Annotated in this window: 45 protein-coding genes and 8 tRNA genes (1 of these 53 cut by a window edge); 44 read left to right on the top strand and 9 right to left on the bottom strand. The window is 54.2% G+C overall.

Annotated features, from left to right (window positions below; translation table 11 throughout):
• The first annotated feature begins 223 nt into the window (after positions 1-223).
• From speFL to potE, 3 genes are all read left to right on the top strand, one after another.
• A complete protein-coding gene (gene speFL / locus ACOTX7_RS03285) occupies positions 224-328 on the top strand; it encodes a leader peptide SpeFL (protein WP_003858645.1) in 105 nt (34 codons plus the stop codon).
• A 255-nt stretch (positions 329-583) separates the two neighbouring features.
• On the top strand, positions 584-2,782 hold the full coding sequence (gene speF / locus ACOTX7_RS03280) for an ornithine decarboxylase SpeF (protein WP_221257084.1): 2,199 nt from the start codon (positions 584-586) through the stop codon (positions 2,780-2,782).
• Positions 2,779-4,092 (top strand): putrescine-ornithine antiporter, encoded by a 1,314-nt coding sequence (potE, locus tag ACOTX7_RS03275; protein ID WP_221257083.1) that lies wholly within the window; start codon positions 2,779-2,781, stop codon positions 4,090-4,092. Before speF ends, potE begins: the two co-directional genes overlap by 4 nt.
• A gap of 144 nt (positions 4,093-4,236) precedes the next feature.
• Here the strand turns inward: potE and pgm are convergent, their stop codons facing one another.
• Positions 4,237-5,877, bottom strand: coding sequence for a phosphoglucomutase (alpha-D-glucose-1,6-bisphosphate-dependent) (pgm, locus tag ACOTX7_RS03270; RefSeq protein ID WP_003858649.1), 1,641 nt, complete (start codon positions 5,875-5,877; stop codon positions 4,237-4,239).
• 24 nt (positions 5,878-5,901) lie between these two features.
• A complete protein-coding gene (gene seqA / locus ACOTX7_RS03265; RefSeq protein WP_205921241.1) occupies positions 5,902-6,447 on the bottom strand; it encodes a replication initiation negative regulator SeqA in 546 nt (181 codons plus the stop codon).
• 183 nt (positions 6,448-6,630) lie between these two features.
• Here seqA and ybfF point away from each other — a divergent pair, with 183 nt between their 5' ends.
• The 4 genes from ybfF (at position 6,631) to fur (ending at position 9,243) form a co-directional block, all read left to right on the top strand.
• Positions 6,631-7,404, top strand: a complete 774-nt coding sequence (ybfF, locus tag ACOTX7_RS03260) for an esterase (protein WP_221257082.1) — start codon at positions 6,631-6,633, stop codon at positions 7,402-7,404.
• A 128-nt stretch (positions 7,405-7,532) separates the two neighbouring features.
• A complete protein-coding gene (gene ybfE / locus ACOTX7_RS03255) occupies positions 7,533-7,820 on the top strand; it encodes a LexA regulated protein (RefSeq protein WP_003858652.1) in 288 nt (95 codons plus the stop codon).
• Between the two features lie 155 nt (positions 7,821-7,975).
• Positions 7,976-8,506, top strand: a complete 531-nt coding sequence (gene fldA / locus ACOTX7_RS03250) for a flavodoxin FldA (RefSeq protein WP_003858653.1) — start codon at positions 7,976-7,978, stop codon at positions 8,504-8,506.
• Positions 8,507-8,796: 290 nt separating this feature from the next.
• Positions 8,797-9,243, top strand: coding sequence for a ferric iron uptake transcriptional regulator (gene fur, locus ACOTX7_RS03245; protein WP_003858655.1), 447 nt, complete (start codon positions 8,797-8,799; stop codon positions 9,241-9,243).
• A gap of 103 nt (positions 9,244-9,346) precedes the next feature.
• Here fur and chiQ read toward each other — a convergent pair whose 3' ends face one another.
• From chiQ to nagE, 4 genes are all read right to left on the bottom strand, one after another.
• A complete protein-coding gene (gene chiQ, locus ACOTX7_RS03240; protein ID WP_032673754.1) occupies positions 9,347-9,673 on the bottom strand; it encodes a ChiQ/YbfN family lipoprotein in 327 nt (108 codons plus the stop codon).
• A 47-nt stretch (positions 9,674-9,720) separates the two neighbouring features.
• Positions 9,721-11,136, bottom strand: a complete 1,416-nt coding sequence (chiP, locus tag ACOTX7_RS03235) for a chitoporin ChiP (RefSeq protein WP_221813066.1) — start codon at positions 11,134-11,136, stop codon at positions 9,721-9,723.
• A gap of 448 nt (positions 11,137-11,584) precedes the next feature.
• Complete coding sequence (gene glnS, locus ACOTX7_RS03230; RefSeq protein ID WP_221257081.1) at positions 11,585-13,252, bottom strand: glutamine--tRNA ligase; 1,668 nt, start codon at positions 13,250-13,252, stop codon at positions 11,585-11,587.
• A 169-nt stretch (positions 13,253-13,421) separates the two neighbouring features.
• A complete protein-coding gene (nagE, locus tag ACOTX7_RS03225) occupies positions 13,422-15,371 on the bottom strand; it encodes a PTS N-acetyl glucosamine transporter subunit IIABC (RefSeq protein ID WP_221257080.1) in 1,950 nt (649 codons plus the stop codon).
• 325 nt (positions 15,372-15,696) lie between these two features.
• On the opposite strand from nagE, the gene nagB reads away from it, so the two are divergent.
• From nagB to ACOTX7_RS03160, 13 genes are all read left to right on the top strand, one after another.
• Positions 15,697-16,497 (top strand): glucosamine-6-phosphate deaminase, encoded by an 801-nt coding sequence (gene nagB, locus ACOTX7_RS03220; RefSeq protein ID WP_003858663.1) that lies wholly within the window; start codon positions 15,697-15,699, stop codon positions 16,495-16,497.
• A 55-nt stretch (positions 16,498-16,552) separates the two neighbouring features.
• Entirely contained in the window at positions 16,553-17,701 is a 1,149-nt protein-coding gene (gene nagA, locus ACOTX7_RS03215) for an N-acetylglucosamine-6-phosphate deacetylase (protein ID WP_221257079.1), read from the top strand.
• 8 nt (positions 17,702-17,709) lie between these two features.
• Positions 17,710-18,930: a DNA-binding transcriptional regulator NagC gene (nagC, locus tag ACOTX7_RS03210; protein ID WP_006809613.1), complete on the top strand. Its 1,221-nt coding sequence runs from the start codon at positions 17,710-17,712 to the stop codon at positions 18,928-18,930.
• Positions 18,931-18,975: 45 nt separating this feature from the next.
• A complete protein-coding gene (nagD, locus tag ACOTX7_RS03205; RefSeq protein ID WP_003858667.1) occupies positions 18,976-19,728 on the top strand; it encodes a ribonucleotide monophosphatase NagD in 753 nt (250 codons plus the stop codon).
• Positions 19,729-19,978: 250 nt separating this feature from the next.
• Positions 19,979-21,643 (top strand): asparagine synthase B, encoded by a 1,665-nt coding sequence (asnB, locus tag ACOTX7_RS03200; RefSeq protein WP_006809614.1) that lies wholly within the window; start codon positions 19,979-19,981, stop codon positions 21,641-21,643.
• A gap of 225 nt (positions 21,644-21,868) precedes the next feature.
• Positions 21,869-21,945: transfer RNA gene (locus tag ACOTX7_RS03195), tRNA-Met, on the top strand.
• An 8-nt stretch (positions 21,946-21,953) separates the two neighbouring features.
• A tRNA-Leu gene (locus ACOTX7_RS03190) sits at positions 21,954-22,038 on the top strand.
• A gap of 23 nt (positions 22,039-22,061) precedes the next feature.
• Positions 22,062-22,136 (top strand) — tRNA-Gln (locus ACOTX7_RS03185).
• A gap of 32 nt (positions 22,137-22,168) precedes the next feature.
• A tRNA-Gln gene (locus ACOTX7_RS03180) sits at positions 22,169-22,243 on the top strand.
• A gap of 32 nt (positions 22,244-22,275) precedes the next feature.
• Positions 22,276-22,350 (top strand) — tRNA-Gln (locus tag ACOTX7_RS03175).
• 17 nt (positions 22,351-22,367) lie between these two features.
• Positions 22,368-22,444: transfer RNA gene (locus tag ACOTX7_RS03170), tRNA-Met, on the top strand.
• A 41-nt stretch (positions 22,445-22,485) separates the two neighbouring features.
• Positions 22,486-22,560, top strand: a tRNA-Gln gene (locus tag ACOTX7_RS03165).
• Between the two features lie 34 nt (positions 22,561-22,594).
• Positions 22,595-22,669, top strand: a tRNA-Gln gene (locus ACOTX7_RS03160).
• Between the two features lie 96 nt (positions 22,670-22,765).
• Here the strand turns inward: ACOTX7_RS03160 and ubiF are convergent.
• The gene (ubiF, locus tag ACOTX7_RS03155; protein WP_221257078.1) at positions 22,766-23,941 is read right to left on the bottom strand and encodes a 3-demethoxyubiquinol 3-hydroxylase; all 1,176 of its coding nucleotides are present in this window, start codon (positions 23,939-23,941) and stop codon (positions 22,766-22,768) included.
• A 135-nt stretch (positions 23,942-24,076) separates the two neighbouring features.
• Here ubiF and miaB point away from each other — a divergent pair, with 135 nt between their 5' ends.
• From miaB to rihA, 10 genes are all read left to right on the top strand, one after another.
• Positions 24,077-25,501, top strand: a complete 1,425-nt coding sequence (gene miaB, locus ACOTX7_RS03150) for a tRNA (N6-isopentenyl adenosine(37)-C2)-methylthiotransferase MiaB (protein ID WP_006809616.1) — start codon at positions 24,077-24,079, stop codon at positions 25,499-25,501.
• Between the two features lie 163 nt (positions 25,502-25,664).
• Positions 25,665-26,711, top strand: a complete 1,047-nt coding sequence (locus ACOTX7_RS03145) for a PhoH family protein (RefSeq protein ID WP_003858674.1) — start codon at positions 25,665-25,667, stop codon at positions 26,709-26,711.
• Positions 26,708-27,175: an rRNA maturation RNase YbeY gene (gene ybeY, locus ACOTX7_RS03140; protein WP_006809617.1), complete on the top strand. Its 468-nt coding sequence runs from the start codon at positions 26,708-26,710 to the stop codon at positions 27,173-27,175. Before ACOTX7_RS03145 ends, ybeY begins: the two co-directional genes overlap by 4 nt.
• An 84-nt stretch (positions 27,176-27,259) precedes the next feature.
• Positions 27,260-28,138 (top strand): CNNM family magnesium/cobalt transport protein CorC, encoded by an 879-nt coding sequence (corC, locus tag ACOTX7_RS03135; protein ID WP_006809618.1) that lies wholly within the window; start codon positions 27,260-27,262, stop codon positions 28,136-28,138.
• A gap of 5 nt (positions 28,139-28,143) precedes the next feature.
• A complete protein-coding gene (lnt, locus tag ACOTX7_RS03130) occupies positions 28,144-29,682 on the top strand; it encodes an apolipoprotein N-acyltransferase (protein WP_221257077.1) in 1,539 nt (512 codons plus the stop codon).
• Between the two features lie 401 nt (positions 29,683-30,083).
• The gene (locus ACOTX7_RS03125; protein WP_003858681.1) at positions 30,084-30,989 is read left to right on the top strand and encodes an amino acid ABC transporter substrate-binding protein; all 906 of its coding nucleotides are present in this window, start codon (positions 30,084-30,086) and stop codon (positions 30,987-30,989) included.
• 155 nt (positions 30,990-31,144) lie between these two features.
• The gene (gene gltJ, locus ACOTX7_RS03120) at positions 31,145-31,885 is read left to right on the top strand and encodes a glutamate/aspartate ABC transporter permease GltJ (RefSeq protein WP_015571133.1); all 741 of its coding nucleotides are present in this window, start codon (positions 31,145-31,147) and stop codon (positions 31,883-31,885) included.
• Complete coding sequence (gene gltK, locus ACOTX7_RS03115; RefSeq protein ID WP_006809621.1) at positions 31,885-32,559, top strand: glutamate/aspartate ABC transporter permease GltK; 675 nt, start codon at positions 31,885-31,887, stop codon at positions 32,557-32,559. The genes gltJ and gltK overlap by 1 nt, the downstream gene beginning before the upstream one ends.
• A complete protein-coding gene (locus tag ACOTX7_RS03110) occupies positions 32,559-33,284 on the top strand; it encodes an amino acid ABC transporter ATP-binding protein (RefSeq protein WP_006809622.1) in 726 nt (241 codons plus the stop codon). The genes gltK and ACOTX7_RS03110 overlap by 1 nt, the downstream gene beginning before the upstream one ends.
• A 119-nt stretch (positions 33,285-33,403) precedes the next feature.
• On the top strand, positions 33,404-34,345 hold the full coding sequence (gene rihA / locus ACOTX7_RS03105) for a pyrimidine-specific ribonucleoside hydrolase RihA (protein WP_221257076.1): 942 nt from the start codon (positions 33,404-33,406) through the stop codon (positions 34,343-34,345).
• Positions 34,346-34,424: 79 nt separating this feature from the next.
• Here the strand turns inward: rihA and ACOTX7_RS03100 are convergent, their stop codons facing one another.
• Entirely contained in the window at positions 34,425-34,907 is a 483-nt protein-coding gene (locus tag ACOTX7_RS03100; RefSeq protein ID WP_032673756.1) for a zinc ribbon-containing protein, read from the bottom strand.
• A gap of 214 nt (positions 34,908-35,121) precedes the next feature.
• On the opposite strand from ACOTX7_RS03100, the gene leuS reads away from it, so the two are divergent.
• The 14 genes from leuS to lipA all read left to right on the top strand — a co-directional run bounded on the left by leuS (position 35,122) and on the right by lipA (position 50,078).
• Positions 35,122-37,704, top strand: a complete 2,583-nt coding sequence (gene leuS / locus ACOTX7_RS03095) for a leucine--tRNA ligase (protein WP_421626045.1) — start codon at positions 35,122-35,124, stop codon at positions 37,702-37,704.
• 14 nt (positions 37,705-37,718) lie between these two features.
• Positions 37,719-38,288 (top strand): LPS assembly lipoprotein LptE, encoded by a 570-nt coding sequence (lptE, locus tag ACOTX7_RS03090; protein WP_006809628.1) that lies wholly within the window; start codon positions 37,719-37,721, stop codon positions 38,286-38,288.
• Entirely contained in the window at positions 38,288-39,319 is a 1,032-nt protein-coding gene (gene holA, locus ACOTX7_RS03085) for a DNA polymerase III subunit delta (protein ID WP_006809629.1), read from the top strand. Before lptE ends, holA begins: the two co-directional genes overlap by 1 nt.
• Positions 39,312-39,977, top strand: a complete 666-nt coding sequence (gene nadD / locus ACOTX7_RS03080; protein WP_221257075.1) for a nicotinate-nucleotide adenylyltransferase — start codon at positions 39,312-39,314, stop codon at positions 39,975-39,977. Before holA ends, nadD begins: the two co-directional genes overlap by 8 nt.
• Before the next feature lie 268 nt (positions 39,978-40,245).
• A complete protein-coding gene (gene rsfS, locus ACOTX7_RS03075; protein WP_221257074.1) occupies positions 40,246-40,563 on the top strand; it encodes a ribosome silencing factor in 318 nt (105 codons plus the stop codon).
• Between the two features lie 3 nt (positions 40,564-40,566).
• Positions 40,567-41,034, top strand: a complete 468-nt coding sequence (gene rlmH, locus ACOTX7_RS03070; RefSeq protein WP_003858701.1) for a 23S rRNA (pseudouridine(1915)-N(3))-methyltransferase RlmH — start codon at positions 40,567-40,569, stop codon at positions 41,032-41,034.
• 28 nt (positions 41,035-41,062) lie between these two features.
• Positions 41,063-42,964: a peptidoglycan DD-transpeptidase MrdA gene (gene mrdA / locus ACOTX7_RS03065; RefSeq protein ID WP_421626044.1), complete on the top strand. Its 1,902-nt coding sequence runs from the start codon at positions 41,063-41,065 to the stop codon at positions 42,962-42,964.
• 2 nt (positions 42,965-42,966) lie between these two features.
• Complete coding sequence (gene mrdB / locus ACOTX7_RS03060) at positions 42,967-44,079, top strand: peptidoglycan glycosyltransferase MrdB (protein ID WP_006809632.1); 1,113 nt, start codon at positions 42,967-42,969, stop codon at positions 44,077-44,079.
• 16 nt (positions 44,080-44,095) lie between these two features.
• Entirely contained in the window at positions 44,096-45,202 is a 1,107-nt protein-coding gene (gene rlpA / locus ACOTX7_RS03055; protein WP_221257073.1) for an endolytic peptidoglycan transglycosylase RlpA, read from the top strand.
• 139 nt (positions 45,203-45,341) lie between these two features.
• Positions 45,342-46,553: a D-alanyl-D-alanine carboxypeptidase DacA gene (gene dacA, locus ACOTX7_RS03050; protein ID WP_003858714.1), complete on the top strand. Its 1,212-nt coding sequence runs from the start codon at positions 45,342-45,344 to the stop codon at positions 46,551-46,553.
• A gap of 107 nt (positions 46,554-46,660) precedes the next feature.
• Positions 46,661-46,924 (top strand): DUF493 family protein YbeD, encoded by a 264-nt coding sequence (ybeD, locus tag ACOTX7_RS03045; protein ID WP_003858718.1) that lies wholly within the window; start codon positions 46,661-46,663, stop codon positions 46,922-46,924.
• A 94-nt stretch (positions 46,925-47,018) separates the two neighbouring features.
• Positions 47,019-47,660: a lipoyl(octanoyl) transferase LipB gene (lipB, locus tag ACOTX7_RS03040; protein WP_205921253.1), complete on the top strand. Its 642-nt coding sequence runs from the start codon at positions 47,019-47,021 to the stop codon at positions 47,658-47,660.
• Positions 47,661-47,951: 291 nt separating this feature from the next.
• Positions 47,952-48,905, top strand: coding sequence for a YbeF family transcriptional regulator (locus tag ACOTX7_RS03035; RefSeq protein WP_221257072.1), 954 nt, complete (start codon positions 47,952-47,954; stop codon positions 48,903-48,905).
• Positions 48,906-49,112: 207 nt separating this feature from the next.
• Positions 49,113-50,078 (top strand): lipoyl synthase, encoded by a 966-nt coding sequence (gene lipA, locus ACOTX7_RS03030; protein WP_006809637.1) that lies wholly within the window; start codon positions 49,113-49,115, stop codon positions 50,076-50,078.
• Positions 50,079-50,157: 79 nt separating this feature from the next.
• Here the strand turns inward: lipA and tatE are convergent, their stop codons facing one another.
• Positions 50,158-50,355, bottom strand: the 3' portion of a protein-coding gene (gene tatE, locus ACOTX7_RS03025) for a twin-arginine translocase subunit TatE (protein WP_003858723.1). It continues 6 nt past the right edge of the window; the window shows 198 of its 204 coding nt (coding positions 7-204); its start codon lies off the right edge, out of view — the gene reads right to left on this strand; it ends in the stop codon at positions 50,158-50,160.

The raw sequence follows: 50,355 nt of genomic DNA, 5'->3' as shown, positions 1-50,355 counted from the left end.
GAAGATGCGTGATCTGATCCTTCAACTCAGCAAAAGTTCGATTTATTCAACAAAGTCACATCGATTTAACACGAAACCAACAAAACAGCATTTTGATCTGCGTTATTCACTCAAAACGACTAATTATTTCTGAAATGATCGGTTATTGGTGATCAGTTTCACAGTTAATCCCTTTTCTCTGGATAAAATGACCATGCTTTCAATTACTGAAAGGAAACTGAACATGGAAAACAATAATCGTTTAATGCCCCATATAAGGCGGACAACACATATCATGATGTTTGCCCACCGAAACTGTTTTGACTTTCATCTCTTTAACGCCCGGTAGTCCTTCGACTTCTGGCGCATCTGCTTACAGGTCATCCTGAAATACGCTATTTTACAGGCTGTTGCCTGTGAACACCTGCGCTCATTCCTTGTGATTCAGATTCTCCGCAACCGGGCGGACTGAATTCTACTCAGCAAAAAAGCAATTAACTGATTTCGTATCAGCGGACACGCTTTGCTTTTTTTCCCGGAAATAATCGATTTCTTTATCGCAAGAAGTCGAGGGCCTCATATTGCCTGAAATAAAGAGAAAAAGATGAAAACGTTAAAAATTGCCGTCAGCCGTGCCTGCCCTGAATGCTTTACCACTTCACGCGACATTGTGGATATCAGCGCATCGGATTATATTGATGTGGCAGCCGTAGTCCTGGCCGTCAGCGATATTTTCAATGGCGCCATAGAAGAAATAGAAGCCACGGGATTCGGTATACCGGTGTTTATTGCCACGCATAAAGAAGAAAGGGTTCCGGCTGAATTTCTGTCGCGTATTCACGGTGTTTTTGTGTGCTCTGACACCAGCAATGCGTACTACGGACGCCAGCTTGAAGCGGCTGCGCAGAAGTACGAAACTCAGCTCCGTCCGCCGTTCTTCCGCGCGCTGGTCGATTACGTCCAGCAGGGGAACAGCGCGTTTGACTGCCCCGGGCATCAGGGCGGCCAGTTCTTCCGCCGCCATCCGGCCGGGAATCAGTTTGTCGATTTCTTTGGCGAAACGCTTTTCCGCGCCGATCTGTGCAATGCCGACGTGGCAATGGGCGATCTGCTGATCCACGAAGGCGCGCCATGCATCGCCCAACAGCATGCGGCAAAAGTCTTTAATGCCGATAAAACCTACTTCGTACTGAACGGCACCTCCTCCTCTAACAAGGTGGTGCTCAATGCCCTGCTCACGCCAGGCGATCTGGTGCTGTTCGATCGCAATAACCATAAATCTAATCACCACGGCGCGCTGTTACAGGCAGGAGCGACGCCGGTGTATCTGGAAACGGCGCGCAACCCGTACGGGTTTATCGGCGGGATTGACGCACACTGTTTTGAAGAGCGCTACCTGCGGGAGCTGGTGTCAGAGGTCGCGCCTGGCCGCGCGCGGGATGAACGTCCGTTCCGCCTGGCGGTGATCCAGCTGGGCACCTACGACGGCACCATCTATAACGCCCGTCAGGTGGTGGATAAGATTGGTCACCTGTGCGATTACATTCTGTTTGACTCCGCCTGGGTGGGTTACGAGCAGTTTATCCCGATGATGGCCGACTGCTCGCCGCTGCTGCTGGAGCTGAACGAAAACGATCCGGGCATTCTGGTTACCCAGTCGGTGCATAAGCAGCAGGCGGGTTTCTCGCAAACCTCGCAAATCCATAAGAAGGACAGCCACATCAAAGGCCAGTCGCGCTATGTTCCGCATAAGCGTCTCAACAACGCCTTTATGATGCACGCCTCCACCAGCCCGTTTTATCCGCTGTTTGCCGCCCTGGATATTAACGCCCGCATGCACGAGGGGCAAAGTGGGCGCAACATGTGGATGGACTGCGTGGTGACGGGTATCGAAGCGCGTAAAATGATCCTTCAGAACTGTCAGTTTATTCGCCCGTTTGTGCCGGAGACGGTGGATGGTCGTCCGTGGGAAAGCTGGGATACGGCGGACATTGCCACCGATCTGCGCTTCTTCCATTTCGTGCCGGGCGAACGCTGGCACGCCTTTGAGGGATATGCCGAACACCAGTACTTTATCGACCCGTGCAAACTGCTGCTGACCACGCCGGGCATCAACGCCCGCACCGGTGAGTACGATGATTTCGGCGTGCCCGCCACCATCCTCGCCAACTTCCTGCGTGAAAACGGCATCGTGCCGGAAAAATGCGACCTCAACTCCATTCTTTTCCTGCTCACCCCGGCGGAGGACATGGGTAAATTGCAGCAGCTCGTCGCCCAACTGGTGCGCTTTGAAAAACTGCTCCAGAGCGATGTGCCGCTGAAAGAGGTTCTGCCCTCTCTCTGTAAGCAACATCCGGAACGTTATGCGGATTATACCCTGCGCCAGATCTGCCAGGAGATGCACGATCTCTACGCCCGCCACAACGTGAAACAGTTGCAAAAAGAGATGTTCCGCAAGTCTCACTTCCCGCGCGTCATGATGGATCCGCAGGAGGCGAACTATGCCTATCTGCGCGGTGAGGTTGAACTGGTGTCCCTGCGCGATGCAGAAGGCCGTATCGCCGCGGAAGGTGCGCTGCCTTACCCACCGGGGGTGCTGTGCGTGGTGCCGGGGGAAGTCTGGGGCGGTTCCGTGCTGCGCTATTTTGCCGCGCTGGAAGAGGGGATCAATCTGCTGCCGGGCTTTGCCCCAGAGTTACAGGGGGTTTACGTCGAGGAGTGTGACGGTCGCAAAGAGGTGCGCTGCTATGTCATCAAACAACCTGCCGCTCAGCCATCGCTGCTGAAAGGAGAAAAATTATGAGTAAGGCCAACAAGATGGGCGTGGTGCAACTCACTATTCTCACCATGGTAAATATGATGGGTTCCGGGATCATCATGCTGCCCACCAAGCTCACTGAAGTAGGGACGATTTCGATTATCTCCTGGCTTGTTACCGCCGTGGGTTCGATGGCGCTGGCGTGGGCGTTTGCCAAGTGCGGCATGTTCAGCCGCAAGTCCGGCGGGATGGGGGGCTATGCCGAATATGCGTTCGGTAAGTCCGGTAACTTTATGGCCAACTACACCTACGGCGTGTCGCTGCTGATCGCCAACGTGGCGATTGCCATTTCCGCCGTCGGTTACGGCACGGAGCTGTTTGGCGCGACGCTGACGCCGGTGCAGATTGGGCTGGCGACCATCGGCGTGCTGTGGATCTGCACCGTCGCTAACTTTGGCGGCGCGCGCATTACCGGACAACTCAGCAGCATCACCGTCTGGGGCGTGATCATCCCGGTGGTCGGTCTGTGCATCATCGGCTGGTTCTGGTTCAGCCCGACGCTGTACGCCAACTCCTGGAATCCTCACCACGTGCCGTTCTTCACCGCCGTGGGATCGTCCATCGCCATGACGCTGTGGGCTTTCCTCGGTCTGGAGTCGGCCTGTGCGAATGCGGAAGTGGTGGAAAACCCGGAGAAAAACGTGCCGATCGCGGTACTCGGCGGAACGCTGGGGGCGGCGGTGATCTACATCATCTCGACCAACGTGATTGCGGGGATTGTACCCAATATGGATCTGGCTAACTCCACGGCCCCGTTCGGGCTGGCGTTTGCGCAGATGTTTACGCCGGAAGTCGGGAAAGTGATCATGGGACTGATGGTGATGTCCTGCTGCGGCTCGCTGCTCGGCTGGCAGTTCACCATTGCGCAGGTGTTTAAATCTTCGGCTGACGAAGGCTACTTCCCGAAAATTTTCTCCCGCGTCACCAAAGCGGATGCGCCGGTGCAGGGTATGCTGGCGATTGTGATTTTCCAGAGCGGTTTGTCGCTCATGACCATCAGCCCGTCGCTGAACAGCCAGTTCAACGTGCTGGTCAACCTGGCGGTGGTGACGAACATCATTCCGTACATTCTGTCGATGGCGGCGCTGGTGATCATTCAGAAGGTGGCGAAGGTGGATCCGCGCAAAGCGCGGGCGGCGAATATTGTGGCGTTGATTGGGGCGATTTACAGCTTCTACGCGCTCTACTCCTCCGGTCAGGAGGCGATGCTGTACGGAGCAATGGTGACGTTTATGGGCTGGACGCTGTACGGTCTGGTGTCGCCGAGATTTGAATTGAAGAACAAACATAGCTAAAAAAAAGCCCGGTGGCGCTAACGCTTACCGGGCCTACGAAGTCAATGCAAAACGGCAACCCTGAGGTTGCCGTTTTTAATGTTTTCTCCCTCTCCTCGTGAGAGAGGGCCGGGGTGAGGGCATCAGCCCGCACCAGAACACGACTTATGCGTTTTTGAGCACTTCGCTGACAATCTCTACCGCTTCTTTCTCAATCTGCTGACGGTGCTCAGCGCCGAGGAAACTTTCACAATAGATTTTGTACGCATCTTCCGTACCGGATGGACGCGCGGCGAACCAGCCGTTTTCGGTCATCACCTTCAGGCCGCCGATGGATGCGCCGTTACCCGGTGCTGCCGTCAGACGCGCGGTGATAGGGTCACCTGCCAGGGTGCTGGCGCTGACCATTTCCGGAGAGAGTTTTGACAGAGCAGCTTTTTGCGCAGACGTGGCGCCAGCCTGAATACGGTTATAGCTTGGCGCGCCGAAACGTTCCGCCAGTTCGTTATAATGTTCCTGCGGGTTCTTACCCGTAACTGCGGTAATTTCCGCCGCCAGCAGGCACATGATGATGCCGTCTTTGTCGGTTGACCATGGGGTACCGTCGAAGCGCAGGAACGATGCCCCCGCGCTCTCTTCACCGCCGAAGCCGAAGCTGCCGTCGTGCAGACCGTCAACAAACCATTTGAAGCCCACCGGCACTTCCACCAGCTTGCGACCCAGCGCATCGACCACGCGGTCAATCATGGCGGAAGAAACCAGCGTTTTACCTACAGCCACCTCTTTGCCCCACTGCGGACGGTGCTGGAACAGGTAGTTGATCGCCACTGCCAGGTAGTGGTTCGGGTTCATCAGCCCTGCCGGGGTGACGATGCCGTGGCGGTCGTAGTCCGGGTCGTTGGCAAACGCCAGGTCGAACTTGTCGCGCAGCGCCAGCAGGCCAGCCATTGCGCATTCGGAGGAGCAGTCCATACGGATTGCGCCGTCTTTATCCAGGTGCATAAAGCGGAACGTCTGATCAACGTGATCGTTCACGATGGTCAGATCGAGCTTGTAGTGCTCAGCAATGCGTTTCCAGTATTCGATACCGGAGCCACCCAGTGGATCCACGCCCAGTTTCAGGCCAGCTTTCTGGATCGCGGCCATATCAACGATATCCGCCAGCCCTTCCACAAACGGCTGCACCAGGTCCTGCTCTTTCACATGACCGGAGGCCATGGCTTCATCCAGCGAGATGCGCTTCACGCCGTTCAGACCGTTAGCCAGCAACGCGTTGGCACGATCTTCCACCACTTTCGTGACGTTGGTATCTGCCGGACCACCGTTAGGTGGGTTGTACTTGATGCCGCCATCTTCCGGTGGATTGTGGGACGGGGTGATGACAATACCGTCAGCCTGCGCGCCACCTTTTTTGTTGTGTACCAGAATAGCGTTAGACACCGCAGGCGTTGGCGTGAAACCGTTGTTCTCCTGAACAATCACGTCTACGCCGTTCGCCGCCAGCACTTCCAGTACGGAGATAAAAGCAGGTTCAGACAGGGCGTGGGTATCTTTCCCTACATAGCACGGACCGGTGACGCCATTTTTGGCGCGCTCTTCCGCGATGGCCTGAGCAATGGCCAGAATGTGCGGTTCGTTAAAGCTATGGCGCGCCGCGCTGCCGCGGTGGCCAGATGTACCAAACTTCACTGCGTGTTCTGCGTTGCCCACGACCGGTTTCAGCACGTAGTACTGCGCGGTCAGTTGAGCGACGTTAATCAAATCGCGTTGTTGTGCAGGTTGTCCTGCACGGCTGTGATTTGCCATTGCCTGGTCCTTCTGATGCAAGGGTTAAATTGTACCGCAAACCTTTTCGATCAATTCCGCCGGGAACTGCATGGATTGCATGATATGTTCGATCATGCTGCACTTGCGGCCCGTATTGGTGTTGGTGATCACCCAGTATGGCGTACCGGGAACATGTTTGGGTTTGGTTTGGTTGCCATTTTGCAACAGGGTCTGCTCGTCGCCTGCAAAGTAAACGCGCGTGCGACCGTGCAGCGACTCTGTCGCTTCAGCAAATGCTTTGTGATCCAGAGAGTAAAGTGTAGACAGCACCAGCATAAAGCGGTTAACCGCCTTTTTCTGCTCTGCATATTCATCGGACAGCAGCAGCTCGCGCATCGCGCGCACTTTGTCTTTTGCCGGCATGACGGCAGGTTTTACTTGTGCAACAACGCTCGGCTGAGACACGACATCTTTAGTGACAGGAGTGGGCTGTGAGGCGGCGGAAATTTTAAGCATGCGCCGTAAAATGTCAGACGCGCTCTCCCCAATATGCCGCGTCTGGCTGGCAATATACTGATAGAGTTCGTCATCAACTTCGATTGTTTTCATCTTAATCCAGTGCGATATCTTATCTGAATACAAGTCGTTGAGATTATAAGGTCAAATCCCAACAGCGGATAGCGTCAAACCAGGTTGGCGGCAAAAGTCGGATTAAACTGGATCCTTGCCCCCGGGCGGCAGAATGGTCAACATGATACCCTAACCTGACAAACCTAAAAAAAGAACTTTGCCATGAAATTGAATACCCGAGCGCAAACTGCACAATCGCCGAACAATAATTCTCCCATCGTACTGGTTCACGGCCTGTTTGGTAGCCTGGATAACCTGGGCGTGCTGGCGCGCGATTTAGTGACCGATCACGAGATCCTCCAGGTTGATATGCGCAATCACGGACTTTCCGGGCGCTCGGAGGAGATGACCTACGCCGCCATGGCGCAGGATCTGCGTGACACCCTCGATGCGAACGATATCCAGAAAGCGACGTTCATCGGGCATTCAATGGGCGGCAAAGCGGTGATGGCGCTCACTGCGCTGGCCCCTGAGCGGATCTCCGGGCTGGTGGTCATTGACGTGGCCCCCGTCAATTACGACGTTCGTCGTCACGATGAGATTTTCGCTGCAATCAACGCCGTGACGGCGTCAGGCGTCTCCACACGCCAGCAAGCGGCTACCGTTATGCGCGAACATCTCGATGAAGAAGGCGTGGTGCAGTTCCTGCTGAAATCGTTTGTTGACGGACAATGGCGCTTTAACGTCCCGGTGCTCTGGGATCAGTATTCGCATATTGTGGGTTGGGAAACCGTGCCCGCCTGGCCACACCCTACCCTCTTTATTCGCGGCGGCAACTCCCCTTACGTTACTGACGCGTACCGAGACACGCTGCTGGCACAGTTCCCGCAGGCCCGTGCTCACGCCATTGCCGGTGCCGGGCACTGGGTACACGCGGAAAAACCGGATGCCGTCCTGCGCGCCATTCGCCGCTATCTTACTGATACTGCGAATTGATTAAAAAGCCAGCGACCGGAAGCCGACGGGCTTCCAGTCGTTGGCGTGTGGATTTGGGTAATGTATGATGGCGCGCTTATCGCCCGGGCATTAGCAGGGCGGCGTGTTTCCCCCGAAGTCTCAGAATCATGGCCAAAGAACAAACGGACCGTACGACACTAGATCTGTTCGCGAATGAGCGTCGACCGGGACGACCGAAAACGAATCCGCTTTCGCGCGATGAACAGCTGCGTATCAATAAACGCAACCAGCTTAAACGCGATAAAAATCGTGGACTTAAGCGTGTCGAACTGAAGCTGAATGCCGATGCCGTCGATGCGCTTAACGAGTTAGCTGACGCGCGCAACATCAGCCGCAGCGAACTGATCGAAGAGATGCTGATCGCCCAGCTTGAGACGTTACGCGGCAAGGCGTGAGTCAGAAAATCCCCAATATTACCTTTTTCATGTAGCACAGAGTGCAGTCCTGCGTGATAGCTGTTTCCGCAGGGTTGCCTGTTCTGCTATTATTGCCCTTATCCGTGGACAATTTGCGCCACCATACCATTAAGTTTCAAGAGGTTATTTTACTCATGGCAATCATCGGCATTTTCTTTGGCAGTGATACCGGCAATACTGAAAATATCGCAAAAAACATTCAAAAACAGCTCGGTAAAGACGTTGCTGATGTGCATGACATCGCCAAGAGCAGCAAAGAAGATCTCGAGGGCTATGACATCCTGCTGCTGGGCATCCCGACCTGGTACTACGGTGAAGCACAGTGTGACTGGGACGATTTCTTCCCAACGCTGGAAGAAGTAGACTTCAACGGCAAGCTGGTTGCCCTGTTCGGTTGTGGCGATCAGGAAGACTATGCAGAGTATTTCTGTGATGCGCTGGGCACCATTCGCGACATCATTGAGCCACGCGGTGCGGCGATCGTCGGTCACTGGCCAACAGCCGGTTACCACTTCGAAGCGTCCAAAGGGCTGGCCGATGACGATCACTTCGTTGGCCTGGCCATTGATGAAGACCGTCAGCCAGAGCTGACCGCTGAGCGTGTTGAAAAATGGGTTAAGCAGGTTCGTGAAGAGCTGAACCTGGACGATATCCTTAACGCCTGATTTCCCTGCGGCGCAACTCCGGTTGCGCCCGTTTCCAGGTAAAACCGATTAAATTAATTGCTACAAACTTTTAACTTTTTTGTCCAGACCTGTACAATATCCCCCTGGTAAAAAGTGGGTGCCATCGAACAAGTTTGTTGGTGATACCACGTTTTTATAAGCATACTTTGCTTGAGACTTGCAGTTTTCATTTAGCCATGGCAGTTCTATAATGAGACGCATTATCCCAAGTGCATTTTCTGTCACTTCTTCTTTTGAAGTGAATCGTTTAGCAACAGGACAGATTCCGCATGACTGACAACAATACCGCATTAAAGAAAGCTGGCCTGAAAGTAACGCTTCCTCGGTTAAAAATCCTTGAAGTGCTTCAGGGGCCAGACAATCACCATGTCAGTGCGGAAGACCTTTATAAGCGTCTTATCGATATGGGTGAAGAGATTGGGCTGGCAACCGTCTATCGTGTGCTGAACCAGTTTGATGACGCGGGCATTGTTACTCGTCATAATTTCGAAGGCGGTAAATCCGTGTTCGAACTGACTCAGCAGCACCACCACGATCACCTGATCTGCCTCGACTGTGGCAAGGTCATTGAATTCAGCGATGATTCCATTGAATCACGCCAGCGTGAAATCGCCGCCCGTCATGGCATCCGCCTGACCAACCACAGCCTGTACCTGTACGGTCACTGCGCTGAAGGTGATTGCCGTGAAAATGAACATGCGCACGACGCAAAATAAGCGAGTGTACATACTCTGAGCCAGCCGTAAGGTTGGCTTTTTTTTTGCCTTTTTTGGGCAATAAAAAGCCCGGTAGCGCAGCGCCACCGGGCGTGAAAATAACTTATTTGTTGTTATTGCGTATCTCGTCCCAGATCTTATCGCAACGCTTCGCCACTTCCTGATCGTTACCGGTTTTACGCGCCTGAATACAGGCCTGGTAATCCATCACGCGAACGCTTTCCTGCGTCGCAAACTGCTCATGCGCTTTCTCTTTTTTCAGCACATTCAGCACGCTCTGGCAGGCTTCAATCTTCTCTGGCGATCCTTGTGCTGTATTGATGCAGGCGCTATACGCCTCCTTCAGACGGGAGTCTTCTTTCTGCGCCTGATCCTGCGCACACGCCACCAGCCCCGATGCCAGCAGCGCAACGATTACCCATTTTTTCATCATGTGCAGTCTCCATGCTGGCGGGACTTCACCCGCCAGCGTGTTCATCAGAAGATTGTGAATGGCGCAATGACCATGAATTTCACGTCACGCTCATCCTGGAAGATGTTGTTATATCCCCCGCCGTAGCTTGGCAGATCGGAGTGGTTGTCATACTGAGTGAAATGCAGCTTGAACATGGTTCCCTTGGCACGGCCATCCTGGAGGACATAGGCAGCATCCAGGCTATAGGCAGACTCTTTCAGGCGCTGGCTCTGATCGTAGATCGGCGCGCTGCTTGGTTTAGCATCCCAACCGTAAGCGTAGGACGCCCCAACGGACCATCCTGCAAGGTTCCAGTTTTTGAGGTCGTACATCGCGCCGAAGAACACCGCCTTTTCACCATTGGCGTTGAAATCAGAACGGTTATCCCACCAGATATCTAAACGTCCGTTTGATGAAGCGTAGGTTGGCGTCATGCGTTGCAGGAAGAAGCCCTGATTACCGTCAGCCTTAACCCATGTACCCTCAAGGCGCAGATCCACCTGGCCGATCTTATAGCCAAACGTTAAGGCTTGCAGCCAGGCAGTACCGTCATATAAGTCGTTGGCCAGCGCGACCTCATCATTAGTCCTTAAGTTATTTTGCGCATCGGCTTTGTCACGTGCGCCATAGAACTGATAGCTGGTAGAGAGTGGGCTGCCAGCGATATCGAATTTATACGATGCTTTAGCAAAGTACTGATCCATGTAGCCTTCAGCCTGACCAAACGCTGCTTCCAGGACAAAGTCATTTTTAAAGTCGTATTTCAAACCCAAAGAGTGGAGATAATCCACTTTGGTTTTACGATCGCCCTGGTAGAACTTGTCCATCTCAATGTGCCACGGTGCTTTGTACTCGTTGGTCCACATATAGGAGAAGCTCAACGCGCCCGCATCGCCGTAGTCAAAGTTAGCCCCGGCTTCCGCGCCCTGGTAGGTACCCGGCATAAAGCTCCAGTGCGGCGCTAACAGCGTTTGACCGGTTGGCTGAATATAGCCCCCACGTGCCCACACCGGGCCGTATTTGAATTTTGCAGCCGCTTTATACAGGCTGATACCGCTTTTATCACCGGACCAGTCTTCGTCATAGGCTTTATTGCTGGAGGAGAACGCAATTTCGTTCGGGTGGCCGCTGTCGCCGTTTTCAGCCATTTCGATTGCCGTGAATGCCGCAATATCCAGACCAAACATATCGGCGGCATAGCCTGACTGGAAATCCAGGTTGGCGTTCCAGGTGGAGTGAGAAAGGTTAGTTTTGTATTTATCTTCCGCAACGTCTTTACGGTCACGCTCACGCTGCCAGTAATAAACACCGCCCGTGAGGGTAGAATCTTCAATGAAACCTGCTGCTTTTGCCTCTGGTGCAACCACCAGGCCCGACATTGCTGTCACACCGGCGATAGCCAGCGCCAGCGCACTACGTTTGCCACTGAACGTACGCATAGATTATTCCTCTTTCACGAATTAAAACGCCTTAAACGGCGAAAAACAGAAAAGACCAAAAGGTCAGGGGTAGTCAGAAATACCCTCGAATTAACTACCGTCTTTAGGTTATTTTTCGCGACGCGAATTATCAATGCTTTTCCGTGGGCAAAAGTCAGGATTATGACGAAGTGCACATAATTCGTAGTACTTTGTAACATTTAGAGGAGAGCGAGGATTGGCGTGGAAATATCAGAAATTTCATCGGGTCGCGCAGGTATTTGCTGTTTATTTTTCATCCTCTTTATATTTCGTAAAAATACAAACTTTTTTTAGAAAAATAAGTAGCACTACATTGACCTGATATTTTAGCGGCTTATCTTTAAGCCCTGGCTTAATACCATGATCATTAAATAAAAAAAACGCCGCAATAAGCGGCGTTTGTTTCTCCTTGACCAGAGCAGCGTTATTATTCGCCGATTTTAGTCCATGTATCACGCAGACCGACGGTACGGTTAAATACCGGTTTTTCTGCCGTGCTGTAACGGCTGTCCAGGCAGAAGTAGCCTTCACGTTCGAACTGGAACGCTTTGCCCGCTTCAGCGGCTTTCAGAGACGGCTCGGCATAACCCTGCTTGATAATCAGCGACTCAGGGTTGATAACCGCCAGGAGGTCTTCCGCAGCACCTGGGTTAGGCACGCTGAACAGACGATCGTAAAGACGGATCTCAACCGGCAGCGCATGCTGTGCGCTCACCCAGTGGATTACACCTTTCACTTTACGACCATCAGCCGGATCTTTGCTCAGCGTCTCTGCGTCGTACGTACAGAAGATGGTCGTGATGTTACCTTCCGCATCTTTCTCTACGCGCTCGGCTTTGATCACATAGGCGTTACGCAGACGCACTTCTTTACCCAGCACCAGACGCTTGTACTGCTTGTTGGCTTCTTCGCGGAAGTCAGCACGGTCGATCCAGATTTCACCGCTGAACGGCACGTCGCGGGTGCCCATTTCCGGTTTGTTCGGATGGTTAGGCATGGAGACCAGTTCGCTTTCGCCCTGCGGGTAGTTTTCGATAACCAGCTTAACCGGATCGATCACGGCCATCGCGCGCGGCGCGTTTTCGTTCAGGTCTTCACGAATGCAGGATTCCAGAGACGCCATTTCGATGGTGTTGTCCTGCTTGGTGACGCCAATACGTTTGCAGAATTCACGAATGGACGCAGAAGTATAACCACGACGACGCAGGCCAGAGATGGTCGGCATACGCGGGTCGTCCCAGCCTTCGACGTGCTTGTCGGTCACCAGCAGGTTCAGCTTACGCTTGGACATGACGGTGTATTCCAGGTTCAGACGAGAGAACTCGTACTGGCGCGGATGCACAGGAATGGTGATGTTATCCAGCACCCAGTCATACAGACGACGGTTGTCCTGGAACTCCAGCGTACACAGCGAGTGCGTAATGCCTTCCAGCGCATCGCTGATGCAGTGGGTGAAGTCGTACATCGGATAGATGCACCACTTGTTACCGGTCTGGTGGTGTTCCGCGAACTTAATGCGGTACAGCACCGGATCGCGCATCACGATGAACGGAGACGCCATATCGATTTTGGCGCGCAGACACGCTTTGCCTTCTTCAAAGCCACCAGCACGCATTTTTTCAAACAGCGCCAGGTTCTCTTCCACGCTGCGGTCGCGGAACGGGCTGTTTTTGCCAGGCTGAGTCAGCGTACCGCGGTATTCACGGATTTCGTCAGCAGACAGTTCGTCGACGTACGCCAGACCTTTGTTGATCAGTTCAACCGCATAGGCATACAGCTGATCGAAATAGTCAGAGGAGTAGCAGATATCGCCAGACCAGTTAAAGCCCAGCCATTGCACGTCGTTTTTAATCGACTCAACGTATTCGATGTCTTCTTTTACTGGGTTGGTGTCATCGAAACGCAGGTTGCACTGCCCCTGGTAGTCTTGCGCAATACCAAAGTTCAGGCAGATCGATTTGGCGTGACCAATGTGCAGGTAGCCATTTGGCTCCGGCGGGAAACGCGTGTGGACTGTGGTGTGCTTACCACTGGCCAGATCTTCATCGATGATCTGACGAATAAAGTTACTCGGGCGGGCTTCTGCCTCACTCATCGTGGATTCCTCAAAGCGTAAACAACGTATAACGGCATATGATCTTATAACCCGGACGTAGTGACAACCCTTAAAACGTCCCGGAAGAAAATAATGGGGGCAAATGCTGCAAAAAAAAGCGGCGGAGGATATCCCCCGCCGCTTAAGGCATGACTCTACTCAGGAGCGATTACTTGCCTTTAATCTCATACAGTGGCGTCTGGCCTGCAACCACCTGACCCTGCGCCTGGATCACCAGACCGCTGAAGTCGTCGATGTTGCTGCACACGACCGGACTAATCATGGAGCGCGCATTGGCATTGAGGTAATCCAGATCCATCTCCAGAATCGGCTGACCTGCCACCACTTCGGCACCCTCTTCCACCAGGCGAGTAAAGCCCTGACCGTTCAGCGCAACGGTATCGATACCCATATGGACAACGATCTCCGCGCCTTTTTCGGTTTCGAGGCAGAACGCGTGGTTAGTATTGAAGATTTTCACGATAGTACCAGCTGCCGGAGAGACCACGGTTTTGTCCGTTGGTTTCACCGCCACGCCGTCACCGACCGCTTTGCTGGCGAACGCTTCGTCAGGCACCTGCTCAAGCGCAACAACGTCACCTGTCACCGGAGAGACCAGCGCAGCGATGGTCACCGCATTTGGCACCGCCTGCGGTTTTGCAACCGGCGCGTCAGCTACTGGCGCGCTGTCCGTTGAGGCGGCAGCAACCGGCCCACGGGCAACCACTTTTTTCATTTCATCGCCGATCGATTCGGCTTTCGCACCCACGATAACCTGGATGGTTTGCTTGTTCAGTTTCACCACACCCGACGCGCCCAGGCGTTTACACATTGCATCACTCACGCGTGCAGAGTCACCTACGGTCAGACGCAGACGGGTAATACAGGCATCAATCGCTTTCAGGTTGTCAGTACCGCCTACAGCGGCAATGTAGCTGGTTGCCAGCTGGGTTAAACCTTCTTCGGTATTGCTGTTTGCTTCACTGGTCACCACATCGTCTTTCGTATCTTCGCGGCCCGGCGTTTTCAGGTTAAACATACGAATAACCGCGCTGAACAGGACGAAGTAGATAACGAAGAATACCAGGCCCATCACCACCAGCATCCAGACGTTGCTGCTTGCCGCTGGCAGGTTGTACATCAACACATAGTCGATAGCGCCTGCGGAGAAGGAGAAGCCAGCATGGATACCCAGAAGGGTGGCGACGAACAGGCTGATACCAGTCAGGATCGCGTGCATCAGATACAGCAGCGGAGCCAGGAACATGAACAGGAATTCCAGTGGCTCGGTCACGCCGGTCAGGAAAGCGGTGATCGCAACGGACAGCAGCATCCCGCCAACCATTGGGCGACGCGCTTTCGGCGCAGCCAGGTACATTGCCAGCGCAGCGCCAGGCAGACCAAACATCATGATTGGGAAGAAGCCAGACATGAACATGCCCGCGGTGCCGTCGCCTGCGTAGAAGCGGTTGATATCACCGTGGAACACCGCGCCAGCCGCGTTGCTGAACTCACCAATCTGGAACCACGCGATGGTGTTCAGTACCTGATGCAGACCGGTTGGGATCAGCAGACGGTTAATGAAACCGAAGATGCCCGCACCCATTGCACCCGCAGACACGATCCACTCGCCGCCCGCATGGATAGCATGCTGCACCGGTGGCCACACGTAGCCAAAGATGGCTGCGAGGATCAGACAGAAAAAGCCCGTCGCAATCGGCACAAAACGTTTACCGCCGAAGAAGCTCAGGAAGTCAGGCAGTTTGATACCCGCCCAACGGTTGTACACGGCACCACCGACCAGACCGGTAATGATACCTGCCAGCACACCCATGTTGATTTCAGGGTTGATGGTTACCATCGCTTTCGTGAGGATGAAGTAACCGACAGCCCCTGCCAGTGCCGCGGCACCAGCGCTGTCTTTTGACCAGCTTGACGCCACACCGATGGCGAAAATCAGGGCCAGGTTGTCAAAAATTGCGCCGCCTGCCTGGGCAATAAACGGCACGTTAAGAAGATCGGGTTGCCCGAATCGCAGCAGCAATGCTGCAACCGGTAGCACGGCGATAGGGAGCTGCAAAGCCCTACCGAGGCGCTGGAAAAAACCTAAAATATTCATCCTATTCCCCCTACGAGACCCATTGTTAAGACTCGCGCATAAACTATGTTTTTATTGTGTCACGAACGATAGATACAGTTGATGATTCACTGGCAGTGTGAGTGTGTGAAAAATTAATTCGTATCGCAAATTAAACACCTATTTTTTGTGATTATTGTCACCAAATATCGTATTAAACCCTCCCTTTCGCTGGCTAACGACGAAAACTTATTTTATCATTCAAAAAATCAAGACGGATTGATCCGGCCTGAAAGGTTCCAGGTTACGCTTAGTTCAGGTTGCACTAATCATCCGCCCACTTTTACTTAAACTTTAGAGGTGAATAATGAGACTGATTCCCCTGGCAACAGCTGAACAAGTCGGAAAATGGGCTGCACGTCATATCGTTAACCGCATCAACGCGTTCAAACCAACAGCCGATCGTCCTTTCGTTCTCGGTCTTCCAACCGGCGGTACACCCCTGACCGCGTATAAAGCTCTGGTTGAAATGCACAAAGCGGGCCAGGTTAGCTTCAAACACGTTGTAACCTTCAACATGGACGAATATGTCGGCCTGCCAAAGGAACATCCGGAAAGTTACCACAGTTTTATGCACCGCAACTTCTTCGATCACGTTGATATTCCGGCGGAAAACATTAATCTGCTGAATGGAAACGCGCCTGATATTGACGCAGAATGCCGTCAGTATGAAGAAAAAATCCGTTCCTACGGTAAAATCCACCTGTTTATGGGCGGCGTGGGCAACGACGGTCACATCGCGTTCAACGAACCGGCATCGTCACTGGCTTCCCGCACCCGTATTAAAACGTTGACCCATGACACGCGTGTGGCTAACTCCCGCTTCTTTGACGGCGACGTCAATCAGGTACCTAAATACGCCCTGACCGTGGGCGTGGGCACGCTGCTGGATGCCGAAGAGGTGATGATTCTGGTGCTGGGCGCGGTGAAAGCGCAAGCGCTTCAGGCTGCCGTTGAAGGCAACGTGAACCATATGTGGACGATCAGCTGCTTACAGTTGCATCCAAAAGCGGTTGTCGTGTGTGACGAACCGTCCACCATGGAGCTGAAAGTGAAAACGCTGAAATACTTCAACGAGCTGGAAGCTGAGAACATTAAAGGTCTGTAATTGAATAACCGCCTCTTTTATCCGGGGCGGTCGCTTTTTTTAACCGGGGGTCGATATGTACGCTTTAACCCACGGTCGGATTTATACCGGCCATGAAATTCTGGATGACCATGCGATCGTTATCGCCAATGGCCTGATTGAACGTGTTTGCCCGCTGGCGGAACTGCCGCCGGAGATCGAACAGCGTTCCCTCAATGGAGCAGTAATCTCCCCCGGTTTCATCGACGTACAGCTCAACGGCTGTGGCGGTGTCCAGTTTAACGATACCGCAGAGGCGGTAACGGTTGAAACGCTGGAAATCATGCAAAGAGCCAACGAGAAATCGGGCTGCACCAGCTATCTGCCAACGCTGATTACCAGCAGCGATGACCTGATGAAACAGGGTATCCGCGTGATGCGCGACTACCTGGCAAAACACCCGAATCAGGCGCTGGGTTTGCACCTGGAAGGACCATGGCTGAACATGGTCAAGAAAGGCACCCATAACCCGAATTACGTGCGTAAACCCGATGCCGAGCTGGTGGATTACCTGTGCGCCAATGCCGATGTGATCACCAAAGTGACGCTGGCACCGGAAATGAGCGGCACGGACGTGATCAGCAAGCTGGCTGCCGCCGGGATTGTGGTGTCTGCGGGTCATTCGAACGCGACGCTGAAAGAGGCGAAAGCTGGCTTCCGCGCGGGCATCACGTTTGCCACGCACCTCTATAACGCAATGCCGTATATTACCGGCCGCGAACCGGGGCTGGTCGGCGCAATTCTGGATGAGCCGGACGTCTACTGCGGCATTATCGCTGACGGCCTGCATGTCGATTACACCAATATCCGCAACGCCAAGCGCCTTAAGGGCGACAAGCTCTGCCTGGTCACGGATGCCACCGCTCCGGCAGGGGCGAATATTGACCAGTTCATTTTTGCTGGTAAAACAATATACTACCGGAATGGACTGTGTGTGGATGAGAACGGCACGCTGAGTGGCTCCTCTTTGACCATGATTGAAGGGGTGCGTAACCTGGTTGAACATTGTGGGATTGCACTTGATGAAGTCCTGCGTATGGCCACGCTTTATCCGGCGCGCGCCATTGGCGTCGATAAACAGCTCGGCGGTATTGCGCCAGGTATGGTTGCAAACCTGACGGCGTTCACACACGATTATAAAATTATTAAGACCATCGTTAATGGTAACGAGGTCGTCACTGAGTAAGTAAAAGTATGACACCAGGCGGACAAGCTCAAATCGGTAATGTCGATCTCGTTAAACAACTTAACAGCGCGGCAGTTTATCGCCTGATTGACCAGCACGGGCCAATCTCACGCATTCAGATAGCCGAACAAAGCCAGCTTGCTCCCGCCAGCGTGACAAAAATTACACGTCAGCTTATTGAGCGCGGCCTGATCAAAGAAGTCGATCAGCAGGCCTCCACAGGAGGTCGCCGCGCGATTTCCATTGTCACGGAAACCCGCAATTTTCAGGCGATTGGCGTCCGCTTAGGCCGTCATGACACCACGCTTACGCTCTACGATCTGAGCAGCAAGGCCATTGCCGAAGAGCACTACCCCCTTCCTGAGCGCACGCAGGAGACGCTTGAACACGCGTTACTGAATACCATTGCGCATTTTATCGAAAGCTGTCAGCGCAAGATCCGTGAACTCATCGCCATCTCGGTGATTTTGCCCGGCCTCGTTGACCCGGAAAGCGGCGTTATTCGCTACATGCCGCATATTAAGGTAGAGAACTGGGGGCTGGTTGAGGCGCTGGAAAAGCGCTTTAAGCTGACCTGCTTTGTTGGTCACGATATCCGCTCGCTGGCGCTGGCGGAGCACTACTTTGGTGCGAGCCAGGACTGCGAAGACTCTATTCTGGTGCGCGTTCACCGTGGTACAGGTGCGGGCATCATCTCAAATGGCCGCATTTTTATTGGTCGCAACGGCAACGTCGGCGAGATTGGTCATATTCAGGTTGAACCGCTTGGCGAGCGCTGCCACTGCGGTAACTTTGGCTGTCTTGAAACCGTTGCCGCCAATGCCGCCATTGAACATCGCGTTCGCCACCTGCTGGAACAGGGTTATCAGAGCCGCGTCACGCTGGACGATTGTAAGATCGGCGCCATCTGCAAAGCCGCTAATAAAGGTGATGCGCTGGCCTGCGAAGTGATCGAACAGGTAGGACGCCACCTGGGTAAAACCATCGCCATTGCCATCAACCTGTTCAATCCGCAAAAAGTAGTGATTGCCGGTGAGATTGTGGAAGCCGAAAAAGTGTTACTGCCCGCGATTGAAGGCTGCATCAATACCCAGGCGCTGAAAGCCTTTCGCCAGAACTTGCCGGTGGTGCGCTCAACGCTCGATCACCGCTCGGCGATTGGCGCATTTGCCCTGGTAAAACGTGCCATGCTCAACGGGATCCTGCTGCAACATTTGCTGGAATCCTGATCGGACCTTATAGTAACGCCTTCTTTTTTTGATGTCGGATTGTCCATGACCATTAAGAATGTAATTTGTGATATCGACGGCGTGCTGATGCACGACAACGTTGCCGTGCCGGGTGCTGCGGAGTTTCTTCACCGCATCATCGACAAAGGAATGCCACTGGTTCTTCTCACGAACTACCCTTCACAGACTGGTCAGGATCTGGCAAACCGCTTTGCAACCGCAGGCGTCAACGTCCCGGACAGCGTGTTTTATACCTCTGCAATGGCGACCGCGGATTTCCTGAAGCGTCAGGAAGGCAAAAAAGCCTACGTGGTCGGCGAAGGCGCGCTGATCCACGAGCTGTATAAAGCGGGCTTCACCATTACCGACGTGAACCCGGACTTTGTCATCGTGGGCGAAACGCGCTCCTTTAACTGGGAGATGATGCATAAAGCAGCCTACTTTGTCGCCAACGGTGCACGTTTTATCGCCACCAACCCGGATACGCACGGTCGTGGTTTTTATCCTGCCTGCGGTGCGCTGTGTGCCGGTATCGAAAAAATCTCTGGTCGTAAGCCGTTTGTTGTCGGCAAACCGAGCCCGTGGATCATCCGCGCCGCGCTGAATACGATGCAGGCACACTCAGAAGAAACCGTCATTGTGGGCGATAACCTGCGCACCGATATTCTGGCTGGCTTCCAGGCGGGGCTTGAAACCATTCTGGTGCTGTCTGGCGTCTCGCAGCTTGATGACATTGATACGATGCCGTTCCGCCCAAGCTGGATATATCCCTCCGTCGACGAAATCGACGTTATTTAATTCAGAACCACGCCTCAGGGCGTGGTTTTTCATTTCCGCCGTCTGAAAACCTTAACCCATCTAACAAAAGCCATCTTTCATTGAATAAACATCAATAAAATCGCTTTAGACATACTCGTTTTTTAAGATTCAGCAATTGCCATTGCACTTTTTACGTTTTCACCCGTAAAACGCTTGCGCCCCCTCCCCCTTTTGCGGCATTTTCATAAGCAAGCAACATCACAACGCAACAGGGTTAACGGAGAAGGTTATGTGTTCTATTTTTGGCGTACTGGATATTAAAACTGACGCGGGCGAACTGCGTAAAAAAGCACTCGAATTGTCCCGCCTGATGCGCCATCGCGGTCCGGACTGGTCAGGCGTTTACGCCAGCGATAAAGCGATTCTGGCTCATGAACGTCTCTCCATTGTTGATGTCAACGCTGGCGCACAGCCGCTGTATAACGAGAAAAAAACGCACGCGCTGGCTGTTAACGGTGAAATCTACAACCATCAGGCGCTGCGCGCCGAGTACGGCGATCGCTACGCGTTTCAGACTGGCTCAGACTGCGAAGTGATCCTGGCGCTGTATCAGGAGAAAGGCCCGGAGTTCCTCGACGATCTGCAAGGTATGTTTGCCTTCGCGCTGTACGACAGCGAAAAAGATGCTTATCTGATTGGCCGCGACCATATTGGTATTATCCCGCTGTACATGGGGCACGATGAACACGGCAACTTCTATGTTGCCTCAGAGATGAAAGCGCTGGTCCCGGTGTGCCGCACCATCAAAGAGTTCCCGGCAGGCAGCTATCTGTGGAGTAAAGACGGTGAAATCCGCCCGTACTACCAGCGCGACTGGTTTGATTATGACGCGGTGAAAGACAACGTGACGGACAAAGCCGAACTGCGTCAGGCACTGGAAGAGTCTGTGAAAAGCCACCTGATGTCAGACGTTCCTTACGGCGTACTGCTCTCCGGCGGGCTGGACTCCTCCGTGATCTCCGCGATCACCAAGAAATTCGCTGCCCGTCGCGTGGAAGATCAGGAGCGCTCTGAAGCCTGGTGGCCACAGCTGCACTCCTTTGCCGTGGGCCTGGAAGGGGCACCTGACCTGAAAGCCGCCCAGGAAGTGGCGAACCATCTCGGTACGGTGCACCATGAAATTCACTTCACCGTGCAGGAAGGTCTGGATGCGATCCGCGATGTGATCTATCACATTGAAACTTATGATGTGACCACCATTCGCGCTTCCACGCCGATGTATTTGATGTCACGGAAGATCAAAGCGATGGGCATCAAGATGGTCCTCTCCGGCGAGGGTTCTGACGAAGTGTTTGGCGGTTATCTCTATTTCCACAAAGCGCCGAACGCCAAAGAGCTGCATGAAGAAACGGTGCGTAAGCTACAGGCGCTGCACATGTTTGACTGCGCGCGCGCCAACAAAGCGATGTCTGCCTGGGGTGTGGAAGCCCGCGTACCGTTCCTCGATAAAAAATTCCTGGATGTGGCGATGCGTATCAACCCGCAGGACAAAATGTGCGGCAACGGCAAAATGGAGAAACATATCCTGCGCGAATGTTTTGAATCCTACCTGCCAGCGAGCGTGGCGTGGCGTCAGAAAGAGCAGTTCTCCGATGGCGTGGGTTATAGCTGGATCGACACACTGAAAGAAGTAGCGGCGAAACAGGTTTCTGATCAACAACTGGAAACGGCGAGCTTCCGTTTCCCGTACAACACGCCAGCGTCGAAAGAAGCGTATTTGTACCGTGAGATCTTTGAGGAGCTGTTCCCGGTTCCAAGTGCAGCCGAGTGCGTACCGGGTGGCCCATCGGTCGCCTGCTCTTCTGCGAAAGCCATTGAATGGGATGAATCTTTCAAAGCCATGAACGATCCGTCAGGACGTGCAGTGGGCGTTCACCAGTCTGCCTATAAATAATGTTCAGATAATCATCAGGCCCTCCGGGGCCTGATTTTTTTGCCTCTCTTTTCCCCGCATAAAATCGATTAATAACCAATAATTGTCGAATATTCGGCCTCGCTGTTCGCAACCTAACCAAACAGTCACATTCCGGCTATTTTCATTGAAAAAGGTGTTGACGCTGCAAGGGTCTATACGCATAATGCGCCCCGCAACGCCGATAAGGTAACGCGAAAAAAAGATGGCTACGTAGCTCAGTTGGTTAGAGCACATCACTCATAATGATGGGGTCACAGGTTCGAATCCCGTCGTAGCCACCATCTTTTTTGCGGGAGTGGCGAAATTGGTAGACGCACCAGATTTAGGTTCTGGCGCCGCAAGGTGTGCGAGTTCAAGTCTCGCCTCCCGCACCATTCCCAGGTAAGCGTTGCACGGATGGGGTATCGCCAAGCGGTAAGGCACCGGTTTTTGATACCGGCATTCCCTGGTTCGAATCCAGGTACCCCAGCCATATTTCTTCGATCATGCGGTTCTCCGCGGTATTGGGGTATCGCCAAGCGGTAAGGCACCGGTTTTTGATACCGGCATTCCCTGGTTCGAATCCAGGTACCCCAGCCATATTTCTTCGATCATGCGGTTCTCCGCGGTATTGGGGTATCGCCAAGCGGTAAGGCACCGGTTTTTGATACCGGCATTCCCTGGTTCGAATCCAGGTACCCCAGCCATCGAAGATTGCAGTACTGGCTACGTAGCTCAGTTGGTTAGAGCACATCACTCATAATGATGGGGTCACAGGTTCGAATCCCGTCGTAGCCACCATATTTACGTTATCGAATACGATTCGGTAAACTGAACATTGTTGGGGTATCGCCAAGCGGTAAGGCACCGGATTCTGATTCCGGCATTCCGAGGTTCGAATCCTCGTACCCCAGCCACTTTAAAGTCGTTAAGCAGTTTGTTTAACGCAATTGGGGTGTCGCCAAGCGGTAAGGCTCTGGTTTCTGATACCAGCATTCCGGGGTTCGAATCCCTGCACCCCAGCCACTTAAAACAAACAAGCCCGCTCTGCGGGCTTTTTTGTTTTTGTTGTTTGTGTTGTGTGGCCTGATGCCCTCTCCCCACGGGGAGAGGGAAAAAGGATTAGAGTCCCAGGGCGTATTTCAGGGCCTGACGTTTCAGACCACCGGCACGTTCTGCCGCCATCAATCCAATGTTACGCAGTATGCGTACCGGGGCCAGGTCATTACTGAATCCGGCATAGAACAGATCCATCCCCGATTGCATGATGAAGTTATCCGCCATACGGCGCGTCTGGTAGCGCTTCAGCACCTGATGGCTGGCCCAGGCCTCCGCATGACCGCGCGCATTGCTTAAAACGTCCAGTAACGCATCGACGTCACGGTATCCCAGGTTCACCCCCTGCCCCGCCAGCGGATGAATGGTGTGCGCCGCGTCACCCACCAGCGCCAGCCCTTCACGGGCATACTGCAACGCATGGCGTCGCATCAGCGGGAATGCGCCAGCGGCAACCGGGGTCACGTTACCCAGACGGCTCGGGAAGTGCTGCCGGATTTCGCGCTGCAACTGATCCATCGACAGCCCCTGCAACTGCCGAATACGCGCCGGTTTGTCGTACCACACCAGCGAAGCCCAGCGATCAAACAGCGGTAAGAATGCATGCGGGCCGTTCGGCGTAAAATGCTGCCAGGTGCTTTCGCCCGGCGCATTGTCGCACTGGACGGTGATCAGCATGCAGGACTGCTGGTACTGCCAGGCATGGATCCCAATGCCTGCCATCTGCCTGACCTGCGAGTTTGCGCCATCCGCCCCCACCACCAGCTTCACGGCCAGTTCATCGTCGTTGTCCAGCGTCAGGATATACCCGCCCTCATGACGATGCAGGGCTTTCAGCGAGTCCGGAACGCGCAGCGTCACCTTCGGGTGCGCCTCCAGCGCCTGCCAGAGCGCCAGCTGAAGCACGTTGTTTTCCACCATATAGCCCAGGCGCGGCAGTTTCAGCTCGGCGGCGTCAAACGAGACGTGAGCATTTTCCCACTCCCAGGTTTCAAGACGGCTGTAAGGGTGCGCGCGCATCGCCAGCACCGCCTCCCAGACGCCCAGCCCGCGAAGCAGATCAACAGACGCCGCGCTGATGGCGGAAATACGCACGTCCGGTTGGCTGGAAGGATCGAATGCCGGTGGAGCCGCCTGTTCAATAACGGTTACGTCAAATCCCTGCTGCGCCAGCCCCAGCGCCAGTGCGCCGCCGACCATACCGCCGCCAACAACGGCAACTTCGGTGTTCAGGAGTGTCATGGTCACTATTCCTTATTGGAGAATACCTTAAGTTTACCGGATTTTTGCGGCCCTGAGGTTGACAACCTTCATACTGGTCACAACCGCACCAAAGCATTACAATACACGGCTTGCAATCCTGAGCTGAGCAAGTCGATGACTAAAAAACTCCATATAAAAACCTGGGGCTGTCAGATGAACGAATACGATTCATCCAAGATGGCCGATCTGCTGGATACCACCCACGGATACCAGCTGACTGAAAATGCGAAAGAAGCCGATGTGCTGCTGCTGAACACCTGTTCAATTCGTGAAAAAGCACAGGAAAAAGTCTTTCATGTGTTAGGCCGCTGGAAGCTTCTCAAACGGAAAAATCCGGACCTGATCATTGGCGTGGGTGGCTGCGTGGCATCGCAGGAAGGTAAGCTGATCCGCCAGAGAGCCCCGTATGTGGATATCGTTTTTGGCCCTCAGACCCTGCACCGCCTGCCAGAGATGATTAACAAGGTTCGCGGCAGCCGTAGCCCGGTGGTTGACGTGAGCTTCCCGGAGATTGAGAAATTTGACCGTCTGCCAGAGCCGCGCGCGGATGGCCCGACGGCCTTCGTCTCCATCATGGAAGGCTGCAACAAATACTGTACTTACTGCGTGGTGCCTTACACCCGCGGTGAAGAAGTGAGCCGCCCGGCAGATGATATTCTGTTTGAAATCGCACAGCTTGCCGCGCAGGGCGTTCGCGAAGTCAACCTGCTGGGCCAGAACGTGAACGCCTGGCGCGGGGAAAACTACGACGGCACCACCGGCAGCTTCGCCGAGCTACTGCGTCTGGTGGCAGCGATTGACGGCATCGACCGCATTCGCTTTACCACCAGCCATCCGATGGAATTTACCGACGACATTATTGACGTCTATCGGGATACGCCGGAGCTGGTGAGCTTCCTGCACCTGCCGATCCAGTGCGGATCTGACCGCGTGCTGAATCTGATGGGCCGTCCACATACGGTGCTGGAGTATAAGTCTACCATCCGCAAGCTGCGTGAAGCGCGCCCGGATATCCAGATTAGCTCCGACTTTATCGTCGGCTTCCCTGGCGAAACCGCTGATGACTTCGAGCGTACCATGAAGCTCATTGGCGAGGTGAATTTCGACGTCAGCTACAGCTTCATCTTCTCTGCTCGCCCGGGCACCCCTGCGGCCGATATGGTTGACGATGTGCCGGAAGAAGAGAAAAAACAGCGTCTGTATATTTTGCAGGAGCGCATCAACCAACAGGCCAACGCGTGGAGTCGTCGTATGCTCGGCACCGTCCAGCGTATTCTGGTGGAAGGCACCTCCCGTAAGAGCATCATGGAACTGTCTGGCCGAACCGAAAATAACCGCGTGGTGAACTTTGAAGGCACCCCGGACATGATCGGTAAATTTGTGGATGTCGAGATTGTTGAAGTGCTCACCAACTCGCTGCGCGGGAAGGTGGTACGCACTGAAGACGAAATGGGTCTGCGTATTGCCGAGACGCCTGAATCCGTCATCTCTCGCACCCGCAAAGTCAACGATTCGGGCGTAGGTATTTACCAGCCTTAATCCTTCTGGCCTGCCTGTCCGGCAGGCCTTGTATTTCCTCTCATCACCCCCAATATCTACCGCAACGCTTGCGCCTTTATTCTATGGCGTGAATAATTTCGGTAATGACCGTTTTATTACGCCGTGTGGCCACAGGTCAGTTAACCAATCAAAGAGGAACAGTTTGAACATAGATACGCGTGAAATTAGCCTTGAGCCCGCAGACAACGCTCGCCTGCTGAGCCTGTGCGGGCCGTTTGATGACAACATCAAACAACTGGAGCGACGTCTGGGTATCGAAATCAATCGTCGCGATAACCATTTCAAACTCACCGGACGCCCAATCTGCGTCAACGCCGCGGCAGATATTCTCCGCAGCCTGTATGTTGATACCGCCCCGATGCGCGGCGAGATCCAGGATATTGAGCCGGAACAGATCCACCTCGCCATTAAAGAGGCGCGCGTGCTTGAGCAAAGCGCGGAAAGCGTGCCGGACTACGGTAAGGCAATCAATATCAAGACCAAGCGTGGCGTCATCAAGCCGCGTACGCCAAACCAGGCGCAGTACATCGCCAACATTCTTGACCATGACATCACCTTCGGCGTGGGTCCGGCCGGTACGGGTAAAACCTATCTGGCCGTTGCCGCTGCGGTCGATGCGCTGGAGCGTCAGGAGATCCGCCGTATTCTGCTGACCCGCCCTGCCGTTGAAGCCGGTGAGAAACTCGGCTTCCTGCCGGGCGATTTAAGTCAGAAAGTGGACCCTTACCTGCGCCCACTGTACGACGCGCTGTTCGAAATGCTCGGCTTCGAGAAAGTTGAAAAGCTCATCGAGCGTAACGTGATTGAAGTGGCCCCGCTGGCCTATATGCGTGGGCGTACGCTTAATGACGCGTTTATCATTCTGGATGAGAGCCAGAACACCACTATCGAACAGATGAAGATGTTCCTGACGCGTATTGGCTTTAACTCGAAAGCGGTTATCACCGGTGACGTCACCCAGATTGACCTGCCGCGTAACACCAAATCGGGTCTGCGTCATGCCATCGAAGTCCTGGCCGAGGTAGAGGAAATCAGCTTTAACTTCTTCCACAGTGAAGACGTGGTACGCCATCCGGTTGTCGCGCGTATCGTTAATGCTTATGAGGCCTGGGAAGAGGCAGATCAGAAGCGCAGGGCCGAACTGGCCGCAGAACGTAAGCGCGAAGCGCAGGAGCATGAACAGAAATGAGTCAGGTGATCCTCGATTTACAGCTGGCCTGTGAAGATAATTCCGGCATGCCAGAAGAGGCACAGTTTCAGAAATGGCTGGACGCCGTCATCCCGCAGTTTCAGGAAGAATCAGAGGTCACGATTCGCCTGGTGGATGAAGCAGAAAGCCATGAACTCAACCTGACCTACCGCGGGAAAGATAAGCCGACCAACGTGCTCTCTTTCCCGTTCGAAGCCCCTCCGGGCATGGAGATGCCGCTGCTGGGCGATCTGATCATCTGCCGTCAGGTGGTTGAACAGGAAGCCAAAGAGCAGCAAAAGCCGCTGGAAGCGCACTGGGCACACATGGTGGTCCACGGTAGCCTGCATCTTCTGGGTTACGACCATATTGAAGATGACGAAGCGGAAGAGATGGAATCCCTCGAGACAGAGATAATGCTTGCTCTGGGCTATGAGGATCCGTACATTGCCGAGAAAGAATAGTCAGTCACTGACTACCATGCCGCCGCGCAGGGACATAGCGCGGCGGTTAACGTTGAACTAACAAGAGAACCCTTAACAAACGCCATGAGCGACGACAATTCACACAGTAGCGACACGACAACCACTAAAAAGGGATTTTTCTCCCTCATTCTGAACCAGCTTTTCCACGGCGAACCGAAAAACCGTGATGAACTGCTGGAGCTGATTCGTGATTCCGGGCAGAACGACCTTATCGACGAAGATACGCGCGAAATGCTCGAAGGGGTGATGGACATCGCCGACCAGCGCGTCCGCGACATCATGATCCCCCGCTCGCAGATGATTACCCTGAAACGCAACCAGACGCTGGACGAGTGCCTCGATGTCATTATCGAATCGGCCCACTCACGTTTCCCGGTCATCAGCGAAGACAAAGATCACATTGAAGGGATTTTGATGGCGAAAGATCTGCTGCCGTTTATGCGCAGCGATGCCGAAGCCTTCAGTATGGAAAAAGTGTTACGCCCGGCGGTGGTTGTGCCGGAAAGTAAACGTGTGGATCGGATGCTGAAAGAGTTTCGCTCCCAGCGTTACCACATGGCGATTGTTATTGATGAATTTGGTGGCGTTTCCGGTCTGGTCACGATCGAAGACATCCTTGAGCTGATCGTGGGCGAAATTGAAGATGAGTATGACGAAGAAGAGGATATCGACTTCCGTCAGCTGAGCCGCCACACCTGGACCGTGCGCGCGCTGGCCTCAATTGAGGACTTCAACGACACCTTTGGCACCAGCTTCAGCGATGAAGAGGTGGACACCATTGGTGGTCTGGTGATGCAGGCCTTCGGCCATCTTCCGGCCCGCGGTGAAACCGTTGACATCGATGGTTACCAGTTTAAGGTCGCCATGGCCGACAGCCGACGTATTATTCAGGTTCACGTCAGAATGCCGGACGACTCACCGGTGCCAAAACGGGAAGATTAATGTAAATGGCATTTGCCCCACTCTTTGAACGCCAGCGCGTCCGTTTGCTGCTGGCGCTGTTACTCGGAGCCAGCGGTACGCTGGCTTTTTCTCCTTACGATATCTGGCCAGCCGCTATTCTTTCCCTGATGGGGCTACAGGGGCTGACCCTCAACCGTCGTCCGGTACAGGCCGCGGCTGTCGGCTACTTCTGGGGGCTGGGGCTGTTCGGCTCCGGCATTAACTGGGTCTACGTCAGTATCGCGCAATTTGGTGGGATGCCGGGGCCGGTTAACGTCTTCCTCGTTGTGCTGCTTGCCGCGTATCTCTCGCTCTACACCGGCCTGTTCGCGGGCATCCTGTCTCGCCTGTGGCCAAAAACGACCTGGCTGCGCGTGGCGATAGCGGCGCCCGTTGTCTGGCAAATCACCGAATTCCTGCGCGGCTGGGTACTGACCGGCTTCCCGTGGCTACAGTTCGGCTACAGCCAGATTGACGGCCCGCTGAAAGGGCTGGCGCCAGTTATGGGCGTGGAAGCCATCAACTTCCTGTTAATGATCGTCAGCGGCCTGCTGGTGCTGGCACTGGTCACGCGTAGCTGGAAGCCGCTGGTTGCCGCACTGATCCTTTTCGCCCTGCCCTTCCCACTGCGTTATATCCAGTGGTTCACGCTGGAGCCCGCGCGCGCCACGCAGGTTTCGCTGGTGCAGGGTGATATCCCGCAGTCATTGAAATGGGATGAAAATCAGTTACTGAACACGCTGAAAATCTACGCCAACGCCACCGAAGAGGTGATGGGCAAATCACAGCTCATCATCTGGCCTGAGTCTGCGATCCCGGACCTGGAGATCAATCAACAGCCCTTCCTGAAGATGATGGACGATTTGCTGCGCGCGCGCGGCAGTACCCTGATCACCGGGATTGTGGATGCGCGTCTCAATCAGCAGAACCGCTATGACACCTATAACGCGATCATCACGCTCGGTAAGGACAGCGACTACAGCTACACCTCCACCAATCGCTACAACAAAAACCACCTTGTACCGTTTGGCGAGTTTGTTCCGCTGGAGTCGATTCTGCGTCCGCTGGCACCGTTCTTCGATCTGCCGATGTCCTCGTTCAGCCGTGGCCCTTACGTTCAGCCGCAGCTGCATGCGCACGGTTTTGCCCTGACGGCCGCCATTTGCTACGAGATTATCCTCGGCGAGCAGGTGCGCGATAACTTCCGCCCGGACACCGACTATCTGCTGACTATCTCAAACGATGCGTGGTTCGGTAAATCGATTGGGCCATGGCAGCACTTCCAGATGGCGCGCATGCGTTCTCTGGAGCTGGCGCGTCCGCTGCTGCGTAGCACCAATAACGGCATCACCGCCGTGATTGGTCCGCAGGGCGAAATCCAGGCCATGATCCCGCAGTTCACCCGTGAGGTGCTGACCACTAACGTTACGCCTACCACGGGGCTGACGCCGTACGCGCGCACCGGCAACTGGCCGCTGTGGATCCTGACCACACTGTTCGGTTTCGCCGCCGTGCTGATGAGCCTGCGTCAGCGTCGTAAATAACCTTACCTTCTGTTGCCGGGTGGCGCTGACGCTTACCCGGCCTACTTTCCCATGCTGTAGATCGGGTAAGGCGTAGCCGCCACCCGACAATTTCCTCCCAAACTTCAATTCTGGCACGCCTGTTGCTTTATTTATTCACATAAACGCTGTCTGGCTTAACGTGCAACTTTGTCGCACCAGCGTAGATCATCGGTAGCACCTAAACGGTGCAACGAGGGATTATTGCCTCTGAATGGTGCGGCGCGCTTCGCAAAAATAAACAATAACGCAGCAAAATCTTTACATTAAGCCAGACTAAATGTTAACAAGCTTGCATAACACGGCACTCGCATTGCGCGAGATATAACAACATCACAATGGGTATCGAAGCGTCACTGGCGCTGATAAGAAAGGAGTTGGGTATGCAATTACGTAAACTGGCCACAGCAATGCTGGTTATGGGAATGTCTGCGGGCGTCGTCCACGCTGAAGACGCTCCGGCAGCAGGAAGCACTCTCGACAAGATTGCCAAAAACGGCGTGATCGTGGTCGGCCACCGTGAATCTTCTGTCCCGTTCTCTTACTACGACAACACGCAAAAAGTCGTGGGCTATTCACAGGATTACTCCAACGCCATCGTTGAAGCTGTGAAGAAAAAGCTGAACAAACCTGACCTGCAAGTGAAGCTGATCCCCATCACTTCACAGAACCGTATTCCTCTGCTGCAAAACGGCACATTTGATTTTGAATGTGGCTCGACCACCAACAACCTTGAGCGTCAGAAACAGGCTGCCTTCTCCGATACTATCTTCGTTGTCGGCACTCGACTGCTGACGAAGAAAGGCGGCGACATCAAAGATTTTGCTGACCTGAAAGGCAAAGCGGTTGTCGTGACCTCCGGTACCACTTCCGAAGTGCTGCTGCACAAGCTGAACGACGAGAAGAAAATGGACATGCGCATCATCAGCGCGAAAGACCATGGCGACTCCTTCCGTACCCTGGAAAGTGGCCGTGCCGTGGCGTTTATGATGGATGACGCCCTGCTGGCGGGCGAGCGCGCGAAAGCGAAGAAGCCAGATAACTGGGAAATCGTCGGTACCGCGCAGTCGAAAGAAGCCTACGGCTGTATGCTGCGTAAAGGTGACGAGGACTTCAAGAAACTGATCGATGACACCATCGCTCAGGCGCAAACCTCTGGCGAAGCGGCAAAATGGTTCGACAAGTGGTTCAAGAACCCCATTCCACCAAAAAACCTGAACATGAACTTTGAACTGTCTGACGACATGAAAGCGCTGTTCAAATCACCAAACGACAAAGCTCTTAACTAATTAGAACGACAGGGGCGGGATCTCCTGCCCTCTCGATTGTCGGGAAGCATGGACAGACTATACGTTGAGTGGTCGTTCCCCACTCAGCGCAAAAATTGAGCTTCTCACCAATCTTCGAGGGTAGCACTGCTACCCTTTTTTTTCTGGAGTTTACTATGTCAATTGACTGGAACTGGGGCATCTTTCTGCAACAAGCCCCGTTCGGCAACACCACCTATCTCGGCTGGCTGTGGAGCGGCTTTCAGGTTACCGTTGCGTTATCGATAACGGCGTGGATTATCGCGTTTCTTGTCGGTTCGCTGTTCGGCATTCTGCGTACCGTCCCTAACCGTTTTCTCTCTTCGATTGGCACGCTCTATGTGGAACTGTTCCGTAACGTTCCGCTGATCGTGCAGTTCTTTACCTGGTATCTGGTGATCCCGGAACTGCTGCCGGAAGATCTCGGCATGTGGTTCAAGGCCGAGCTGGATCCTAACGTACAATTTTTTGTCTCATCCATGCTGTGTCTGGGGCTGTTCACCGCTGCGCGCGTCTGCGAGCAGGTGCGTGCCGCCATACAGTCACTGCCGCGCGGGCAAAAGAATGCGGCACTGGCGATGGGCCTGACTCTTCCCCAGGCCTACCGTTACGTCCTCTTGCCTAACGCTTACCGCGTGATTGTGCCGCCGATGACCTCCGAGATGATGAACCTGGTGAAAAACTCGGCCATCGCCTCAACCATCGGTCTGGTGGATATGGCAGCCCAGGCGGGCAAACTGCTGGATTATTCCGCTCACGCGTGGGAATCCTTCACGGCGATCACGCTCGCCTATGTTCTGATTAACGCTTTCATCATGCTGGTGATGAACCTGGTTGAACGCAAAGTACGCCTGCCGGGCAATCTGGGAGGCAAATAATGTACGAGTTTGACTGGAGTTCCATTGTTCCGTCCTTGCCCTATCTGCTGGATGGACTGGCGATCACCTTAAAGATCACCGTTATCGCCATTATCGTCGGTATTGTCTGGGGTACCCTGCTGGCAGTGATGCGCCTGTCGAGCTTTAAGCCGCTCGCCTGGTTTGCCACGGCTTACGTTAACGTGTTCCGCTCCATCCCCCTGGTTATGGTGCTGCTGTGGTTTTACCTGATTGTTCCCGGCTTTTTACAGAACGTACTGGGACTGTCGCCGAAAACCGATATCCGCCTGATCTCTGCCATGGTGGCGTTTTCCATGTTTGAAGCCGCCTACTACTCAGAGATTATCCGCGCAGGTATTCAGAGTATCTCTCGCGGGCAGTCCAGCGCTGCGCTGGCACTCGGTATGACGCATTGGCAGTCCATGAAGCTCATTATTCTGCCGCAGGCGTTTCGCGCCATGGTTCCGCTGTTACTGACGCAGGGCATCGTTCTGTTCCAGGATACCTCCCTGGTCTACGTGCTGAGCCTGGCAGACTTCTTCCGTACCGCCTCCACCATTGGCGAACGTGACGGAACGCAGGTTGAGATGATCCTCTTCGCGGGCGGGGTCTATTTTGTGATTAGTTTAAGCGCATCGCTGTTGGTCAGCTGGCTGAAGAAAAGGACGGTATAATGATTTCCCTGAAAAATGTTTCTAAATGGTATGGGCACTTTCAGGTGCTGACCGACTGCTCAACAGAAGTGAAAAAAGGCGATGTGGTGGTGGTATGCGGCCCGTCCGGTTCTGGTAAATCAACGCTTATCAAAACCGTTAATGGGCTGGAACCTGTCCAGCAGGGCGAGATTGTCGTTAACGGCACCAAAGTGAACGACCGCAAAACTAACCTTGCTCAGCTTCGTTCCCACGTGGGGATGGTGTTCCAGCATTTTGAGCTGTTCCCTCACCTGTCCATCATTGAGAACCTGACGCTGGCGCAGGTCAAAGTGCTGAAACGCGACAAAAAAGCGGCGCGCGAAAAGGGGCTGAAGTTACTGGAACGCGTCGGGCTGTCTGCGCATGCGGATAAGTTCCCGGCTCAGCTTTCCGGTGGCCAGCAGCAGCGCGTGGCGATCGCGCGTGCGCTGTGCATGGATCCGGTGGCGATGCTGTTCGATGAACCGACGTCCGCGCTCGATCCTGAGATGATCAACGAAGTGCTGGACGTTATGGTGGAGCTGGCGCACGAAGGAATGACCATGATGGTGGTGACGCACGAAATGGGCTTCGCCCGTAAAGTGGCTAACCGCGTGATCTTCATGGATGAAGGGAAAATTGTTGAAGACTCACCGAAAGAAGAGTTCTTCGCCAACCCGAAATCCGAACGCGCTAAAGACTTCCTCGCCAAAATCCTGCATTAATCTTTTCAGTGCGCAATCTGCGGATTGCGCACTGCTTCACGCTTTGGATCTCTTTTTCTATTCGGCGTCACATCGCAGCGTTAACCTTGTCACAAATAATGCTAAGAATGGAGAACGCTATGGCACAGCCAATTATTCTCGACTGCGATCCGGGTCATGATGACGCGATCGCGCTCGTCCTCGCACTTGCCTCCCCTGAACTGGACGTAAAAGCTGTCACCTCCTCCGCCGGGAACCAGACGCCGGATAAAACCTTACGAAACGTGTTGCGCATGTTGACGCTGCTGAAACGCACCGATATTCCGGTCGCAGGCGGCGCCGTTAAGCCGCTGATGCGCGAACTGATCATTGCGGATAATGTTCACGGTGAAAGTGGGCTGGATGGCCCGGCGCTACCGGAGCCGAATTTCGCACCGCAAAACTGCACTGCCGTCGAGCTAATGGCGAAGGTGCTGCGTGAGAGCGCAGAGCCCGTGACGCTGGTGGCGACCGGCCCGCAGACCAACGTTGCGCTGCTGCTGAACAGTTATCCTGAACTGCACAGCAACATCGCCCGTATCGTCATCATGGGCGGCGCAATGGGCCTGGGGAACTGGACGCCTGCCGCGGAGTTCAACATCTTTGTTGACCCGGAAGCCGCGGAAATCGTCTTCCAGTCGGGCCTGCCGATTGTGATGGCGGGGCTGGACGTTACCCACCGCGCACAAATTATGGCGCAGGACATCGAACGATTCCGTTCTGTCGGCAACCCGGTTGCAAAGACCGTGGCAGAGCTGCTCGACTTCTTTATGGAGTATCACAAAGCCGAGAAGTGGGGCTTCCACGGCGCGCCGCTGCATGACCCATGCACCATTGCCTGGCTGCTGAAGCCGGACATGTTTACCACGGTCGAACGTTGGGTTGGCGTGGAAACACAGGGGAAATATACCCAGGGGATGACGGTGGTGGACTATTACTCGCTGACGGGAAATAAGCCGAATACCACGGTGATGGTGGATATCGATCGGGAAGCGTTTGTGGATTTGCTGGCGGAGAGGCTGGCTTATTATAGTGCGGCCTGATGCCCTCACCCCAGCTCTCTCCCACGGGGAGAGGGAGCAAACACTAAAAACGGCAACGGGGTTGCCGTTTTGCTTTTATTCATGGCTCAAACGGCCGACGCTGGAACTGGTCGTGCCCGCATTTCGGACACAGCGACAGCACCTCCGGCGTATAAACGGCCATATGGTGGTGGCACTTCTCACACACCAGGTTCCCCAACCCCACAACTTCGCCGCTGTGATAGACACCGTGGTGGTTTAAATCCTGAAACACCTCGCGCCATTCCAGCTGCGTTTTATCGGTAATATCCGCCAGCTCCTGCCACAAACTCTCTTTAATGACCCGCATAAAAACGCTGTCGGCCATTTCGTCCTGACTCTCTTCATAGCTTCGCGCAAACTCTTCCAGGTCACGACGCACGGCGCGCGTCACCTCTTCCACTTCGGTTCGCGTTAACTCACCCGTTTGCGTCACGCGTGCGCGTGCCTGTTCGACCAGCGCGTCGATATCACGCTCACCGTTACGCAGCCGTTCCGTCAGTGTCGCTACCAGTTCACGGTAAAATTGAGCAACCTTGTTCATCATTTTGCCTCCCGGGTAAGTAACTGTCTCTAATAATAGACCTTATTTTGACGCCGCTTTGTCAGGTGAAGCACAGACCCGGTAAATTCCTGCAAAGTGCATTTGCGTGAAAGGCTGTTTTGACGCGGGCGTTTGGGCTATGCTATGCGGATCTGAATTACCACATCCATTGGCTACATTTGTAGCTGTATTGAACACAGGACCACTGGCTGCCATGCAAGAGCAATACCGCCCGGAAGAGATAGAATCAAAAGTCCAGCAACACTGGGACGAGAAGCGCACCTTTGAAGTAACCGAAGACGAGAGCAAAGAGAAGTATTACTGCCTGTCGATGCTTCCCTATCCTTCTGGTCGACTACACATGGGCCACGTGCGTAACTACACCATCGGTGACGTGATTGCACGCTACCAGCGTATGCTGGGCAAAAACGTGCTTCAGCCTATCGGCTGGGATGCGTTCGGCCTGCCTGCTGAAGGCGCGGCAGTGAAAAACAACACGGCACCGGCTCCGTGGACGTACGACAACATCGCGTACATGAAAAACCAGCTGAAAATGCTGGGCTTTGGCTATGACTGGAGCCGCGAGCTGGCAACCTGCACCCCGGAGTACTACCGCTGGGAGCAGAAATTCTTCACCGAGCAGTATAAAAAAGGCCTGGTGTACAAGAAGACCTCTGCCGTTAACTGGTGCCCGAATGACCAGACCGTTCTCGCGAACGAGCAGGTTATCGATGGCTGCTGCTGGCGCTGTGACACCAAAGTCGAGCGCAAAGAGATCCCGCAGTGGTTTATCAAAATCACCGCCTACGCTGACGAACTGCTGAACGATCTGGATAACCTGGATCACTGGCCGGACACCGTTAAGACCATGCAGCGCAACTGGATTGGCCGTTCCGAAGGCGTGGAAATTACCTTCAACGTTAACGACTACGACCAGACGCTGACCGTCTACACCACCCGTCCGGACACTTTCATGGGTGCGACCTACCTGGCTGTGGCTGCCGGTCACCCGCTGGCGCAAAAAGCGGCGGAAAACAATCCGGAACTGGCAACCTTCATCGACGAATGCCGCAACACTAAAGTGGCCGAAGCCGACATGGCGACGATGGAGAAAAAAGGTGTTGATACCGGCTTCAAAGCGATCCACCCGCTGACGGGCGAAGCCATCCCTGTCTGGGCGGCAAACTTTGTGCTGATGGAATACGGTACGGGCGCCGTGATGGCCGTGCCGGGTCACGATCAGCGTGACTACGAATTTGCCACCAAATACGGTCTGACCATCAAGCCTGTTATTCTTGCTGCTGATGGCTCTGAGCCCGACCTCTCCGAGCAGGCGCTGACTGAAAAAGGCACCCTGTTTAACTCCGGTGAGTTCAGCGGCCTGAGCTTCGAAGAAGGCTTCAACGCCATCGCCGACAAACTGGCCTCCCTGGGCGTGGGCGAGCGTAAAGTGAACTACCGTCTGCGCGACTGGGGCGTTTCCCGTCAGCGTTACTGGGGTGCGCCAATTCCAATGGTGACCCTGGAAGATGGCACCGTGATGCCAACGCCGGAAGATCAGCTGCCGGTGATCCTGCCGGAAGACGTGGTTATGGACGGCATCACCAGCCCGATCAAAGCCGATCCTGAGTGGGCGAAAACCACCGTCAACGGTCAGCCAGCGCTGCGTGAAACGGACACCTTCGACACCTTTATGGAGTCCTCCTGGTACTACGCACGCTACACCTGCCCGCAGTACAAAGAAGGCATGCTGGATTCCGATGCAGCAAACTACTGGCTGCCGGTAGATATCTACATCGGTGGCATTGAACACGCCATCATGCACCTGCTCTACTTCCGCTTCTTCCACAAACTGATGCGTGACGCAGGCCTGGTCAACTCTGACGAGCCAGCTAAACAGCTGTTGTGTCAGGGTATGGTGCTGGCAGATGCGTTCTACTACGTTGGCGCGAACGGCGAGCGTAACTGGGTTTCTCCGGTTGATGCGATTGTGGAGCGCGACGAGAAAGGCCGTATCGTGAAGGCGAAAGACGCCGAAGGTCATGAGCTGGTGTATACCGGCATGAGCAAGATGTCCAAGTCTAAAAATAACGGTATCGACCCGCAGGTGATGGTTGAGCGTTACGGCGCTGACACCGTGCGTCTGTTCATGATGTTCGCCTCTCCGGCAGATATGACGCTGGAATGGCAGGAATCCGGTGTGGAAGGGGCAAACCGCTTCCTGAAACGTGTCTGGAAACTGGTTTACGAGCACACATCTCAGGGTGATGCGCCAGCGCTGAACGTGGCTGCACTGAGCGAAGATCAGCAGGCGCTGCGTCGTGATGTTCATAAAACCATTGCGAAAGTCACCGATGATATTGGTCGTCGTCAGACCTTCAATACCGCAATTGCGGCTATTATGGAACTGATGAACAAGCTGGCGAAAGCGCCGCAGGACGGTGAGCAGGATCGTGCGTTAATGCGTGAAGCGCTGCTGGCGGTCGTTCGCATGCTGAACCCGTTCACGCCGCACGTTAGCTTTACTCTGTGGCAGGAGCTGAAAGGCGAAGGCGATATCGACAACGCGCCGTGGCCAGTGGCGGATGAATCCGCTATGGTGGAAAACACCACGTTGGTTGTGGTGCAGGTTAACGGTAAAGTGCGCGGTAAAATTACCGTCGCGGTCGACGCAACCGAAGAACAGGTTCGCGAGCGCGCAGGCCAGGAACACCTGGTCGCGAAATACCTTGAGGGCGTTACCGTACGTAAAGTGATCTACGTACCGGGTAAACTGCTGAATCTGGTCGTTGGCTAAGCGCGGGAGGAAACGTGCGACAACTGGCAACAATACTCTTATCTCTGGCGGTGCTTGTCACCGCTGGCTGCGGCTGGCACCTGCGTAACACCACGGCAGTGCCAGCTCAGATGAAAACGATGATCTTCGACTCATCCGATCCGAACGGACCGCTGAGCCGGGCCATTCGTAATCAGCTGCGTTTGAACGATGTTGAGCTGATCGAGAAGGGAACCCTGCGTCAGGATGTTCCTTCGCTTCGCGTCCTGAAATCAACGCTGTCACAAGATACGGCATCGATCTTCCAGGATGGTCGAACCGCGGAATACCAGATGGTGCTTACCGTTGATGCGGCCGTATTAATGCCGGGTAAAGATATTTACCCTATCAATACTAAAGTCTATCGTTCGTTCTTTGATAACCCGCAGACGGCGCTGGCAAAAGACGCCGAACAGCAGATTATCATCAAGGAAATGTATGATAAGGCCGCGGAACAGCTGATCCGTAGACTGCCTGCCATTGCCGCGTCGACGAAAAAAGGCGCTGACGTCATCGAAACACCGGATGCCAGCACGCCGGATATGCCAACGTCGCTGGGTAACTGATGATCAGGTTGTATCCTGAACAACTCCGCGCGCAGCTCAACGAAGGGCTGCGCGCGGCCTATCTGCTACTCGGCAACGACCCCCTGTTACTTCAGGAAAGCCTTGATGCGGTTCGCCATGCGGCGGCGGCGCAGGGTTTTGATGAGCATCATACGTTTCAGATCGATAACAGTACCGACTGGAACGCCATCTTCTCGCTTTGTCAGGCTATGAGCCTGTTTGCTTCACGTCAGACAATTCAGATCCTGCTGCCAGAGAATGGTCCTAACGCTGCCATCAATGAACAGCTGACCATGCTGGTCAGTTTGTTACACGGCGATCTGCTGCTTATCGTACGCGGCAACAAACTCACAAAAGCGCAGGAAAACGCAGCCTGGTTTACCCGGCTGGCCACCAGCGCGGTGCTGGTCACCTGCCAGACACCAGAGCAGGCCCATCTGCCAAAATGGGTTGCCGCACGAGCAAAGCAGCACAATTTGCAGCTGGATGATGCCGCCAGCCAGCTCCTCTGCTACTGCTACGAAGGCAACCTTCTGGCACTGGCGCAGGCGCTGGACAGGCTCGCCCTGCTGTGGCCTGATGGCAAGCTGACGCTGCCGCGCGTGGAACAGGCGGTGAATGATGCCGCGCACTTTACCCCCTTCCACTGGGTTGATGCGCTGCTGTCAGCGAAAAGTAAGCGTGCCCTGCACATTCTGCAACAGCTGCGCCTGGAAGGCAGTGAGCCGGTCATCCTGCTCCGTACCCTTCAGCGCGAATTACTGCTGCTGAACAACCTTAAACGCCAGTCGGCACATACGCCCCTGCGCGCCTTATTCGACAAACATCGCGTATGGCAAAACCGTCGGGCGATGACCACGGAGGCGATAAACCGCCTGAGCCAGGAGCAGTTGCGTCAGGCTGTGCAACTTCTGATGCGCGCCGAACTGACGTTAAAACAGGATTACGGCCAGTCCGTCTGGGCGGAGCTGGAGAGCCTCTCTTTGCTGCTCTGCCATAAGGCGCTGGCAGACGTATTTATCGATGGGTGATATGCATTCTTTACAGGCCATGTATGGCGGGACCTTCGACCCGGTGCACTATGGGCATCTTAAGCCGGTAGAAATCCTCGCGAATTTGATTGGGTTGCAGCGGGTAATCATCATGCCCAACAATGTTCCGCCGCACCGTCCTCAACCAGAAGCAACCAGCGAGCAGCGTAAAACAATGCTCGCGCTGGCTATCGCCGATAAGCCTCTCTTTACGCTGGATGAGCGCGAACTGCGCCGGGATACGCCGTCCTGGACATCGCAAACGCTGCGGGAGTGGCGCGCTGAGCAGGGACCCGAGAAGCCGCTGGCGTTTATCATCGGCCAGGATTCCCTGCTCAACTTTCCCAGCTGGTACCAATACGACACCATTCTGGACAACAGTCACCTGCTGGTCTGCCGCCGTCCGGGCTACCCGCTGACCATGCGCGACGCGCAGCATCAGCAGTGGCTGGACATGCATCTCACGGACAATATAGAAGACCTGCACAGTCTACCCGCCGGTAAAATTTACCTCGCTGAGACACCGTGGTTTGATATTTCCGCGACCCTCATCCGCGAGCGTCTCCAGCAGGGTTTGGACTGTAACGATCTCCTGCCCTCACCCGTGCTGGCCTATATCCACGCACACGGTCTGTATCAGAAAAGTACAGATGCCTGAGCATCATCGGCGAAATTGTCTGTTATTGATTATCCTGCCTTGACAGGCTAAGCCATACTGATATCCTCCGCTGCCAGACTTTCCCGCCGATCGTTGCTTTACAGAAATTGTTTTACAAAAATGGCGATGCAATCTCAGGCGGAGGGTGGGATGATACCCGCCTTCAAAAGCCGGGCGGTGACATTTGTCCCGCGACTGGCGTCAGTTCAGGTATACTGGCTGACCACGAATTCATAGTTTTACAATCTCATTCACCCAGGGGGAAAACTTGCAGGGTAAAGCACTCCAGGATTTTGTTATCGACAAAATTGATGACCTGAAAGGTCAGGACATCATCGCTATCGACGTTAAGGGTAAATCCAGCATCACCGACTGCATGATCATCTGCACCGGGACCTCAACTCGTCACGTTGTTTCGATTGCTGACCATGTTGTTCAGGAATCGCGCGCGGCAGGGCTGCTTCCGCTGGGCGTTGAAGGTGAAGCGACCGCCGACTGGGTGGTTGTCGATCTCGGCGATGTGATTGTCCACGTCATGCAGGGAGAGAGCCGTCGCCTGTATGAGCTGGAAAAACTCTGGGGTTAATGCGTGAAGTTGCAGCTGGTCGCCGTCGGCACCAAAATGCCGGACTGGGTACAAACCGGTTTTACTGAGTATCTGCGTCGTTTCCCAAAAGACATGCCGTTCGAACTGGTGGAGATCCCAGCAGGAAAGCGCGGCAAGAATGCAGATATCAAACGTATTCTCGATAAAGAGGGAGAGCTGATGCTGGCGGCCGCAGGCAAAAACCGCATCGTGACCCTCGATATCCCGGGCAAACCCTGGGATACGCCGCAGCTGGCGCACGAACTGGAGCGCTGGAAGCAGGACGGTCGTGACGTCAGTCTGTTGATTGGCGGACCAGAAGGGTTATCTCCCGCCTGCAAAGCGGCAGCAGAACAAAGTTGGTCACTCTCTGCGCTGACGCTGCCCCACCCGCTTGTGCGGGTTCTCGTGGCAGAAAGTTTGTATCGCGCGTGGAGCATCACTACCAACCACCCTTATCACCGCGAGTAATGACTGACCAGGGTAATTTAAGCAGCGGATGAAACTACAGAATTCTTTTCGCGACTATACGGCTGAGTCCGCGCTGTTTGTGCGCCGGGCGCTGGTCGCCTTTACGGGGATTTTGCTGCTTACCGGCGTGCTGATCGCCAACCTCTATAATCTGCAAATTGTCCGCTATACCGATTACCAGACCCGCTCAAACGAAAACCGTATTAAGCTGGTGCCCATCGCGCCCAGCCGCGGCATTATCTACGATCGTAACGGCACCCCGCTGGCGCTAAACCGCACCATCTACCAGATAGAGATGATGCCGGAGAAAGTGGATAACGTGCAGGATACGCTGAACGCGCTGAGAAGCGTTGTCGACCTGAATGATGACGATATTGCCGCGTTCAAAAAAGAGCGCGCACGCTCTCACCGTTTCACCTCTATTCCAGTAAAAACCAACCTGACAGAAGTACAGGTCGCCTGTTTTGCCGTTAACCAGTACCGTTTCCCCGGTGTGGAAGTCAAAGGCTATAAGCGCCGCTACTATCCTTACGGCTCCGCGCTGACGCACGTGATTGGCTACGTCTCCAAGATCAACGATAAAGACGTCGAACGCCTTGATAAAGACGGCAAGCTGGCTAACTACGCCGCAACCCATGATATTGGCAAACTGGGGATCGAACGGTATTACGAAGATGTCCTTCACGGTCAAACCGGGTATGAAGAGGTTGAAGTTAACAACCGTGGCCGCGTGATCCGTCAGCTAAAAGAAGTTCCCCCGCAGGCGGGACATGACGTCTATCTGACGCTCGACCTGAAGCTACAGCAGTATATCGAAACGCTGCTGGCGGGTAGCCGCGCTGCGGTTATTGTGACCGATCCGCGCACCGGCGGCATTCTGTCCATGGTTTCCATGCCTAGCTACGATCCGAACCTCTTCGTGGATGGCATCTCCAGCAAGGACTACTCCGGCCTGCTCAACGATCCAAACACGCCGCTGGTGAACCGCGCTACGCAGGGGGTTTACCCTCCTGCTTCAACGGTTAAACCGTATGTCGCCGTGTCTGCCCTGAGTGCGGGCGTGATTACCCGCAACACCAGCCTGTTTGATCCGGGCTGGTGGCAGTTGCCTGGCTCTGAAAAACGCTACCGCGACTGGAAAAAATGGGGCCACGGCCACCTGAACGTGACCAAATCTCTGGAGGAGTCGGCGGATACCTTCTTCTATCAGGTCGCTTACGACATGGGTATTGACCGTCTGTCTGAATGGATGAGCAAATTCGGCTACGGGCATTACACCGGTATAGATTTGGCGGAAGAACGTTCCGGCAACATGCCAACCCGCGAATGGAAGCTGAAACGCTTTAAAAAACCCTGGTATCAGGGTGACACCATTCCGGTGGGGATCGGCCAGGGCTACTGGACGGCAACACCGCTGCAAATGAACAAGGCGATGATGATCCTCATCAACGATGGCGTCGTGAAAGTGCCGCATCTGCTGCAAAGCACCGTTGAAGACGGCAAAAAAGTGCCGTGGATACAGCCTCATGAGCCACCGGTGGGTGACATTCATTCCGGGTACTGGGAAATCGCGAAAGACGGCATGTACGGTGTAGCCAACCGCCCTAACGGGACGGCGCACAAATATTTCGCTGGCGCACCGTATAAGGTTGCCGCGAAATCAGGGACGGCTCAGGTCTTCGGTCTGAAAGCGAATGAAACCTATAACGCACACAAAATTGCCGAACGTCTGCGTGACCACAAGCTCATGACGGCGTTTGCCCCTTATGATAACCCGCAGGTTGCGGTGGCGATGATCCTTGAGAACGGCGGCGCAGGCCCGGCTGTGGGTACCATCATGCGTCAAATCCTCGACCACATCATGCTGGGTGATAACAACACCGAACTGCCGGCTGAAAACCCGGCAGCCGCTGCGGCGGAGGACCAATAATCATGACGGATAATCCGAATAAAAAATCGCTGTGGGACAAGATCCACATCGACCCAGCTATGCTGCTGATCCTGCTGGCTCTGCTGGTGTACAGCGCCCTCGTAATCTGGAGCGCCAGCGGCCAGGATATCGGCATGATGGAGCGTAAAATCGGCCAGATCGCCATGGGCCTGGTCATTATGGTGGTGATGGCGCAAATACCTCCGCGCGTGTATGAGGGCTGGGCACCCTATCTTTATATTTTCTGTATCATTTTGCTGGTGGCAGTAGATGCTTTCGGGGCTATCTCGAAGGGGGCGCAACGCTGGCTGGATCTGGGGATTGTCCGCTTCCAGCCGTCGGAAATTGCCAAAATCGCCGTCCCGCTGATGGTGGCGCGCTTTATTAACCGCGACGTCTGCCCACCCTCGTTGAAAAATACCGCCATTGCGCTGGTGCTGATTTTCCTGCCGACGCTGCTCGTGGCCGCACAGCCGGACCTTGGCACCTCGATCCTTATCGCCCTCTCCGGCCTGTTCGTTTTGTTCCTGTCCGGTCTGAGCTGGCGTCTGATTGGTATCGCGGTGGTGCTGGTTGCCGCCTTTATCCCTATCCTCTGGTTCTTCCTGATGCATGATTACCAGCGCCAGCGCGTCATGATGCTGCTCGATCCGGAAACCGATCCGCTGGGGGCGGGCTATCATATTATTCAGTCGAAGATTGCGATTGGCTCCGGTGGCCTGCGTGGAAAAGGCTGGCTGCACGGGACGCAGTCGCAGCTCGAATTTTTACCGGAACGCCACACTGACTTTATTTTTGCCGTTCTGGCTGAGGAGTTAGGGCTGGTTGGCATCCTGGTTCTGCTGGCGCTCTATGTGCTGCTGATCATGCGTGGGCTCTACATTGCCGCGCGCGCGCAGACCACCTTTGGCCGGGTCATGGCGGGTGGATTAATGTTGATTTTGTTCGTTTATGTCTTCGTAAATATTGGTATGGTGAGTGGTATTCTGCCGGTTGTCGGCGTACCGCTGCCGCTGGTGAGTTACGGAGGCTCGGCACTGATCGTGTTGATGGCCGGGTTTGGTATCGTGATGTCGATCCATACCCACAGGAAAATGTTGTCCAAAAGCGTATAAAAATAAGGGGATCGCAATGCGCAAGCAGTGGCTGGGTATCTGCATCGCAGCAAGTTTACTTGCCGCCTGTACAAGTGATGATGGTCAGCAACAGGCAACCGTCGCGCCGCCGCAGCCTGCGGTCTGTAATGGTCCGATTGTTGAAATTAGCGGTGCCGATCCCGTTTATGAACCGCTGAACGCCAGCGTCAATCAGGATTATCAGCGTGACGGCAAAAGCTATAAAATCGTACAGGATCCTTCCCGTTTCAGCCAGGCTGGCTTTGCTGCCATCTATGACGCTGAGCCAGGCAGCAACCTGACTGCGTCAGGTGAAACCTTCGATCCGATGCAGATCACGGCGGCACACCCGACGCTGCCTGTCCCAAGCTATGCTCGCATCACTAACCTGGCGAATGGCCGAATGATCGTGGTGCGCATCAACGATCGTGGTCCTTATGGCAACGATCGCGTGATCTCCCTGTCTCGCGCGGCGGCCGATCGTCTCAACACCTCAAATAATACCAAAGTGCGTATCGACCCGATTATCGTGGCACAGGATGGCTCGCTCTCAGGCCCAGGCACAGCCTGTACCACGGTTGCGAAACAGACCTACGCCCTGCCCGCGCGCCCGGATTTGAGCGGGGGGATGGGGGGCGCTTCAACTCCAGCGGAGCCTGCACAGCCGCAGGGTGAAGTGCGCGCCATTAGCAACGATACGCTGCAAAGTGAAGACGCGACCGGCGCCCCGGTGAAAAGCAGTGGTTTCCTTGGCGCACCGACTACGTTAGCGTCTGGCGTGATTGAAACGAATGAACCTGCCCCAGCGCCTGCGCCTGTTGTTGCTGCACCCGCGGCACAACCCGCCCCGGTGACCGCCCCTGCTGCGACGCAGACTGCTGCGCCTGCGACGGCGAGCGGCAGCTATGTGGTTCAGGTTGGTGCCGTCAGCGACCAGACCCGTGCAGAGCAGTATCAACAGCGCTTAAGCCAGCAGTTTGGTGTGCCAGGTCGCGTTGAGCAAAACGGTGCGGTATGGCGTATCCAGATGGGTCCGTTTGCCAGCAAGTCGCAGGCAGCGTCCCTGCAACAGCGTTTGCAGAGCGAAGCGCAACTCCAGTCGTTTATTGCTGTTTCGAAGTAATTAATCGGTGGTATCCGAAATGTCAATTTGTGTAAACCACGTTAACACTCTCATGATGAAAGTCGGATGCCTGCCCGTATAGCATTTGCTATAGTAAGGCACTTTTTTTAATTCCATCACGGATGTCGTAGTTCTGACCATGAAGACCACTTTTTCTGCTCGTTTTGTGCAGCGCATGGCGCTGACCACGGCCCTTTGCGCTGCCGCCTTCTCCGCAGCTCACGCGGATGACCTGAACATCAAGACCATGATCCCTGGCGTTCCGCAGATCGACGCGGAATCCTACATCCTGATTGATTACAACTCCGGCAAAGTTCTGGCAGAACAGAACGCCGATGCCCGCCGCGATCCGGCCAGCCTGACCAAAATGATGACCAGCTATGTTATCGGCCAGGCCATGAAAGCAGGTAAATTCAAAGAAACTGACCTGGTCACTATCGGTAACGATGCGTGGGCAACCGGTAACCCGGTGTTTAAAGGTTCATCGCTGATGTTCCTGAAGCCAGGCATGCAGGTTCCGGTCTCTCAGCTCATCCGTGGCATCAACTTGCAGTCCGGTAACGACGCCTGTGTGGCGATGGCCGATTTTGCAGCAGGTAGCCAGGACGCGTTTGTAGGTCTGATGAACAGCTACGTCTCCGCGCTGGGCCTGAAAAACAGCCACTTCCAGACCGTTCACGGCCTGGACGCCGAGGGTCAGTACAGCTCCGCGCGTGACATGGCGCTGATTGGTCAGGCACTGATCCGCGATGTGCCAAACGAGTACTCTATCTACAAAGAGAAAGAGTTCACCTTCAACGGAATCCGTCAGACCAACCGTAACGGCCTGCTGTGGGATAACAGCCTGAATGTCGACGGCATCAAAACCGGCCACACCGACAAAGCTGGCTATAACCTGGTCGCCTCCGCCACTGAGGGCCAGATGCGTCTGATCTCTGCCGTGATGGGTGGCCGTACGTTTAAAGGACGCGAAACAGAAAGCAAAAAACTGCTGACCTGGGGCTTCCGCTTCTTCGAAACCGTCAACCCGCTGAAAGCCGGTAAAGAATTTGCCTCTGAGCCCGTCTGGTTTGGCGATAACGATCGTGCTTCCCTGGGCGTGGACAAAGATCTCTATCTGACCATTCCACGCGGTCGTATGAAAGATCTGAAAGCCAGCTACGTGCTGAATACCACCGAGCTGCACGCCCCGCTGCAAAAGAATCAGGTTGTGGGTACCATCAACTTCCAGCTGGATGGCAAAACCATCGATCAGCGCCCACTGGTGGTGCTGGAGGAAATTCCTGAAGGCAATTTCTTCGGCAAAATCATTGATTACATTAAACTGATGTTCCATCACTGGTTTGGTTAAAAATTGAACACTTGAAAGTGTGATTTTGATCCCCATATACTACGTATCAGTAAAACTCCCGCCCTGTGGCGGGAGTTATTATTTTTTATACACACGCCGGAGCTGACATGAAAACCAAACTTAACGAACTGCTTGAATTCCCTACCCCTTTTACTTACAAAGTAATGGGTCTGGCGAAACCTGAGCTGGTTGATCAGGTGGTTGAAGTGGTACAGCGCCATGCGCCGGGCGACTACTCTCCATCAGTCAAACCGAGCAGCAAAGGTAACTACCACTCGGTCTCAATCACCATCACTGCCACACACATTGAGCAGGTTGAGACGCTGTACGAAGAGCTCGGCAATATCGAAATTGTTCGTATGGTGCTGTAGTCCCTCTGCGGTTGCCCGGTTTGCCGGGTAACCCCCTTCCCCGCTGTGATATACTCCGTGTTACCTATTCTCCCTTGTCTTCGGAGACATCCTTTTGTACCAGGATAAAATTCTTGTCCGCCATCTTGGGCTACAGCCTTATGAGCCTGTCTCTCAGGCTATGCATGACTTTACCGATATGCGCGATGACACCACACCTGATGAAATCTGGCTGGTTGAACATCTGCCGGTGTTCACTCAAGGCCAGGCAGGAAAAGCCGAACATTTATTGATGACGGGCGATATCCCGGTGATCCAGAGCGATCGCGGTGGACAGGTGACATACCACGGCCCGGGCCAGCAGGTAATGTATGTCCTGCTTAACCTCAAACGCAGAAAGCTGGGCGTGCGTGAGCTAGTGACCTTACTGGAACAGACCGTGGTAAACACGCTGGCTGAGTACGGTATTGACGCTCACCCTCGCGCAGATGCGCCGGGCGTCTACGTGGGAGAGATGAAGATCTGTTCGCTGGGTCTGCGTATCCGTAAAGGCTGCTCGTTCCATGGGCTGGCGCTGAATATCAATATGGATCTGACCCCATTCCAGCGCATCAACCCCTGTGGGTATGCCGGTATGGAAATGACGCAAGTGCGCCAGTGGGTCGATACCGCCACACCTGACAATATCCGGCCCGTACTTCTGAAGAACTTTTTAGCGCTGCTTAACAATCCCGCCTACGAATATATTCCTGCTTAACTTACTTCCGGCAGTGGTTCGATTATTTGACGAGCCACTGCTTAATTGCCGCATTTACGCTTTACAATAAACCGCATATTCTATATTTTCGAGTCGCCCATATATTAGCGTCCCATATTAATTAGAACCTTAATAGTACCATCGCAGGGTATCATGTAACGTGCGTGACAATCACCCAACTGCTTGTTTTCGATAAATAATGGAAACTTACGAAACACTTTACGAATCTCTGCAAGCATAATAAATAAATTCAACTATCATTCATATTGTGAATGGATACGGAGTAAGAGCGTGGAGCCTACTAATTTACCAGCCAAACGCCTGAATGAAACCAGCGGCGAAGATAAGCCGCAAATTTTCCGGACTTTACGAAATATTGATCTCAATTTATTGACTATTTTTGAGGCGGTATATGTCCACAAAGGGATCGTTAATGCTGCGAAAATTCTTAATCTCACGCCCTCTGCTATTAGCCAGTCAATTCAAAAATTGCGCGCTATATTTCCCGATCCGTTATTTATTCGTAAAGGCCAGGGCGTAACCCCAACCGCGTATGCCACCCATCTGCATGAGTACATCAGCCAGGGTCTGGAATCGATTCTGGGGGCACTGGATCTCACCGGCAGTTACGATAAGCAACGAACCATCACCATAGGCACCTCGCCCTCTGTGGACGTTCTGGTCATGCCGGCTATCTACCAGGCTGTGAAGCAGCATGCGCCACAACTGCTGATCCGCAACGTGCCCGTCAACGATCCGGAAACTCAGCTGGCGCAATTCCAGACAGACCTGATCATCGACAGCAACAGCTTTACGGCCAGGGCATTAGGGCATAACGTCCTCTATTCCGACGCCCTGGCGCTCGTGTGTCGTCATAATCACCCTGCGTTGGGCGCACCTTTAACACCAGAAAATTTACGTCAGTACGAACATGCAACCTTTATGTCCGAGGGGCAGGGTCCGGATCCGCTGCGCCAGCGCATTGACGAACTGTTCCCGGACCGTCTGATCAGCTTCAGCAGTTACAATATGTTTACCCTCGCAGCCCTGATTGGCAGCAGCGATTTGCTCTGTATCATGCCTGTGCGTCTCTTCACATTGCTTCAAAAGTGCTGGCCGCTGGAGAGCATTCCGGTGAGTCAACTTTCTACGGAATCTGTTGAAATCTCACTGCATTACAACAAGCTAAGCCTGCGCGATCCGGTGCTTGAAAACGTCATTAACGTGATCCGCCAGGCTTTCTGATCCCGCCTTTCAGCACAAGCCCCTGCCGCATGCGGGGCAAAAGGCACAAAACAACAACTATTTTACAAATTGGCGACCTGGCAGGCTGCTTTATCGCCCCTTTAAATGATATACTGCCTGTCGTTCGTTCAAAAATAGTTGATAATTACAACATTCCCTTGAATTGAAACGCTTTCCTTCGATATTCGCAACTGGAACACGCACGCTATGAGTAAACCCATTGTGATGGAACGCGGTGTTAAATACCGCGATGCCGATAAAATGGCCCTTATCCCGGTTAAAAACGTGGCTACAGAGCGCGAGGCGCTGTTAAGAAAACCGGAATGGATGAAAATTAAACTTCCGGCCGACTCTTCGCGTATCCAGGGGATCAAAGCGGCGATGCGCAAAAATGGCCTTCACTCTGTCTGTGAAGAGGCCTCCTGCCCTAACCTTGCTGAATGTTTCAATCACGGTACCGCGACATTTATGATTCTGGGTGCCATCTGCACCCGCCGCTGTCCGTTCTGTGACGTCGCCCATGGCCGTCCTGTTGCGCCTGACGCTAACGAACCGCAAAAACTGGCGCAGACGATTGCTGATATGGCGCTGCGTTATGTCGTTATCACCTCCGTTGACCGTGACGATCTGCGTGATGGTGGTGCTCAGCATTTCGCTGACTGCATTACCGCCATCCGCGAAAAAAGCCCGAATATTAAGATTGAGACGCTGGTGCCGGACTTCCGTGGTCGTATGGATCGCGCGCTCGATATCCTGACCGCGACGCCACCAGACGTGTTCAACCACAATCTGGAGAACGTGCCGCGTATCTACCGTCAGGTGCGTCCAGGTGCAGACTACAACTGGTCTCTGAAGCTGCTGGAGCGCTTTAAAGAAGCCCATCCGCATATCCCAACCAAATCTGGCCTGATGGTGGGTCTGGGTGAAACCAACGCTGAGATCATTGAAGTGATGCGCGATCTGCGCCGCCACGGCGTCACCATGCTGACGCTGGGCCAGTACCTACAGCCGAGCCGTCATCACCTGCCTGTACAGCGTTACGTCAGCCCGGATGAGTTCGATGAAATGAAAGCCGAAGCGATGGCGATGGGCTTTACCCATGCCGCGTGCGGTCCGTTTGTTCGCTCCTCTTATCACGCCGATATGCAGGCGAAGGGCGAAGAAGTAAAATAAACCTGTAAAATTTATTTACAGTAAAACAAAAAACCGGCTCACGAAGCCGGTTTTTTATGCAAGCCTTGCAGCATTGCCATTACTCTTTGTGCGAAAGCTTTTGTGCTGTGATGTCATCTTCGGCACTTTTCTTCGCTGCCGCGTCGTCATCGTTCATTGCTTTCTTAAAGCCCTTAATGGCAGCACCCAGGTCTCCCCCCAGCGTGCGTAACTTCTTGGTACCGAACAGCAGGACGACCAGTGCGGCAACCACCAGCAGTTTGGTAATACTAATCTC

Origin of the sequence: Enterobacter cloacae complex sp. IR5418 (assembly GCF_049238105.1) — a bacterium.
In the GTDB taxonomy this organism is placed as follows: Bacteria; Pseudomonadota; Gammaproteobacteria; order Enterobacterales; family Enterobacteriaceae; genus Enterobacter; species Enterobacter hormaechei.
Note: the sequence above shows the minus strand (reverse complement) of the source record. Positions and strands in the feature narration are given on the sequence as shown.

Bases quoted from the DNA above. Each gene is read 5' to 3' on its own strand.
- ybfF (WP_221257082.1), top strand. From the start codon at position 6,631: ATGAAATTGAATACCCGAGCGCAAACTGCACAATCGCCGAACAATAAT.
- nagA (WP_221257079.1), top strand. From the start codon at position 16,553: ATGTACGCTTTAACCCACGGTCGGATTTATACCGGCCATGAAATTCTG.
- asnB (WP_006809614.1), top strand. From the start codon at position 19,979: ATGTGTTCTATTTTTGGCGTACTGGATATTAAAACTGACGCGGGCGAA.
- gltJ (WP_015571133.1), top strand. From the start codon at position 31,145: ATGTCAATTGACTGGAACTGGGGCATCTTTCTGCAACAAGCCCCGTTC.
- ybeD (WP_003858718.1), top strand. From the start codon at position 46,661: ATGAAAACCAAACTTAACGAACTGCTTGAATTCCCTACCCCTTTTACT.
- corC (WP_006809618.1), top strand. From the start codon at position 27,260: ATGAGCGACGACAATTCACACAGTAGCGACACGACAACCACTAAAAAG.
- potE (WP_221257083.1), top strand. From the start codon at position 2,779: ATGAGTAAGGCCAACAAGATGGGCGTGGTGCAACTCACTATTCTCACC.
- dacA (WP_003858714.1), top strand. From the start codon at position 45,342: ATGAAGACCACTTTTTCTGCTCGTTTTGTGCAGCGCATGGCGCTGACC.
- lipA (WP_006809637.1), top strand. From the start codon at position 49,113: ATGAGTAAACCCATTGTGATGGAACGCGGTGTTAAATACCGCGATGCC.
- chiP (WP_221813066.1), bottom strand. From the start codon at position 11,136: ATGCGTACGTTCAGTGGCAAACGTAGTGCGCTGGCGCTGGCTATCGCC.
- nagD (WP_003858667.1), top strand. From the start codon at position 18,976: ATGACCATTAAGAATGTAATTTGTGATATCGACGGCGTGCTGATGCAC.
- fur (WP_003858655.1), top strand. From the start codon at position 8,797: ATGACTGACAACAATACCGCATTAAAGAAAGCTGGCCTGAAAGTAACG.
- speFL (WP_003858645.1), top strand. From the start codon at position 224: ATGGAAAACAATAATCGTTTAATGCCCCATATAAGGCGGACAACACAT.
- glnS (WP_221257081.1), bottom strand. From the start codon at position 13,252: ATGAGTGAGGCAGAAGCCCGCCCGAGTAACTTTATTCGTCAGATCATC.
- fldA (WP_003858653.1), top strand. From the start codon at position 7,976: ATGGCAATCATCGGCATTTTCTTTGGCAGTGATACCGGCAATACTGAA.
- mrdA (WP_421626044.1), top strand. From the start codon at position 41,063: ATGAAACTACAGAATTCTTTTCGCGACTATACGGCTGAGTCCGCGCTG.
- ybfE (WP_003858652.1), top strand. From the start codon at position 7,533: ATGGCCAAAGAACAAACGGACCGTACGACACTAGATCTGTTCGCGAAT.
- nadD (WP_221257075.1), top strand. From the start codon at position 39,312: ATGGGTGATATGCATTCTTTACAGGCCATGTATGGCGGGACCTTCGAC.
- ACOTX7_RS03100 (WP_032673756.1), bottom strand. From the start codon at position 34,907: ATGAACAAGGTTGCTCAATTTTACCGTGAACTGGTAGCGACACTGACG.
- chiQ (WP_032673754.1), bottom strand. From the start codon at position 9,673: ATGAAAAAATGGGTAATCGTTGCGCTGCTGGCATCGGGGCTGGTGGCG.
- ubiF (WP_221257078.1), bottom strand. From the start codon at position 23,941: ATGACACTCCTGAACACCGAAGTTGCCGTTGTTGGCGGCGGTATGGTC.
- rlpA (WP_221257073.1), top strand. From the start codon at position 44,096: ATGCGCAAGCAGTGGCTGGGTATCTGCATCGCAGCAAGTTTACTTGCC.
- gltK (WP_006809621.1), top strand. From the start codon at position 31,885: ATGTACGAGTTTGACTGGAGTTCCATTGTTCCGTCCTTGCCCTATCTG.
- nagC (WP_006809613.1), top strand. From the start codon at position 17,710: ATGACACCAGGCGGACAAGCTCAAATCGGTAATGTCGATCTCGTTAAA.
- nagB (WP_003858663.1), top strand. From the start codon at position 15,697: ATGAGACTGATTCCCCTGGCAACAGCTGAACAAGTCGGAAAATGGGCT.
- miaB (WP_006809616.1), top strand. From the start codon at position 24,077: ATGACTAAAAAACTCCATATAAAAACCTGGGGCTGTCAGATGAACGAA.
- nagE (WP_221257080.1), bottom strand. From the start codon at position 15,371: ATGAATATTTTAGGTTTTTTCCAGCGCCTCGGTAGGGCTTTGCAGCTC.
- holA (WP_006809629.1), top strand. From the start codon at position 38,288: ATGATCAGGTTGTATCCTGAACAACTCCGCGCGCAGCTCAACGAAGGG.
- mrdB (WP_006809632.1), top strand. From the start codon at position 42,967: ATGACGGATAATCCGAATAAAAAATCGCTGTGGGACAAGATCCACATC.
- ybeY (WP_006809617.1), top strand. From the start codon at position 26,708: ATGAGTCAGGTGATCCTCGATTTACAGCTGGCCTGTGAAGATAATTCC.
- rihA (WP_221257076.1), top strand. From the start codon at position 33,404: ATGGCACAGCCAATTATTCTCGACTGCGATCCGGGTCATGATGACGCG.
- pgm (WP_003858649.1), bottom strand. From the start codon at position 5,877: ATGGCAAATCACAGCCGTGCAGGACAACCTGCACAACAACGCGATTTG.
- ACOTX7_RS03110 (WP_006809622.1), top strand. From the start codon at position 32,559: ATGATTTCCCTGAAAAATGTTTCTAAATGGTATGGGCACTTTCAGGTG.
- speF (WP_221257084.1), top strand. From the start codon at position 584: ATGAAAACGTTAAAAATTGCCGTCAGCCGTGCCTGCCCTGAATGCTTT.
- ACOTX7_RS03125 (WP_003858681.1), top strand. From the start codon at position 30,084: ATGCAATTACGTAAACTGGCCACAGCAATGCTGGTTATGGGAATGTCT.
- lnt (WP_221257077.1), top strand. From the start codon at position 28,144: ATGGCATTTGCCCCACTCTTTGAACGCCAGCGCGTCCGTTTGCTGCTG.
- seqA (WP_205921241.1), bottom strand. From the start codon at position 6,447: ATGAAAACAATCGAAGTTGATGACGAACTCTATCAGTATATTGCCAGC.
- leuS (WP_421626045.1), top strand. From the start codon at position 35,122: ATGCAAGAGCAATACCGCCCGGAAGAGATAGAATCAAAAGTCCAGCAA.